Annotated in this window: 67 protein-coding genes (2 of these 67 cut by a window edge); 37 read left to right on the top strand and 30 right to left on the bottom strand. The window is 31.5% G+C overall.

The genetic code is table 11. The features are described from left to right. Window positions 1-288, bottom strand: partial view of a M3 family oligoendopeptidase gene (locus LQ675_RS11710; RefSeq protein WP_239728128.1) — the 5' portion only. It extends 1,413 nt beyond the left edge of the window; 288 of the gene's 1,701 nt are visible here — the first part of the coding sequence; the start codon lies at window positions 286-288; the stop codon falls past the left edge of the window. 113 nt (window positions 289-401) lie between these two features. Here LQ675_RS11710 and LQ675_RS11705 point away from each other — a divergent pair, with 113 nt between their 5' ends. Next, entirely contained in the window at window positions 402-1,829 is a 1,428-nt protein-coding gene (locus LQ675_RS11705) for a phosphate--AMP phosphotransferase (protein ID WP_107601908.1), read from the top strand. Between the two features lie 161 nt (window positions 1,830-1,990). Here LQ675_RS11705 and mroQ read toward each other — a convergent pair whose 3' ends face one another. Further along, a complete protein-coding gene (mroQ, locus tag LQ675_RS11700; protein ID WP_048540600.1) occupies window positions 1,991-2,761 on the bottom strand; it encodes an intramembrane glutamic endopeptidase MroQ in 771 nt (256 codons plus the stop codon). Window positions 2,762-2,934: 173 nt separating this feature from the next. On the opposite strand from mroQ, the gene groES reads away from it, so the two are divergent. The 3 genes from groES to LQ675_RS11685 all read left to right on the top strand — a co-directional run bounded on the left by groES (window position 2,935) and on the right by LQ675_RS11685 (window position 5,581). Beyond that, complete coding sequence (gene groES / locus LQ675_RS11695) at window positions 2,935-3,219, top strand: co-chaperone GroES (protein WP_025905068.1); 285 nt, start codon at window positions 2,935-2,937, stop codon at window positions 3,217-3,219. Between the two features lie 43 nt (window positions 3,220-3,262). Further along, complete coding sequence (groL, locus tag LQ675_RS11690; RefSeq protein WP_037589599.1) at window positions 3,263-4,888, top strand: chaperonin GroEL; 1,626 nt, start codon at window positions 3,263-3,265, stop codon at window positions 4,886-4,888. Between the two features lie 129 nt (window positions 4,889-5,017). Continuing rightward, entirely contained in the window at window positions 5,018-5,581 is a 564-nt protein-coding gene (locus tag LQ675_RS11685) for a GNAT family N-acetyltransferase (protein WP_107601906.1), read from the top strand. A gap of 31 nt (window positions 5,582-5,612) precedes the next feature. On the opposite strand, the gene LQ675_RS11680 is transcribed toward LQ675_RS11685, so the two are convergent. Further along, window positions 5,613-6,131 (bottom strand): methylated-DNA--[protein]-cysteine S-methyltransferase, encoded by a 519-nt coding sequence (locus tag LQ675_RS11680; protein WP_048540603.1) that lies wholly within the window; start codon window positions 6,129-6,131, stop codon window positions 5,613-5,615. 115 nt (window positions 6,132-6,246) lie between these two features. Between LQ675_RS11680 and LQ675_RS11675 the strand changes: the two genes are divergently transcribed. After that, window positions 6,247-7,059, top strand: coding sequence for a MetQ/NlpA family ABC transporter substrate-binding protein (locus LQ675_RS11675; protein ID WP_107601905.1), 813 nt, complete (start codon window positions 6,247-6,249; stop codon window positions 7,057-7,059). A 51-nt stretch (window positions 7,060-7,110) separates the two neighbouring features. Here the strand turns inward: LQ675_RS11675 and LQ675_RS11670 are convergent, their stop codons facing one another. Beyond that, window positions 7,111-7,287 carry a hypothetical protein gene (locus tag LQ675_RS11670; RefSeq protein WP_048540605.1) on the bottom strand — a complete coding sequence of 59 codons (177 nt, stop codon included), beginning with the start codon at window positions 7,285-7,287 and terminating at the stop codon, window positions 7,111-7,113. A 164-nt stretch (window positions 7,288-7,451) separates the two neighbouring features. On the opposite strand from LQ675_RS11670, the gene LQ675_RS11665 reads away from it, so the two are divergent. The 12 genes from LQ675_RS11665 to LQ675_RS11610 all read left to right on the top strand — a co-directional run bounded on the left by LQ675_RS11665 (window position 7,452) and on the right by LQ675_RS11610 (window position 18,353). Continuing rightward, window positions 7,452-8,735, top strand: a complete 1,284-nt coding sequence (locus LQ675_RS11665; protein WP_107601904.1) for an aminotransferase class I/II-fold pyridoxal phosphate-dependent enzyme — start codon at window positions 7,452-7,454, stop codon at window positions 8,733-8,735. Between the two features lie 156 nt (window positions 8,736-8,891). Continuing rightward, window positions 8,892-9,269 carry a PSM export ABC transporter transcriptional regulator PmtR gene (gene pmtR / locus LQ675_RS11660; RefSeq protein ID WP_048540607.1) on the top strand — a complete coding sequence of 126 codons (378 nt, stop codon included), beginning with the start codon at window positions 8,892-8,894 and terminating at the stop codon, window positions 9,267-9,269. Between the two features lies 1 nt (window position 9,270). Beyond that, the gene (gene pmtA / locus LQ675_RS11655) at window positions 9,271-10,146 is read left to right on the top strand and encodes a phenol-soluble modulin export ABC transporter ATP-binding protein PmtA (RefSeq protein WP_075578473.1); all 876 of its coding nucleotides are present in this window, start codon (window positions 9,271-9,273) and stop codon (window positions 10,144-10,146) included. Continuing rightward, the gene (locus LQ675_RS11650; protein WP_088592240.1) at window positions 10,147-10,803 is read left to right on the top strand and encodes an ABC-2 transporter permease; all 657 of its coding nucleotides are present in this window, start codon (window positions 10,147-10,149) and stop codon (window positions 10,801-10,803) included. After that, window positions 10,800-11,465, top strand: a complete 666-nt coding sequence (pmtB, locus tag LQ675_RS11645) for a phenol-soluble modulin export ABC transporter permease subunit PmtB (protein ID WP_048540610.1) — start codon at window positions 10,800-10,802, stop codon at window positions 11,463-11,465. The genes LQ675_RS11650 and pmtB overlap by 4 nt, the downstream gene beginning before the upstream one ends. 17 nt (window positions 11,466-11,482) lie before the next feature. Next, the gene (pmtC, locus tag LQ675_RS11640) at window positions 11,483-12,355 is read left to right on the top strand and encodes a phenol-soluble modulin export ABC transporter ATP-binding protein PmtC (RefSeq protein ID WP_075578471.1); all 873 of its coding nucleotides are present in this window, start codon (window positions 11,483-11,485) and stop codon (window positions 12,353-12,355) included. Next, a complete protein-coding gene (locus LQ675_RS11635; protein ID WP_048540612.1) occupies window positions 12,352-13,080 on the top strand; it encodes an ABC transporter permease subunit in 729 nt (242 codons plus the stop codon). Before pmtC ends, LQ675_RS11635 begins: the two co-directional genes overlap by 4 nt. Window positions 13,081-13,141: 61 nt before the next feature. Further along, window positions 13,142-13,345, top strand: a complete 204-nt coding sequence (locus tag LQ675_RS11630; protein ID WP_025905081.1) for a hypothetical protein — start codon at window positions 13,142-13,144, stop codon at window positions 13,343-13,345. Between the two features lie 50 nt (window positions 13,346-13,395). Beyond that, the gene (locus LQ675_RS11625; protein WP_048540614.1) at window positions 13,396-14,586 is read left to right on the top strand and encodes an amidohydrolase; all 1,191 of its coding nucleotides are present in this window, start codon (window positions 13,396-13,398) and stop codon (window positions 14,584-14,586) included. A 143-nt stretch (window positions 14,587-14,729) separates the two neighbouring features. Next, window positions 14,730-15,437: a GntR family transcriptional regulator gene (locus LQ675_RS11620; RefSeq protein ID WP_048540615.1), complete on the top strand. Its 708-nt coding sequence runs from the start codon at window positions 14,730-14,732 to the stop codon at window positions 15,435-15,437. Window positions 15,438-15,446: 9 nt separating this feature from the next. Further along, window positions 15,447-16,982 carry a gluconokinase gene (gene gntK / locus LQ675_RS11615; protein ID WP_107601903.1) on the top strand — a complete coding sequence of 512 codons (1,536 nt, stop codon included), beginning with the start codon at window positions 15,447-15,449 and terminating at the stop codon, window positions 16,980-16,982. Between the two features lie 12 nt (window positions 16,983-16,994). After that, window positions 16,995-18,353, top strand: a complete 1,359-nt coding sequence (locus tag LQ675_RS11610) for a gluconate:H+ symporter (protein ID WP_048540617.1) — start codon at window positions 16,995-16,997, stop codon at window positions 18,351-18,353. An 81-nt stretch (window positions 18,354-18,434) separates the two neighbouring features. Here the strand turns inward: LQ675_RS11610 and LQ675_RS11605 are convergent, their stop codons facing one another. The 3 genes from LQ675_RS11605 to LQ675_RS11595 all read right to left on the bottom strand — a co-directional run bounded on the left by LQ675_RS11605 (window position 18,435) and on the right by LQ675_RS11595 (window position 22,018). Then, complete coding sequence (locus LQ675_RS11605) at window positions 18,435-19,673, bottom strand: L-lactate MFS transporter (RefSeq protein WP_107601902.1); 1,239 nt, start codon at window positions 19,671-19,673, stop codon at window positions 18,435-18,437. 674 nt (window positions 19,674-20,347) lie between these two features. After that, window positions 20,348-20,899, bottom strand: a complete 552-nt coding sequence (locus LQ675_RS11600; protein ID WP_107601901.1) for a thioredoxin family protein — start codon at window positions 20,897-20,899, stop codon at window positions 20,348-20,350. An 81-nt stretch (window positions 20,900-20,980) separates the two neighbouring features. Continuing rightward, window positions 20,981-22,018 (bottom strand): S66 family peptidase, encoded by a 1,038-nt coding sequence (locus tag LQ675_RS11595; protein WP_088592241.1) that lies wholly within the window; start codon window positions 22,016-22,018, stop codon window positions 20,981-20,983. 154 nt (window positions 22,019-22,172) lie between these two features. Here LQ675_RS11595 and LQ675_RS11590 point away from each other — a divergent pair, with 154 nt between their 5' ends. Beyond that, complete coding sequence (locus LQ675_RS11590) at window positions 22,173-22,721, top strand: HAAS signaling domain-containing protein (protein ID WP_048540621.1); 549 nt, start codon at window positions 22,173-22,175, stop codon at window positions 22,719-22,721. After that, window positions 22,718-23,557 carry a DUF4097 family beta strand repeat-containing protein gene (locus LQ675_RS11585; protein WP_048540622.1) on the top strand — a complete coding sequence of 280 codons (840 nt, stop codon included), beginning with the start codon at window positions 22,718-22,720 and terminating at the stop codon, window positions 23,555-23,557. The genes LQ675_RS11590 and LQ675_RS11585 overlap by 4 nt, the downstream gene beginning before the upstream one ends. A 43-nt stretch (window positions 23,558-23,600) precedes the next feature. Here LQ675_RS11585 and LQ675_RS11580 read toward each other — a convergent pair whose 3' ends face one another. Both LQ675_RS11580 and LQ675_RS11575 read right to left on the bottom strand, forming a co-directional pair. Next, window positions 23,601-24,638 (bottom strand): C45 family autoproteolytic acyltransferase/hydrolase, encoded by a 1,038-nt coding sequence (locus LQ675_RS11580; protein ID WP_088592242.1) that lies wholly within the window; start codon window positions 24,636-24,638, stop codon window positions 23,601-23,603. A 333-nt stretch (window positions 24,639-24,971) separates the two neighbouring features. Continuing rightward, window positions 24,972-25,943, bottom strand: a complete 972-nt coding sequence (locus LQ675_RS11575) for a bile acid:sodium symporter family protein (RefSeq protein WP_075578465.1) — start codon at window positions 25,941-25,943, stop codon at window positions 24,972-24,974. A gap of 227 nt (window positions 25,944-26,170) precedes the next feature. Here LQ675_RS11575 and LQ675_RS11570 point away from each other — a divergent pair, with 227 nt between their 5' ends. Together LQ675_RS11570 and LQ675_RS11565 are read left to right on the top strand one after the other, a co-directional pair. Beyond that, entirely contained in the window at window positions 26,171-26,356 is a 186-nt protein-coding gene (locus tag LQ675_RS11570) for a hypothetical protein (protein ID WP_370622766.1), read from the top strand. Between the two features lie 71 nt (window positions 26,357-26,427). After that, window positions 26,428-27,000, top strand: a complete 573-nt coding sequence (locus LQ675_RS11565; RefSeq protein WP_048540625.1) for a hypothetical protein — start codon at window positions 26,428-26,430, stop codon at window positions 26,998-27,000. Here the strand turns inward: LQ675_RS11565 and LQ675_RS11560 are convergent. Then, on the bottom strand, window positions 26,990-27,925 hold the full coding sequence (locus LQ675_RS11560; RefSeq protein ID WP_048540626.1) for an LPXTG cell wall anchor domain-containing protein: 936 nt from the start codon (window positions 27,923-27,925) through the stop codon (window positions 26,990-26,992). The genes LQ675_RS11565 and LQ675_RS11560 overlap by 11 nt on opposite strands. Before the next feature lie 242 nt (window positions 27,926-28,167). On the opposite strand from LQ675_RS11560, the gene LQ675_RS11555 reads away from it, so the two are divergent. Beyond that, window positions 28,168-28,386, top strand: coding sequence for a hypothetical protein (locus tag LQ675_RS11555; RefSeq protein WP_025905095.1), 219 nt, complete (start codon window positions 28,168-28,170; stop codon window positions 28,384-28,386). Between the two features lie 59 nt (window positions 28,387-28,445). Here LQ675_RS11555 and agrA read toward each other — a convergent pair whose 3' ends face one another. From agrA to LQ675_RS11535, 4 genes are read right to left on the bottom strand one after another with little or no spacing between them, the layout of a single operon-like run. Continuing rightward, window positions 28,446-29,162 carry a quorum-sensing response regulator AgrA gene (gene agrA / locus LQ675_RS11550; RefSeq protein ID WP_048540627.1) on the bottom strand — a complete coding sequence of 239 codons (717 nt, stop codon included), beginning with the start codon at window positions 29,160-29,162 and terminating at the stop codon, window positions 28,446-28,448. Next, window positions 29,159-30,475 carry a quorum-sensing sensor histidine kinase AgrC gene (agrC, locus tag LQ675_RS11545; RefSeq protein ID WP_049320426.1) on the bottom strand — a complete coding sequence of 439 codons (1,317 nt, stop codon included), beginning with the start codon at window positions 30,473-30,475 and terminating at the stop codon, window positions 29,159-29,161. Before agrC ends, agrA begins: the two co-directional genes overlap by 4 nt. A 29-nt stretch (window positions 30,476-30,504) precedes the next feature. Continuing rightward, on the bottom strand, window positions 30,505-30,645 hold the full coding sequence (gene agrD / locus LQ675_RS11540) for a cyclic lactone autoinducer peptide AgrD (RefSeq protein ID WP_107565491.1): 141 nt from the start codon (window positions 30,643-30,645) through the stop codon (window positions 30,505-30,507). Continuing rightward, window positions 30,642-31,217 carry an accessory gene regulator AgrB gene (locus tag LQ675_RS11535; protein WP_048540629.1) on the bottom strand — a complete coding sequence of 192 codons (576 nt, stop codon included), beginning with the start codon at window positions 31,215-31,217 and terminating at the stop codon, window positions 30,642-30,644. The genes agrD and LQ675_RS11535 overlap by 4 nt, the downstream gene beginning before the upstream one ends. Window positions 31,218-31,692: 475 nt before the next feature. On the opposite strand from LQ675_RS11535, the gene pglS reads away from it, so the two are divergent. The 4 genes from pglS to LQ675_RS11515 all read left to right on the top strand — a co-directional run bounded on the left by pglS (window position 31,693) and on the right by LQ675_RS11515 (window position 35,139). Beyond that, on the top strand, window positions 31,693-32,727 hold the full coding sequence (pglS, locus tag LQ675_RS11530) for a 6-phosphogluconolactonase (RefSeq protein WP_239728126.1): 1,035 nt from the start codon (window positions 31,693-31,695) through the stop codon (window positions 32,725-32,727). Between the two features lie 16 nt (window positions 32,728-32,743). After that, complete coding sequence (locus tag LQ675_RS11525; protein WP_048540631.1) at window positions 32,744-33,520, top strand: carbon-nitrogen family hydrolase; 777 nt, start codon at window positions 32,744-32,746, stop codon at window positions 33,518-33,520. A 138-nt stretch (window positions 33,521-33,658) separates the two neighbouring features. Beyond that, window positions 33,659-34,384, top strand: coding sequence for an ABC transporter ATP-binding protein (locus LQ675_RS11520; protein WP_080964662.1), 726 nt, complete (start codon window positions 33,659-33,661; stop codon window positions 34,382-34,384). Continuing rightward, on the top strand, window positions 34,381-35,139 hold the full coding sequence (locus LQ675_RS11515; protein ID WP_048540633.1) for an ABC transporter permease: 759 nt from the start codon (window positions 34,381-34,383) through the stop codon (window positions 35,137-35,139). Before LQ675_RS11520 ends, LQ675_RS11515 begins: the two co-directional genes overlap by 4 nt. Window positions 35,140-35,235: 96 nt before the next feature. Here the strand turns inward: LQ675_RS11515 and LQ675_RS11510 are convergent, their stop codons facing one another. Further along, the gene (locus LQ675_RS11510; protein WP_107601900.1) at window positions 35,236-36,612 is read right to left on the bottom strand and encodes an aldehyde dehydrogenase; all 1,377 of its coding nucleotides are present in this window, start codon (window positions 36,610-36,612) and stop codon (window positions 35,236-35,238) included. 117 nt (window positions 36,613-36,729) lie between these two features. On the opposite strand from LQ675_RS11510, the gene LQ675_RS11505 reads away from it, so the two are divergent. Together LQ675_RS11505 and LQ675_RS11500 are read left to right on the top strand one after the other, a co-directional pair. After that, a complete protein-coding gene (locus LQ675_RS11505) occupies window positions 36,730-37,704 on the top strand; it encodes a Gfo/Idh/MocA family protein (RefSeq protein WP_107601899.1) in 975 nt (324 codons plus the stop codon). Then, window positions 37,697-37,999, top strand: a complete 303-nt coding sequence (locus LQ675_RS11500; protein WP_048540636.1) for a hypothetical protein — start codon at window positions 37,697-37,699, stop codon at window positions 37,997-37,999. Before LQ675_RS11505 ends, LQ675_RS11500 begins: the two co-directional genes overlap by 8 nt. Before the next feature lie 42 nt (window positions 38,000-38,041). Here the strand turns inward: LQ675_RS11500 and LQ675_RS11495 are convergent, their stop codons facing one another. The 3 genes from LQ675_RS11495 to LQ675_RS11485 are packed head-to-tail and all read right to left on the bottom strand — an operon-like array spanning window position 38,042 to window position 39,873. Continuing rightward, complete coding sequence (locus LQ675_RS11495; RefSeq protein ID WP_107601898.1) at window positions 38,042-38,317, bottom strand: GNAT family N-acetyltransferase; 276 nt, start codon at window positions 38,315-38,317, stop codon at window positions 38,042-38,044. A 21-nt stretch (window positions 38,318-38,338) separates the two neighbouring features. Then, on the bottom strand, window positions 38,339-39,265 hold the full coding sequence (locus LQ675_RS11490; RefSeq protein ID WP_107601897.1) for a manganese-dependent inorganic pyrophosphatase: 927 nt from the start codon (window positions 39,263-39,265) through the stop codon (window positions 38,339-38,341). Between the two features lie 59 nt (window positions 39,266-39,324). Beyond that, a complete protein-coding gene (locus LQ675_RS11485; protein ID WP_058591855.1) occupies window positions 39,325-39,873 on the bottom strand; it encodes a cysteine hydrolase family protein in 549 nt (182 codons plus the stop codon). Between the two features lie 88 nt (window positions 39,874-39,961). Here LQ675_RS11485 and LQ675_RS11480 point away from each other — a divergent pair, with 88 nt between their 5' ends. Next, window positions 39,962-41,068 carry a glycoside hydrolase family protein gene (locus LQ675_RS11480; protein WP_048540639.1) on the top strand — a complete coding sequence of 369 codons (1,107 nt, stop codon included), beginning with the start codon at window positions 39,962-39,964 and terminating at the stop codon, window positions 41,066-41,068. A 17-nt stretch (window positions 41,069-41,085) separates the two neighbouring features. After that, window positions 41,086-41,535: an iron chaperone gene (locus tag LQ675_RS11475; RefSeq protein WP_103354162.1), complete on the top strand. Its 450-nt coding sequence runs from the start codon at window positions 41,086-41,088 to the stop codon at window positions 41,533-41,535. A gap of 36 nt (window positions 41,536-41,571) precedes the next feature. Here the strand turns inward: LQ675_RS11475 and LQ675_RS11470 are convergent, their stop codons facing one another. The 12 genes from LQ675_RS11470 to LQ675_RS11415 all read right to left on the bottom strand — a co-directional run bounded on the left by LQ675_RS11470 (window position 41,572) and on the right by LQ675_RS11415 (window position 51,833). Continuing rightward, window positions 41,572-42,384 carry a prephenate dehydratase gene (locus LQ675_RS11470; protein ID WP_075578460.1) on the bottom strand — a complete coding sequence of 271 codons (813 nt, stop codon included), beginning with the start codon at window positions 42,382-42,384 and terminating at the stop codon, window positions 41,572-41,574. A gap of 14 nt (window positions 42,385-42,398) precedes the next feature. Next, complete coding sequence (locus LQ675_RS11465) at window positions 42,399-43,457, bottom strand: nitric oxide synthase oxygenase (RefSeq protein WP_058611146.1); 1,059 nt, start codon at window positions 43,455-43,457, stop codon at window positions 42,399-42,401. A 65-nt stretch (window positions 43,458-43,522) separates the two neighbouring features. Further along, complete coding sequence (gene hisIE, locus LQ675_RS11460) at window positions 43,523-44,155, bottom strand: bifunctional phosphoribosyl-AMP cyclohydrolase/phosphoribosyl-ATP diphosphatase HisIE (RefSeq protein ID WP_048540643.1); 633 nt, start codon at window positions 44,153-44,155, stop codon at window positions 43,523-43,525. Then, a complete protein-coding gene (gene hisF, locus LQ675_RS11455; protein WP_048540644.1) occupies window positions 44,152-44,910 on the bottom strand; it encodes an imidazole glycerol phosphate synthase subunit HisF in 759 nt (252 codons plus the stop codon). The genes hisIE and hisF overlap by 4 nt, the downstream gene beginning before the upstream one ends. Next, window positions 44,907-45,611: a 1-(5-phosphoribosyl)-5-((5-phosphoribosylamino)methylideneamino)imidazole-4-carboxamide isomerase gene (hisA, locus tag LQ675_RS11450; protein ID WP_048540645.1), complete on the bottom strand. Its 705-nt coding sequence runs from the start codon at window positions 45,609-45,611 to the stop codon at window positions 44,907-44,909. Before hisA ends, hisF begins: the two co-directional genes overlap by 4 nt. Next, on the bottom strand, window positions 45,604-46,185 hold the full coding sequence (hisH, locus tag LQ675_RS11445; protein WP_075578459.1) for an imidazole glycerol phosphate synthase subunit HisH: 582 nt from the start codon (window positions 46,183-46,185) through the stop codon (window positions 45,604-45,606). Before hisH ends, hisA begins: the two co-directional genes overlap by 8 nt. Continuing rightward, window positions 46,185-46,763 carry an imidazoleglycerol-phosphate dehydratase HisB gene (gene hisB, locus LQ675_RS11440; protein WP_048540647.1) on the bottom strand — a complete coding sequence of 193 codons (579 nt, stop codon included), beginning with the start codon at window positions 46,761-46,763 and terminating at the stop codon, window positions 46,185-46,187. The genes hisH and hisB overlap by 1 nt, the downstream gene beginning before the upstream one ends. Further along, on the bottom strand, window positions 46,735-47,745 hold the full coding sequence (locus LQ675_RS11435; protein WP_048540648.1) for a pyridoxal phosphate-dependent aminotransferase: 1,011 nt from the start codon (window positions 47,743-47,745) through the stop codon (window positions 46,735-46,737). The genes hisB and LQ675_RS11435 overlap by 29 nt, the downstream gene beginning before the upstream one ends. A gap of 3 nt (window positions 47,746-47,748) precedes the next feature. Further along, complete coding sequence (gene hisD / locus LQ675_RS11430; RefSeq protein WP_048540649.1) at window positions 47,749-49,005, bottom strand: histidinol dehydrogenase; 1,257 nt, start codon at window positions 49,003-49,005, stop codon at window positions 47,749-47,751. Continuing rightward, entirely contained in the window at window positions 48,995-49,612 is a 618-nt protein-coding gene (gene hisG, locus LQ675_RS11425; protein WP_025905120.1) for an ATP phosphoribosyltransferase, read from the bottom strand. The genes hisD and hisG overlap by 11 nt, the downstream gene beginning before the upstream one ends. Window positions 49,613-49,621: 9 nt before the next feature. Beyond that, on the bottom strand, window positions 49,622-50,452 hold the full coding sequence (locus tag LQ675_RS11420; RefSeq protein ID WP_048540650.1) for an ATP phosphoribosyltransferase regulatory subunit: 831 nt from the start codon (window positions 50,450-50,452) through the stop codon (window positions 49,622-49,624). A gap of 211 nt (window positions 50,453-50,663) precedes the next feature. Continuing rightward, window positions 50,664-51,833, bottom strand: a complete 1,170-nt coding sequence (locus LQ675_RS11415; protein WP_239728106.1) for an MFS transporter — start codon at window positions 51,831-51,833, stop codon at window positions 50,664-50,666. Between the two features lie 144 nt (window positions 51,834-51,977). On the opposite strand from LQ675_RS11415, the gene LQ675_RS11410 reads away from it, so the two are divergent. From LQ675_RS11410 to LQ675_RS11380, 7 genes are all read left to right on the top strand, one after another. Next, on the top strand, window positions 51,978-53,453 hold the full coding sequence (locus LQ675_RS11410) for a nicotinate phosphoribosyltransferase (RefSeq protein WP_048540652.1): 1,476 nt from the start codon (window positions 51,978-51,980) through the stop codon (window positions 53,451-53,453). Then, complete coding sequence (gene nadE / locus LQ675_RS11405) at window positions 53,450-54,271, top strand: ammonia-dependent NAD(+) synthetase (protein WP_048540653.1); 822 nt, start codon at window positions 53,450-53,452, stop codon at window positions 54,269-54,271. Before LQ675_RS11410 ends, nadE begins: the two co-directional genes overlap by 4 nt. A gap of 64 nt (window positions 54,272-54,335) precedes the next feature. Beyond that, the gene (locus tag LQ675_RS11400) at window positions 54,336-54,905 is read left to right on the top strand and encodes a DUF2179 domain-containing protein (RefSeq protein WP_239728103.1); all 570 of its coding nucleotides are present in this window, start codon (window positions 54,336-54,338) and stop codon (window positions 54,903-54,905) included. Beyond that, window positions 54,895-55,071 (top strand): NETI motif-containing protein, encoded by a 177-nt coding sequence (locus tag LQ675_RS11395; protein WP_065381774.1) that lies wholly within the window; start codon window positions 54,895-54,897, stop codon window positions 55,069-55,071. Before LQ675_RS11400 ends, LQ675_RS11395 begins: the two co-directional genes overlap by 11 nt. A gap of 199 nt (window positions 55,072-55,270) precedes the next feature. After that, a complete protein-coding gene (purB, locus tag LQ675_RS11390; protein ID WP_075578456.1) occupies window positions 55,271-56,566 on the top strand; it encodes an adenylosuccinate lyase in 1,296 nt (431 codons plus the stop codon). A gap of 78 nt (window positions 56,567-56,644) precedes the next feature. After that, window positions 56,645-56,947: a YerC/YecD family TrpR-related protein gene (locus tag LQ675_RS11385; RefSeq protein WP_025905127.1), complete on the top strand. Its 303-nt coding sequence runs from the start codon at window positions 56,645-56,647 to the stop codon at window positions 56,945-56,947. Window positions 56,948-57,050: 103 nt separating this feature from the next. After that, on the top strand, window positions 57,051-57,671 hold the 5' portion of the coding sequence (locus LQ675_RS11380) for a M15 family metallopeptidase (protein WP_048540656.1). 78 nt of this gene lie beyond the right edge of the window; the window shows 621 of its 699 coding nt (coding positions 1-621); the start codon lies at window positions 57,051-57,053; its stop codon lies beyond the right edge, outside the window.

Raw genomic sequence — 57,671 nt, 5'->3', positions numbered from 1 at the left:
AGATTGATAGAATAAATGGTCTAAATGTTGTATTTTAGGCATTGTTTCATCAAAGAAATCTCTTTCTTTATTATAATATTCATCATTTGTATCGATAGATGCTCTTATGTAAGCTAGGTTATAATGCGTATCAGTATGGTTTCTAATCTTATTAATTTCATTAATCGCCTCAATTGCTTGATCGACCGTTTCTGCATTATCGAATTCATTTAATAATGATTTGGTTTGTTTTTCTTTTTCTTCAATATTGATTTGTTCATATTGATAATCTTTAAAAGTTAACGTCATGTTAAAACCTCCCTTAATAAATATATTATAACATTTCTTTGTTGTAATTTTATTGAAAATTGCGAAAATAAAGGTAAAAGCATATAATATGAGATGAAAAGAGGTGTATATAAATGGCTAAAAATAATGAACAATTATCTTTAGAAGTAGCAGCATTAACAAGGAAGACAAAAGAACTTGGAATTCCTATCATGATTGTATTTGAAGGTGTTCCCGCATCAGGTAAGACGAGACTATCAAATGAACTTCTTTTAACACTTGATGCTAAATACACACACTTTGTACCGATGAAATCACCTTCAGAGGACGATCTAAGATATCAATTTTTACAGAAGTATTGGAACAGTTTACCTTCAAAAGGTGATATCAATATTTATTTTAGAAGTTGGTATGCATATTATATAGAATATCAAGCAAACAAAATAAAACATTCTATATACAACAAATATCATGCATTACGAAGACAAATCCAAGACTTTGAATCGATGGTCCATGATGATGGCTATGAAATTATTAAGTTTTATATTGAGATTAGTGATAAGAAGAGAAAAGAACATTTAAAAGAAATGAAAGAAAATCCATTAACAAGTTGGAAAGCACAAGAATATGAAAGTGCCATTAATGATGACGTATATCATAAAGAAATGCATAAAATACTTAAAGCATCGCCTGATGAATGGGAAATCATTGATTATACGGAGAGAGAAGAAGCTATCAATTTAATGTATCAGCACATTATCAATCGTTTGAACAAAGCGATTAAACTACATAAAAAGAAAGACAAAGTAATTGATGGCGATTTTACAGAAGAGTTTAAAACAGACCTATTCGATCAATCAATAGATAAAGTAAGTAAAAAGACATATAAAGCTCTTATAGGCGACTTACAAGATAGACTAAAAGAATTGCAATTTGCATTATACGAAAGAAAAATTCCGTTAATATTAGTATACGAAGGCATGGATGCAGCCGGTAAAGGTGGCAATATTAAAAGAGTTAGAGAAAAATTAGATCCAACCGGTTATGAAGTAAATGCAATAAGTGCCCCAACAGATGTTGAGTTGAATCATCATTACTTATGGAGATTTGCTAAAGATATGCCTAGAAGCGGCCATATTGAAATATTCGATAGAAGTTGGTACGGAAGAGTATTAGTCGAAAGAGTAGAAGGATTTGCTACTAAGAAAGAATGGAAACGTGCCTATGAAGAAATCAATCAATTTGAGAAAATGTGGACAGACGAAGGTGCAATTATCTTGAAATTCTTCTTAACTTTAGATAAAGATGAACAATTAAGAAGATTTAAAGAAAGAGAAGATACACCAGAAAAACAATGGAAAATTACAGACGAAGATTGGCGAAATAGAGAAAAATGGGATCAATATATCGAAGCAAGTCACGATATGATTAAATTCACAAACACAGATCATGCACCATGGCTTGTCGTACCAGCTGACAACAAAAAATCAGCTAGAATCGAAGTTATTAAATACATTATTAAAAAATGTGAAGAAGTATTATGGGGCGTTAAACAATATTAGAATATGTTAGGGACATAATTGTGAGAAATGTCTCTAAGAAGTGTCCCTCTAATTACCAGAATTCAGAATAATGGAAGTTAGCCGCCCTCTAAACACAAAAAATAAGCATATCACTTAAGACTGAGTTCTTCAGTTCGGTGATATGCTTATTTTATTTTCGTTTAGCTATACATGCTCAAGATTGTATGATAAATCAGTTGTGAAATTTGAGATTGTTTCTCTAATTGTTCGTTTACTTGATCTTTAAATACAATTTGTCCCAAAACAACTATACCGTTCATTCCCATATGCGCAATCATTGGTACGATGATACGTTTCGTTAGTACATAAAGTCCACTAAATACAGTTCCCATTACAACATATATTAATGTATGTTCTGGATCTGAATGTGCTAATGAAAAGATAAAAGAACTGACTAATACTGCTACGATAAAGCTTAACCACTTAGGTGCTTTGATCATATTGTATATCTCTCCGAAAATTAATTTACGGAATATTAATTCTTCTAATATTGGACCTGCTAATACGATATAAATGATTAATATATGTGATTGTTGTGCAATCTTCATGAGATTTTGAGTATTGCCACTTTCTACTGGTTGATTAAATATATATGTATTAATCAAAGCGGCGATGATTTGTCCAAGCATGGCCATTATAATACCTGCAACACACCAGAAAATCACGTATACCCATGGTTCTTTCTTTTGTTGTTCTAATCGAGTTGGATTTTTAATATTTGAGTTCATATACCATAATAATAAAACAGTAATGATAGCTGTTGTTGCCATCCAAGTTAAGCTGATTTCTAATCTTGTGACTTTAGATAATCCTGAATCAGCGTATAAACTATTTGGAATAATTGCGATTGTTTGTACAACACCAAATAGTAATAGGGTAGCAATATTAACAGTTAATCGATTAAATTGCATTTTCAATTCCTCCAAAAATAAACATGTAAACATTGTACCTTATTTAGCAGAAAAAGAGAAAAATTTAAGTTATATTGCTTGTAATTTTGACCAAATTTGATTATTATAAAAATGTAGTTAGCACTTAAGTATAAAGAGTGCTAACATTATTAGCGCCAAGGAGGATTTTATAAATGTTAAAACCATTGGGAGATAGAATTATTATTGAGAAAACAGAAACAGAACAAACTACAGCTAGCGGAATTGTATTGACAGATTCAGCTAAAGAATCGTCCAACGAAGGAAAAGTTGTTGCTGTTGGACCAGGTAAGCGTCTAGAAGATGGTACAAGACTTACTGTAGATGTTGCTGTAGGTGATCAAGTTGTATATCAACAATACGCAGGAACAGAAGTTAAACGAGATAAAGAAACATATATTATCCTTTCAGAAGATGACATTTTAGCAGTTATTGAATAATTTAGATAATATTTTTGAAGATATTTTATGGAGGTTTTTATAAATGGCTAAAGAACTAAAATTTTCAGAAGACGCTAGACGTTCTATGCTTGCTGGTGTTGATAAATTAGCAAATGCAGTTAAAGTAACTTTAGGACCTAAAGGACGTAACGTCGTTTTAGATAAAAAATTCACTTCACCATTAATCACAAATGATGGTGTTACAATCGCTAAAGAAATTGAATTACAAGATCCATATGAGAATATGGGTGCTAAATTAGTTGCAGAAGTTGCAAACCAAACAAATGATGTTGCAGGTGACGGTACAACTACAGCAACTGTCTTAGCTCAAGCGATGATTCAAGAAGGTTTAAAAAACGTAACAAGTGGTGCAAATCCAGTTGGTATTCGTGAAGGTATTGATAAAGCAGTTAAAGTAGCTTTAGAAGAATTACACAATATCTCTCAACCAGTTGAGAAAAAAGAAGAAATTGCACAAGTTGGTTCTATTTCTGCTGCGGATGAAGAAATTGGTAAATTTATTTCAGAAGCAATGGAAAAAGTAGGTAATGACGGTGTTATTACAATTGAAGAATCTAAAGGATTCAGCACTGAATTAGAAGTTGTTGAAGGTATGCAATTTGATAGAGGATATACTTCACCATATATGGTGACAGATTCAGACAAGATGACTGCTGAATTAGAAAATCCTTACATCTTAATTACAGATAAAAAGATTTCTTCATTCCAAGATATTTTACCTATCTTAGAAAAAATCTTACAAACAAATAGACCAATTTTAATTGTTGCTGACGATGTTGATGGAGATGCATTAACAAACTTAGTATTAAACAGATTACGTGGTACATTTACAGCAGTAGCAGTTAAAGCGCCTGGATTTGGTGACCGTCGTAAAGCAATGTTAGATGACTTAGCAATTTTAACTGGTGGCCAAGTGATTACTGATGACTTAGGTTTAGACTTAAAAGAAACAACTCTAGATATGCTTGGTGAAGCAGGTAAAGTTCAAGTTACTAAGGACGACACTACAATTGTTGAAGGTCAAGGTGACTCAGTAAACATCGACGCTCGTGTTGGTCAAATTAAAGCTCAAATTGAAGAAACAACTTCAGACTTTGATCGTACGAAATTACAAGAACGCTTAGCTAAATTAGCAGGTGGCGTTGCAGTTATTAAAGTAGGTGCTGCAACTGAAACAGAATTAAAAGAACGTAAATTAAGAATTGAAGATGCTTTAAACTCTACACGTGCTGCAGTTGAAGAAGGTATAGTAGCAGGTGGTGGTACAGCATTAGTATCTATTTATAATAAAGTAGCTGAAGTTGAAGCAAAAGGCGATGTACAAACTGGTGTGAACATTGTGTTGAAAGCTCTTGAAGCACCATTACGTCAAATCGTTGAAAATGCTGGCTTAGAAGGATCAATTATAGTTGAAAAACTTAAAAATGCTGATGAAGGTATTGGTTACAATGCAGCAACAGATGAATGGGTAAATATGTTAGACGCAGGTATTGTCGATCCAACAAAAGTTACACGTTCAGCATTACAAAATGCAGCATCTGTAGCAGCAATGTTCTTAACTACTGAAGCAGTAGTAGCAGACATTCCAGAAGAAGAACCAGCAGCACCAGATATGGGCGGCATGGGCGGAATGCCAGGTATGATGTAATTCGGTAAATATAACCGACATTACAAATTAAGAGATATGTCTAATCCCCTTTCTAAATGGTATTAAACCATATGGAAAGGGGATTTTTATGTTAAAATAAATCTAATTTGTATTAAAGGAGTAGAAAATATGATTAGATCTGCTGTTAAAGAAGATGCGAAAAAATTAAGTGAGTTAATGTTTATGATTTGGCATGATATGGAACTACCTTTAGTTGTTCAAAATGATCAGGAAACTGTTTTAAGATTACTTGAACAAGCGAGTGTTGAGAGTGAATATAGAAACCATTATAAACATAGTCAGGTATATGAAGTCGATGGTGAAGTAGCAGGTTTTCTTAATTGCTATAGTGGTACTGACGAAAAACAACTTGAAGAAAATTGGTACAATATTGCATTTAAAGATTCTTTTAAATTAGAAGGAACGCCGTTACCTGAACAAGAAGCGGATAATGGTGATTTATATATTGATTCAGTTGCGGTCTTTTCAGAATATAGAGGTAGAGGTATTGCTTCTAAACTTATAGTAGATGCTTTTGAACGAGCTAAAGAAAGAGGATTTAAGCAAGTATCATTAAATTGTGAATTTGATAATGAAGGTGCAATGAAATTATATGAGAAACTTGGTTTCAAGCCATCATATGATCGAAAACTAAGTGGACATGACTACAAATATATGATTAAACATTTATAGTAAACTAAAAAAGTAACATCGGTTGAAAATATTAGCCGATGTTACTTTTATTTTTCTCAATATCAAGCAAGATTTCTTTTCGTTCTATGCCACTGGAATATCCACCAATTGAACCATCAGCAGCTATCACACGATGACAAGGTACAAGAATCGTAATAAAATTCTTACCATTTGCATTAGCGACAGCACGAAAAGCAGTAGGTTTACCAATATTTTCAGCTAACTGCTTATAAGATATCGTCTCGCCAAACGGAATATCACATAAAGCACGCCACACTTTTTGTTGAAAAGGTGTACCAAAATTAAAATGTATAGGTGTTGTAAAATTAGAAAGATTACCTTCAAAATAAAGATTCAATTCCTCTTCAAGCTTATCTAAAATATGATTACTTTCATCATTAATTTCTGAATTAAGTTGTTTACGCACAATTTGTAACTCTTCTTCTAACGAAGGTTTATTCGTAAAATGTAACATTAATAAGTACTCATTATTAGCAATTGCTAACATTTCACCAGCACTCGTTTGAATTAACTTTTGGTATAAAGCCATAATCATCACTCCTAATGAGAGTTTAACATATAAAAATTTGATTGACTTTAGATTACTAAATGATAATATAATAATTAAACAGATGAGTTTAGTCGGAATTAAGGGAGGCGTTTTTATGAAAAGATACATATTTTTAGCTTTGACACTTATTTTATCAGTTGTGGTAGCAGCTTGTGGAAATAATGATGACAAAGAAAAGAAGGAAATTACTATTGCTACATCACCAGGACCTTATAGTGAGTTATTTTTGAAAGGTATTAAACCTGAATTAGAGAAGAAAGGTTATACTGTTAAAGATAAAGACTTCACTGAATTACTACAAGCTGATGTTGCTTTGCAAGAAGGTAGTGTGGATGTTAACGTTGATCAACATAAAGCGTATATGGATACGTTTAATAAAGAAAGAGATGCTGATTTAACGAATATTACTAAAATACCAACAGTGCCTGCACAAATTTTCTCTAATAAAAATAAAGATCTTAAAGGCATTAAAGATGGAGATACAATAGCTATACCACAAGATCCATCAAATGCAGCTAGAGCTTATCGTTTATTAGAAAAAGCAGGTTGGATTAAATTAAATGCAGATAAAAATGATATTAAAATCACGAAGAAAAATATTTCTGATAATCCAATGAATCTTAACATCAAAACGATGGATTCTGCAAATATTCCTAGAATTTTAGACGAAGTTGATTATGCAGTTATACCAGGTTCAATTGTTTACGCTTCGAAAGTTGATCCAGCTAAAGGACTTCTAAAAGAAGATTTAGTAGAAGATTTATATTTACAAGTTGTTGTAGATAGTAAAAATAAAGATGCTAAATGGGTTAAAGATATAAAAGAGGCATATCAATCAAAAGGATTTAAGAAAGTATTAGATAAAGAAAATAAAGATGATTATTGGAAAATACCAAAGCAATCATAATATAAATATAGAGACTGGGACATTACCTTATGTTCCAGTCTCTATATTTTTTTACTTCTTTTTATTAGCCTTTTTTCGGTCGCCATTTCTACTTATAAATGCAGCTACTAAAAATAATATTGATGCGAATGTAAATTGAATGCCTGAGTTGCCGCTTATTTGAATGCCTATTCCAATAATTAAGCAGATTATAGCTAAACCAACGAGAACTTTTGTAATTGTAGACATATATTTTGCTCCTTTACTTTATTTATTATATCAATTATTTCTTTGTTATCCAAAAAGGGATGATTTTCTAAAATTAAATGATGAAATTTAGTGAACACACTTTTAATTTTCATTATTCTCGTCTAGTATAGAAGTATCATAACAATGAAAGAGGATGACTTTCTATGAACCCACTAGCATTAGAATTAAATGAACAACTGAAAAAAGAATATCCTGTTGTATTAGATATGCTTTCCGATTTAGGTAAATCTATTTATTATCCAAAGGGTATTTTATCACAATCTGGAGAAGCAAAAGGTACAAAGTATAATGCAACAATCGGTATGGCAACTACTGATGAAGGTATTATGTACACAGATGCTTTATATAACCAATTTGGTACCCAAGATCCAAGTGATATATTCCCATATGCACCGCCACAAGGTGATGAACGTTTACGTACATTATGGCAACATAAAATTTTAAAAGACAATCCTGATTTAAGTGCTGATGATATTTCTAAACCAGTCGTAACAAATGCATTAACACACGGATTATCTTTAGCTGGAGACTTATTTGTAGATGCACAAGATACAATTTTATTACCTGAACATAACTGGGGGAACTATAAATTAGCTTTTGGTGTAAGACATAGTGCGAACATTGAAACTTATAAAGCATTTGAAGAAGATGGCAGTTACACTTTAGAATATTTCAAACATGCTTTAGAACAATATAATAAAGAAAAAGTTATTCTCGTTTTAAACTTCCCAAATAATCCAACTGGCTATACACCAGTAGTTGAAGAAGTAAAAGAAATGGTTGAAGCTATTAAACAATTAGCTGATAAAGGTACGCAAGTAATTACTTTAGTTGATGATGCTTATTATGGATTATTCTTTGAAGATGTTTATAAACAATCTGTCTTTACAGCAATAACTGCGCTAAATCATGAAAATATTATGCCGGTTAAAATTGATGGGGCTACTAAAGAATACTTCTCATGGGGCTTCCGTGTTGGTTTCTTAACATTTGGTAGTCAAAATGATGTTGTTAAAGATGTATTAGTTGCTAAATTAAAAGGATTAATTAGAAGTAACTTATCAAGTTGTTCTTTACCAAGCCAAACTGCAATTATTCATGCAATGGAAGATCCTTCTTTCCAAGATCAAGTTGATCATAACGTGAATATTTTAAAAGAAAGATATGAAGTAACGAAAGAAGTCGCTTATCGTGATGAATTTAAATCATTATGGACGCCGTATGCATTTAATTCAGGTTACTTTATGGCACTTAAAGTGTTAGATGTAGACCCTGAGCAATTGAGATTACATTTAATTGAGAAGTATAGTATCGGTATTATTGCTTTAAATAAAACAGATATCCGTATTGCGTTTAGCTGTATTGAAAAATCTGATATAGAACATGTATTTGAATCTATTGCTAAAGCAATCAATGACTTAAAATAATAAAATTAAACAGAGTGTGTATATATGTCGTATATACACACTCTGTTTTTTTATGTCTAAAAACGCTAATTTATAAGCTTTTTGTTGAATATGTTTGACAAACATGTATATAATGTATATACTGTTTATACACAGTTAGAGAGAGGGAGGTTAAACATGAAGATTCTACTTCAAAATAATAGTAATCAACCAATTTATGAACAGATTAAAGAACAAATCAAAGCACAAATATTACAAGGTAAAGTAGAACAGGGTGCTTCATTACCTTCTATGAGAGAGTTAGCAAGTGATTTAGGTGTCAGTTTAATAACAACTAAACGTGCTTATGTTGATTTAGAACAAGAGCAATTTGTCACGACCATAAGAGGGAAGGGCACTTTTGTAAAATCACAAGACCCCTCAATCATGAAAGAAAAACAGTTTATTGTCATAGAGGATTTAGCAAGAGATTTAACTAAACAAGCAAAGTTAATCGGAATGGATGTTAAAGAACTCAATGAAATCGTTAATTTGATTTATGAGGAAGGTGAATAAAATGGACAATGCGATAGACGTTAAAAATCTAAATTTTAGTCATAAAAATCTTAAATTATCAGATGTTAATTTTGAAGTACGTAAAGGTTATGTAACGGGATTTATTGGTGCGAATGGTGCTGGTAAAACTACTATTATTCGTATAATTATGGGCCTTCTTAAAGAACAAAGTGGAGATTTAAAGATACTTGGAGAATATTTAAGTGAGAATCCAGTTGAAATTAAAAATAAAATCGGCTTTGTCTATTCTGAATTATATATGTATGAAAACTGGAATATTAAAACAATCGAGAAAGTTGTCAGTAAATATTATAAACAATGGGACCACGATGTATTTGAAGGTTATATTAAAGAATTTAAATTACCTTATAAACAAAAAATTAAGCAATTTTCAACAGGTATGAAAATGAAATTGTCATTAGCAATCGCATTAAGTCACCATGCTGAACTTTACATTCTAGATGAACCAACTGCAGGACTTGATCCAGTAGTACGTAATGAAGTGCTTGAAATTCTACAAAGAGAGTTAATTGATGAAGAAAAAACTATCTTCTTCTCTACACATATTATTTCAGATTTAGAGAAAATTGCTGATTATATCGTTTATTTGAAAAATGGATCAATTGTTATTAATGAAAGTGTAGAAGATTTAACAGATGGTTATCGAATCATTAAAGGAGACCAATCCATACTTGATGATGAATTAAGATCGCTATTAATCAGTGTGAAAGAAACGAATACAGGTTTCTCAGGATTAACAAGACAAAGCTCAGTATTTGTTGAGTTATTTGGAAATGAAGTAGTCGTTGAAACACCATCAATAGAGGATATTATGGTAAGAATTGAGAAAGATCAATTCGATAAGGAAGTGGTATAAATGAAAGCTGTTTTCTACCGGAACTTTCAATATGAGAAGGGGTATTACTTACTTTATTTAATCTGCTTCGGATTAGTATTTATAACGAAGTTTACTGTGTCTTTTCAAAATATAGAACTCATGAATGTATTAGCGGTATATTTTGTCGCAGTCGTTTCAGTTCACAGTATTAATCATGCGATATTTTTAAATAAACAAAGTAGTCAAATCTTTTATATGAGTTTACCAATTTCTAAAATTGATATTGTAAAAGGGCATTATTTATATAATTTATTAGTAACAGGTATTTCATTTATCATGATTATGGTCATAGCATTCGTAAAACAAGACACAATATTTTTACAAGCTGGGTTATTTATTGTAGCAACGAATTTATTTACTTTAAGCATCGTTTATCCAACATTTGCTCATTTAAATATTAATCAATTAGGGGCTTGGATATTAGTTGCTATGTATGGCATATTCACAATGTTTTACTTTGGTATATATTCGAATCGATCTCGCCAATTTGCTGATTTATTAGGTTGGAAAATATTTTTATACTATACACCAGCAATCATATTATTAATCGTTGCAATCATATGGTTGATTCAGTTTAGTAGAGCTATCAAACGAGCGAATCAAGATCAAATTACGGTTTATGGAGGTATAAAATGAAGGCAATATTATATAGAAACTTAGTTTTATCAAAATCATACCTATATTTAATGTTGGCTACAGCATTGTTATTACCATTAATAGTCGTATTACCAATTGATGGTTTTATTAAAATAGCTATTTTAGGCATACTCGTCGTTATGATCCATATTGTGTTCTTAGTGCCAATGTATTTTCTATTTAATAGAATCAATAAAAATCATTCTGAATATACATTTTTAAGTTTACCTGTTAAGCAATCAACAGTCGTTAATGCTCATTATTTAACAGGATTATTATTTATTTTATTCACACAATTACTACTTGGTTTATGTACAATTGTAGCATTTTTAATACAAGAAAAAGGCATGGAGGTTTCATACGACATTTCAGGAATGTGTTTAAGTATTGCAGGGAATTTGTTAACAATCAGCTTAATCTTGCCATTTGCTGAGTATAAAAGATTGATCAATATTCCTATTATATTTTGGATGATTATAGTCGGTGCAATTGTACCAAACTCAATACAGTTTATAGATTATGTGCTTAAATTCTTTTCCATACAATCGCACATATTTAAGACACATGATATGTCTATCTTTTTAGGATGCTCTATCATTCTATTTATCGTGAGTTATACCATTTCAATCATTAAAGCGCGAAAGCATGCAATTACAATTTAAAGGAGAGGTGAATAATCGTGAAATTAAAAAATATACAAAAGTATTACGGTAAGCAACATATCCTCAAAAATATTGACTTTGATTTTGGGGAAAGCCAAATTGTCGGACTAATAGGTAAAAATGGTGTAGGTAAAACAACATTAATGAAAATTATGAACCAGAATATTATGAAGTATGAAGGAACTTTCAACAAAGAAAATAGTGACAAAGTGGGTTATTTAATAGAAAATCCAAAATTATATTTAAATAAAACGGGTTATTATAATTTAAACTTCTTTAGAAATGTATTAGGGACAAATGTAGATGATGATTATATCAATACGTTAATCGAGTCATTTGGCATTAAGCCTTATATCGACAAAAAAGTAAAAAAATATTCAATGGGTATGAAGCAGAAGTTATCTATTGCAGTGGCACTTATGAATAAACCACAATATTTGATTTTAGATGAACCGACAAACGGGATGGATCCAGACGGTTCGATTGACGTCTTAAAAACTTTACAAAAAGTAAGTAAAGATTTGAATATTAAAGTACTTATTTCAAGTCATAAGTTAGAAGATATTGAATTAATATGCGATAGAACAGTATTTATGAAAGATGGGGCGATCGTTGAAGATTACGATATGAAAGCTCAATCAAAAGACGTTACCAAATTTATTTTTGACCATTCAAACTATAATGAGGCGCTTAATCTTCTTACGATGAATTACAAAGTGGTAACAAGTAATAAACAAGAATCGATTATTTCAGTTGAAGCACTACAAGATTATCAAGAAGTGTTAAAAGTATTAAGCGCTCAAAATATTTATCCTAAGTTTATTCAAAATAATAAAACGACTTTAAGAGATCAATATTTTAATATTAACAAAGGAGTTGAAGTATCATGAATATCGCCCAACATGTAAAATATGATTTAACGAGAATATTTAAAAGCCCATTAGGCTATTTAGGATTTCTCATTTCATTGTTTCCAGGAATAGCCATCATGATTTCTGTTAAAACATTAGATGGACCATTTGATGCACAAGTTGTATTGGCTATGTTCTTCGTATTTGGAGGACTTGTATTATTAATGTTCTCTATTAGAACGATAGTACGTGATATGCAGTATGGCACGATTCAGTTGTTCTTAAATTCTAAAACAAATAGAGTGAAGTATTTATATGGCAAGTTACTATCTATCATTGGCATTGTTATTATATTTACGATTTTAGGTACGCTATTTACATTATTAGCATCAACTATTATAGATGCAGGCGAATTAAGTGTCTCTGACTATTTCAAAATGCTTGGTGAATTTCTACTTATCATGCTATTTTACGGAACATTATTAAATATCCTTAATTTACTTACTGGTAAATCAGCAGTTGTTTATACTACTGCTATCATATTAATATTATTTTTACCTAATATCTTTGATGCATTTATATTTATTCCTGAAATAGGAGAAGATTTATCAAAAATGATGAAATACAATCCTTTAGACTTTTTACCTAAAATATTGAATCAAGGTTCACTAACAATGAAAGTATCACAAATATGGATATCTGTAGCATGTATTGCTGTATTTACGGGTATCAATCATTACATGATAAGAAATAAGAATATTTAATGGTTTATCCCTCATTTCTATGTTAAATTTAACTTATTAGACATAAGAATGAGGGATATTTTTGGGTAAAAAATTTATTAAACATTATATCATTATTGGTATAATATGTATTGTCGCAAGTTTCTTTTTCCATGGTACACCTAGCTCATTAATGATTGGAGCTGGACTAGGATTTTTCTTAACAGCTGTATTAGCGAAATTTGAAAAAGAAGATAAAGTTGATGAACATCCAGATAAATTAAAAGATAAAAATGAAAAAAAGTAGCTACTACATTTCGTAGTAGTTACTTTTTATGAAATTGAGGGGGTGAATCTATGTTACGTAGTTTACTATTCAAAAAGCTTGAACAAAAAGAACAAGATATGATTAAGCATTATCAATATTTACATCAATATCCTGAACCGTCATTTATTGAAGTGAAGACTTCACAATATATAGAAGCATTTTATGAAAATAAAGATGTCGTTATACATAAACGCATTGGTGGTAATTACGGACTGATTGTAGAGATTGAAGGCAGTTTACCGGGAAAAACAATTGCATTACGAGCAGACTTTGATGCTTTAAATATTACTGAAGATACAGGATTACCATTTAGTTCTAAAAATAAAGGGTGGATGCATGCATGTGGGCATGATGCACATACTGCATATTTGTTAATACTTGCGGAATGTTTGATCGAACTTAAAGCGCATTTACCAGGTAAGATTATGATTATCCATCAACATGCCGAAGAGTTAGCACCAGGTGGCGCAATTGACATGATGCAGTCAGGATATTTAAATGGTGTGGATGAAATCTATGGTATTCATTTATTCCCTGATTATACACCCGACGTTATTTCATATAGAAAAGGTCCCACAATGGGTGGTAGATCATTATTTCATCTTAAAGTTAAAGGGAAAGGTGGTCATGGATCAAGTCCGCACCTTGCGAACGATGCCATAATGGCAGCAAGTACTTTCGTAACGAATGTTCAAACCGTTGTATCGAGAAGGCTGAATCCATTTGATATGGGCGTTGTTACGATTAGTTCATTTAATGGTTTAGGATCATTAAATGTTATACAAGATAGTGTGGAATTAGCTGGTGATGTAAGATATATGGAAAGCCGTATAGGTCATCAAATCCATGATGAAATCGAACAGTTAATTAAAGGATTAGAAGATACATTTAATATTCAATGTGAGTTTAAATATGAATTAGATTGTATTCCACTAGTCAATCACTATAAACAAACAGATTATTTGATAGATATTTTGGCAACGAGTCAAGGTGATTATTTTGAATCTTTAAAAGAACATGAACAATTAACGAGTTCTGAAGACTTTGCGATATATCTTGAAAAAATACCAGGTACATTTTTCTTTGTCGGATGTAAACCATATGGAATTGATAAAGCGCACTTTAACCATAGTCCGAAATTTGTCGTAAATGAAGATGCTTTATTAACGGCGAGTAAAGCATTAGGGGAAGTTGTACTAAACCGATTATCAATTGAATAGCGTTATATTTATAAGAGTTTGGGATTAAAAAAATCCTGAACTCTTTTTTTTGTATTTTAAAAAATAAGCAGTAACCGTTTACAAATAATTCGAAAACGTTTACAATAACTTGTATACAAGTATACGAAGTTTGGAGGTATTTTATGAAACATCATTATCATTATCCAAGCGAATGGTTAAAGCATCGTTCAACGGGAGAGCAAGTAGCGAGTGAACTTAGGCTAGCAATTATAAGTAAGATTATAGAAGAAGGCGATAAGTTAAGTGAAAATAAAATTGCTCAACAATTTGAAGTGAGTCGATCGCCAGTAAGAGATGCACTTAAACTCCTGCAACAAGATGGACTTATATCTTTAGAGCGTATGGGAGCAGTTGTTATGGGTTTATCTAAAGCAAACCAAAAAGAAATATATGACATTAGGTTGATGTTAGAGTCATTTGTATTTGAAAGATTACTAGTTGAAAATAATGATGAAGTGATTAAACAGCTGAATAAAATATTAAAAATGATGACTGTAGCTGTTGAATTTGAAGATGCAGATGAATTCACGAGATTGGATTTACTATTTCATGAATCAATGATCACTGCTATTCACCATCAATACATTGAAATGATATGGCACAATTTAACGCCAGTTATGGAATGTTTAGTTTTGATTTCAATGAGAAAAAGAATGCATAATGAACCAGAAGATTTCAAAAGAGTCATTCATAACCATAAAGTATATATTGAAGCGATTGAAAATAAAGATAGAAATAAAATGAAAGAAGCATTTCATTTAAATTTCGATGACGTTGATGAACAAATTGATGTCTTGTGGAATTCTCAAACTAATATAGATAGAAAGTAGGATTTTGTAATGAAATATATGATTGGTGTAGATATTGGTACAACGAGTACTAAAGCTGTTATTTATGATAGCGAAGGGAACTTTTTGAAAAAACATAATATAGAATATCCAATGACGACCCATGAGATTGGCGTTGCAGAAGAAAGTCCTGCAGAAATATTCGACGCTGTACTATTTACAGTAAAAAAAGTGATTAGAGAAGTTGGCGCTAAGCCAGAAGAAATCAAATTATTAAGTTTCAGTAGTGCCATGCACAGCTTGATAGCAATGGATAAAAATAATCAGCCATTAACGGAATGTATCACTTGGGCAGATAATAGAGCAAGTGAATACGCAGATAAGATAAATAATGAACATAACGGATTAGAAATATATAAAAGAACTGGTACACCGATTCATCCAATGTCTCCATTATCAAAAATTTATTGGTTAAAACATGAACATGCTGATATATTCAAGAATACTGAGAAATGGATAGATATTAAGACTTATGTATTCTATCAATTATTTGAAACTTACGTTATGGACCACTCAATTGGTTCAGCGACAGGTATGATGAATTTGAATACATTAAATTGGGATAAAGATGTCTTATCCTTGCTTGAAATTAGTGAAACACAATTACCTGAATTAGTGTCAACAACACATATTATGAAACAAGTTAAAAAGAATTATGCTGATATTATGGGCATCAATGAAGATACACCGATAGTAATCGGCGCTTCAGATGGCGTATTGTCCAATTTAGGTGTTAATAGCTATCGTGAAGGAGAAGTAGCTGTAACGATTGGAACGAGCGGTGCTATTAGAACAATTATTGATAAACCAAAGACAGATGATAAAGGTAGAATATTCTGTTACGTATTAACAGAAGATCATTATTGCATCGGAGGACCGGTGAATAACGGTGGTGTCGTTCTAAGATGGTTAAGAGATGAATTGTTAGCAAGTGAAGTTGAAACAGCTAAAAGACTTGGCGTTGATTCATATGATGTCTTAACTAAGATTGCAAGTAGAGTAAAACCTGGGGCAAATGGTTTGTTATTCCATCCATATTTAGCTGGTGAAAGGGCGCCACTTTGGAATGCGAATGCAAGAGGTAGTTACTTTGGTTTGACACTGTCTCATAAAAAAGAACATATGATACGTGCTGCGTTAGAAGGTGTTCTACTTAATTTATATACAGTATATCTCGCTTTAATAGAAGTGATGGATAAAGCACCTGAACAAATTAAAGCAACAGGTGGATTTGCTAAAAGTGAAGTATGGCGCCAAATGATGGCAGATATATTTGATACTTCCGTTGAAGTACCAGAAAGTTACGAAAGTTCTTGTTTAGGTGCTTGTATATTAGGATTAAAAGCTATTGGGGAGATAGAGGATTTTGAAGTTTTAAGCGAAATGGTCGGTAAAACATATCAACATGAACCTAACCAAGAGAATGTCGATATTTACCAATCGTTAATCCCAATTTACATCAATTTAAGTCGTAAATTAAAAGAAGAATACGATTTAATTTCAGAATTTCAATCAACACATTCATAAGGAGATGTTTATATGTTTTCAGAAATTGCACCATTATTAATTGTAGCACTTGCAATTGTTATATTATTAGGTTTAATTATGTGGCTAAAACTTAACACATTTGTATCTCTGATTATCACGGCTATGTTAACAGGTATTATGCTTGGTATGCCACTAAGCAAAGTCATTGGTACAATTGAAACAGGAATGGGATCTACACTCGGTCACATTGCTTTAATATTTGGTCTCGGAGCTATGTTAGGTAAGTTACTAGCAGACGGAGGCGGTGCAACTAGAATTGCACATACATTGATTAATAAATTTGGTCAAAAACGCATTCAATGGGCAGTTGTAACAGCATCATTTATTATTGGTATAGCATTATTCTTCGAAGTAGGGTTAGTATTATTAATTCCGATTGTCTTTACAATTGCTAAAGAGTCTAAAGTTTCAACATTATACTTAGGTATTCCAATGACAGCTGCATTATCTGTTACGCATGGATTTTTACCACCTCACCCAGGTCCAGTCATGATCGCTAAAGAATTTGGTGCAGATATTGGTCAAGTATTACTATTCGGCTTTATTGTTGCAATACCAGTAACGATTATTGCAGGTCCTATTTTTACAAAATTTGCGAAAAAAGCAATTCCAGAAGCATTTACTAAGTCAGGTGACTTAGCTTCATTAGGTAAACAAAAAACATTCAATATAGACGAAACACCTAGCTTCGGAATTTCTGCTTTAACAGCTTTATTACCTGTATTCATTATGCTTATTTCTACTATTGTAGATTTATTAACAGGTTCACCAGAAAACCCACAAGGTATTTTAGGTTTTATTAGTTTTATTGGTGAAGCGGGTACTGCAATGTTAATTTCTGTATTATTTGCTATTTACTCAATGGGACTTAAACGAGGATATAAAGTTACAGAAGTTATGGATACATTAACAAATGCCATTTATCCAATCGGTATGATGCTCTTAATCATCGGTGGCGGTGGAGCATTTAAGCAAATATTAATTGATGGTGGCGTAGGTAAAACAGTTGAGTCACTATTTACAGATACTGCAATGTCTCCAATATTATTAGCTTGGATTGTTGCAGCAGTACTAAGATTAGCATTAGGTTCTGCTACAGTTGCTGCGATATCAACAGTTGGTATTGTTATGCCATTATTAGAATCATCAGATGCTAATTTAGCATTAGTCGTATTAGCAACTGGTGCTGGTAGTGTAATCGCGTCACACGTGAATGATGCAGGTTTCTGGATGTTTAAAGAATATTTCGGTTTAACAATGAAAGAAACATTCTTATCATGGACGCTTCTTGAAACAGTTATCTCAGTTTCAGGTATTATCTTTATACTATTTATAAGTCTATTTGTTTAAAATATTTAAATATGAATATTAAAACCTCCAAATCTGTTTATTTAAAGATTTGGAGGTTTTGTTATGTGATTTTATTTGATGTTACTGTGCTTGCATTTCTTTAATTCTTTTTATATCTACTCTAATTAGGAATGAAATCGCTAAAGCTAAGACAAAGAATGCTGCGAAAATATATAACGTTGCCATGTAACTTTGTGTAACTTCTCTGACAGTTGCTGATATAAAAGGTCCAACCAATCCAGCTGCTGCCCATGCCGTTAATATATAGCCATGTATGGCACCGAGTTGTTTCGTACCAAATATATCACCGATATAAGCGGGGATAGAAGCGAAACCACCGCCATAACAAGAGATGATGATGAATAGAATAATTTGAAACAGCATTGGACTATCAACGATTGGTAACCATAAGAATAATGCGATTTGAATGACAAAGAAAATTGTATAGACATTTGTTCTGCCAATAAAATCAGAAATACTTGCCCAAATGAGTCGTCCAAGTCCATTAAACACACCGATAATACCAACCATTGTCGCGGCTTTGGCAGGTGTTAAGTTTACAATTTCTTGTGCCATTGGACTTGCTACCGATAAAATCGCTATACCACAAGTAACATTGATAAAGAGCATTAACCATAAATAATAAAACCTTTTAGTTCTAACGGCCTCATTGGCAGATATTTGAACTAAGTCTGGCTTTTTCTTTTTATCCTTTTGAGGATTAAAACTATTAGGTCTATAATATTCTGGTGGTCTTTCTAAATATAAACTAGAGATCAGCATGATAATACAATACACGACTGCTAAAATAATAAAAGTCGATACAAGATTAAAATGTGTAATGAGAAATTCTATAACTGGACTGGCAATCATTGATGCGAATCCAAATCCCATAATTGCTAATCCTGTAGCCATACCACGCTTATCGGGGAACCATTTTACTAATGTAGATACAGGTGCAATATATCCAATACCAAGCCCAATACCTGATAACACACCATATCCTAAGTAAAGTAAGGGCAAGCTCTCGACGGAAATCGCATAACTAGAAAGTAACAATCCTGAGATGAAAAATATCGTAGAAACGAGTCCGGATAAACGTGGACCAAATTTCTCAACGAAATGTCCCATAAAAGCTGCAGAAAGCCCTAAAAACAATATTGCAATACTAAATATTCTTGATACTTCACTTAATGTAAAACCTAAATCATTTTGAATATGTTTCGTAAATACACTCCATGAATAAACAGATCCTATTGAAATATGTATTCCAACAGCTGCAACAGCAATGAGCCACCTGTTTTTAATTTTCTTGTTCATCATATTCCCCCTATAGTAATTGTGTCCAATTGATGTCATTATAGCTAAATTCAGAATATTCAGCAATCAAAATTTTGAAAAGTGTCATTATTCAACAGTTAGGCAGCTTTATTGCATGTTGATTTAATCGTCTTTTTAACAGTTAGGCATGCCTAACTGTTAAAAAAATAGTTGTAAAATACACTTAAGAAATGAAATATTTGAGTTAAGAATGAATCAACAAAAATTCCTATCTCACTGATATACTTTAGTCATAGATAACACAACACGAAGCACAATCCATTCAATTCCTCAAAACTATTTCGTATATGTTTTTTCATGATTGTAAATGACTTTGTGTAGAACGTGTTTTGATAGTTATCTGTAATTGTAACGTTGAAATGGATCATAAAATGATTCAAGATATTTTTATAAAGTTTCCCGGCTTTATAAAAATACATGTTTCCTTAATTAATAACCCTTCCCCGAAAAGCGCTCGTTAATTCCCGGACGAGCGCTTTTCACATGCCCAAATTTAGATGTTAACTTTGATAACATGAATTTTCTGTTTTTAATGATTTGAAGTATAGTTATATTAGTAGCCATGGGGATGGCGAGAAATTCTCCTAAGTTGAATAGGGGCACATATACATAAATAAGGCTCGGACTGAATGTCCGAGCCTTTGTACGTCTGATTATGAGATTGAACTAACGATTGATTCATATATGTCATCCCAAAATTCTGTTTTATTTTGATAAGTTTCATGGATGCTATGATGTACTTCTTTTTCTTTTTCAGCATATGTTGGATCGTCTTTACTTGGTAAATCTTTACGAATATTTTCTACAAATTTTTGGACGCTGATTGCTCTTGGTCCCCAAACATGTTCTTGTTCATGCTTTTCATTTAAAAATACAAAAATAGGTATAGAGCGAGCAGTACCATTTGTTAAGTATTGATCGATTAAATTAGTATCTTCATCACGATGGAAAGCTTTCACTTCAATATTAGCGTAATCAGCAATGTTTAATAGAACAGGTATGTTCATCATTGCATCTCCACACCAATCTTCAGTAATAACAAGTACTTTATAATTTTTATCTTTAATTTTATCTAATCGTTCGTCATTTTTAGGTAATTGGAAAGATTGATAAATATCTAGTAATTGCTCTTTATTTGTGGTCATCTCATTAACATATTCTTTAATGGGTTGTGCCTGTTCATAGTATGTAGCTAACTTTGTCATTATAAAAATCCCCCTTTTATATACTTAATATTATAACAATTCTGAAATATTTCGCAAAGTACAATACTTTAAAATGAATAATTAATCTACAGCATTATCGATTATTGTAAATGTCTTATTATCAACATTTAATTCAGCTTGTACACCGTATGGAATAATGCATTTTGGTTCATTATGTCCAAAACTAGCATTATAAAAAACAGGCATATCTTCTTGATGCCACTCTTTTAACATTTTAACCCAAACTTCTTTATATTCTTCATAATATACATCGTCTTGAGGTCTTCCGATAATAACGCCATTAATTCTATCAAAAATACCCATAGAACCAAATGCGCGAACATAATCTTCCATCAACCATGGTGGAGCATGAACTTCAGCAGTCTCAATGAAAAGAATAGCACCATCAAAGACATCTTTATTAGGGAACACATCAGTTGCTTTTAATGAATGGAATAATTCCATACAACCGCCAATAAGATGTCCTGTAGCTTTGCCAGAACCATTTAGAATTTCATATCCGTTATTATCAAAAGATTCTCGATTGATACTTTTGTTCTTTTCATCCCACTGTAAACCGTATTTTCTAATTTGTGGTGAAGTAGGTACATTACCAACAACACCATTTTGGAACCACGTTTGATTGATCGATTGAACAGTGTAGTCATCCATTTGAACATTCTCTGCAAAATCAGTTAATAACAATGGCCCGTAGAAGCTAGAAACACCTGCTTGATAAAACATGAAATGAAGTGCGGTCGTGTCAGAATAGCCACTGAAAATTTTAGGATTATCTTTAATAATATTTAAGTCTATGTATGGCCATAATCGTACAGAATCATCTCCACCTAGTGTACAGATAATGGCTTTAACTTCTGGATCTTGTAGTGCTTGATGTAAATCTTCTACTCGTTTTTCTGGATGATTATATGTGAAGTCAGCGCCTTTTAATGCGTGTGGCATGACTTTGACATTTAATCCGAACTCATCTTTTAATCTTTGTATACCAATTTCAGTTCTCCATAATATGTCTTTTTCACCAGCTAAACCTGATGAAGGAGAGACAATTGCTACAGTGTCACCTTTAGAAAGCTTACTCGGTTTAATTAATTCTTTCACATCATTACCCCCTTATTTCTATGTTGAAATTAGTATAGCATATGGGTATAACTTGAAATCAAATAATTCAAATGATAATATAAGTTTGTTTGTAAAAAGAATGGTAAAATAATGAATAATGTAAGGTTAACTTCAGAATATAAGGGGTATTTCTATGGATAAAATAACCTTCCTTAATTACCTTGAGGATGAATTATCTCGACTGCCTAAAGTAGAGCGAGATAAAATAATGTACGAATATGAAACGAAATTTTTTGAATCAGAAGATGAACAAAGTTTGATACAAGAACTTGGTGAACCTAAAGCAATTGCCAAGAAAATATACGCAACAAGTGCCATTCATGATGCTGAGCTATCACCCAATTTTAAGAATGTATTTCAAGCAATTTTAGCGACATTAGGGTTGAGCTTTTTTAATATATTTTTTATTATTATTCCATTTCTTATCATTGCCTTTTTACTTCTCATCGTAGTCGTAATCGGCGCTTTAATGATGTTAGGTCCTATCGTTAGTGTGATCAATGTATTTGTTCACGGTTTTTATTGGGTAGATATTACAAATATCATTTTTTCAATCTCTTTCTTAGGATTAGGACTTATGTTGTTAGTAGCAGGGCTTAAATTAATAGAAGTGAGTTACAAAGGTATCTTAAAATATTTAAGATGGTGTGTGAAACTCGTTAAGGGGCGTGCTGAATCATGAAGAAGTTATTTTTATCTGGTCTAGGCATCTTCTTAATTTTTGGCATTTTAGGAACGATACTATGGTTCACGGTTAATAATAAATATGAAAAGCAAGAAACATATGAAAAAATATATAAAAACAACCAAGTTGAACAAGTTATCGTGAATGGGCAAAATACAAATGTTGAAGTTAAGAAAGGGAAATATTTAGGTATTAAATATAACGGTAATCAAGACGTTAATGCGAGCATAGAAAATAATTTATTGCATTTTACGGAGAGAGAAAATAAATACAAATTTAATGCCAACTTTATTCCATTTAGAAAAACCATTAATCACTTAGTAATCACTTTGCCACCTAAAAATTACGAATCATTTAACATTACAACGAATACAGGAAACATTTCAGTTCGTGATGCTAAAAGTAACAATAGTAATATGATAACGGACACAGGTGACATTGTTTATCAAAATGTAAACTTGAAACATGCTAAAGCGATGACAGACTTAGGAAGCGTTAAAGTTAAACATTCGGATTTAACGGAGTTTACAGGTGAAATCAAAACAGGTAATATATCTGTCGATAAAAGTAGTCTCGTCAATAGTGAAATGATTACATCTCTTGGTAATATTAATATTAGCCAACTTAAAAATGAATGCGATATTAAATCATCAACAGAAGACGGAGATATTTCAATTTCTTATATGAATCCACCTAAGAATACTTTGTTACAACTACAATCTGAATCAGGCAATACAAAAATTGAAAATAAAGCATTTAATGGCGAAAAAGTAGGGAAAGGGAAACACGTTATTGAAAGTTATACAGATAACGGAGATATTTATATAAAATAATATAGAAATAGGCTGAGACTTCTAAGTCTCAGCCTATTTTCATTCACTCACTAGCAAATAGAATGTCTGAATCAATCTGACCTGTTATTGTTGGGAGGGTAATGGATTTACCATCTAACCATTCTTTGAAATTAAATGTATGTATGGTGCCATTTTCACCAAGTGCAATTTTCATTTTTAATTGGCTAGGTATGTATGCTGATGTATGTATCGTACCCGACCAACTTTTGAATAACTTGCTGTATATTTCATACTGAGGATCATTAAAATATCGAAAAGCATCTTCTAAAGACATTTCGTCATTTGTGATTTGGTCGATTCGATTATATCTTTCGACAGACTCTTTAATATAATTTCGATTCTCATGACTTAATATTTCAAAATGATTAGTACATAAATTGTTTTGTTTAGTAACAACTTCTCTAGGTGTCGCTTCTACAGTAATTCTCTTGTTTGTTTTATCCATTAAAATATAGCTAAAAGAGCTACGGTGAGGAATTTCATTTAATAGTCTAACAGCATCATCGATATCTTTACATGTTTCTAAGATCAATCTTCCAATCATATAGCAAACAAATCCATCACCAGGTTTTTTACGATGCATAAAATTATAGCCCATCGCTAAACCATGTTCATTCATGCCATCCATTCTGCCTGTTACTCTGGAAGTAGGGCCGATTTGTGCATATCCACCATCTGTAGGTTGGAATAGACTAAATCTTCCATCATATGTAGCAGGACTATAATCATAGTTTCTAACCATATAATCTTCTCCTAAGAAGATGGAACAACCACTATCTTTAGCATATACTCTATAATGACCATAGTTTAACAAGATTGTTTCTAACGGAAATTTTAATGTATCTTGAATACCCATTAGTTCGTCCCAAATTTTTGGTGCGAATTTTTGATATATATTTTTTGTTTCATCTATATTAATATCGAAGCGGGGTCTTCTAATTCGCCATTCTTTTTCTCTATTTTGCAACATTTTAGTAGACTTTAACCATTCTGCTTGGGCAACACCATAATCATAATGGTTACCTCTAAATTCTAATGTTTGCATCTTAACATTTTGCACAGTATCACTCCTCTTATATTTATTTTGATTGAACTTATGTACTTTGTCACGTAAATCCTCTCATATAATTGGAAATATGATGTTAAAGAGATTGTAATAATCGCTTAACCTATGTAATTTATTACCATGTTATATTTGAATTACCAATTATCTCACTGATTATGTGAGAAGGGGGTATGTAAAATGTGGAATCAAGGATATATTTACGTAAAGAAAATATGGCAAGAATGGTATAGAAGATAATCTATTAAATGACGCTTATAGAACAGCTAGAATATATATTTTTGAAATAAAGGAGCAAGAGACAATTTAATGTCTCTTGCTCCTTAATATTTATATTTGATCTGTTGATGTTGTATAAGACTGCGCTTTGTTAGTCTTTTTAGTTTGGTTAGACCATATAATAGCAATTGTAGGTCCAGTAATTAAGTGGATAAAGCTGAATATTGCACCTGGAACAGCGGATAGGGGGTTGAAATGTGCTGTTGCGAGTGACACAGCTAGTCCGGAATTTTGCATACCAACCTCTATAGAAATGGCGCGTTTATCTGGTCGGTTAAGTTTGAATAATTTAGCTAATAAGTAACCGATTGTTAAACCACTTACATTGTGAAGTAAGACAACACCAAACATAATAAGACCAGTTTCAATGATTTGCGCTTTATTACCTGCAACAACGCTTGCAAGAATAAGTGAAATAGATACTACCGAAATAATAGGTAAAATATCAATAGATTTTTCAGCTACCGGTTTAAAGAATCTTTGGACGATAAAACCTAATATAATTGGGATCAATACAACTTGAACTACTGATATAAACATAGATGCAAATGATACTTGTAACCATTCTCTTGCGAATAAATATATTAAACTAGGTGTAACAATAGGTGCTAATAATGTAGACACAGTTGTGATAGAAACGGATAACGCAGTATTTGCTTTAGCTAGATAGCTAATAACATTTGATGCAGTTCCACCAGGACAACAACCTACTAAGATAACACCTAATGCTACGTCAGGACTTAAATTAAGACCTTTAGCGATTAAATATGCAGTAACAGGCATTACAGTATATTGAAGAATAACACCAATTAACACACTTTTAGGAGATTTAAATACTTCTTTAAAATCATTTGTAGAAATAGTCATGCCCATTCCAAACATTACAATTCCTAATAAATAAGGAATGTAAGGTGCTATTTGAGCAATGATATTTGGGAAGCTAAAGCCTAACACTGCTGCCAAAAGCATCCAAAATACAAATGTTTTATTGATAAACTGACTGAATTTCTTAATATTACTCATATATACACCTTCCAATTAAATAATAATCAGAATATTAACAATAATACAAAATTTTTTCAATACTTTATTTGATTTAATTATTTATTTTGCATATTAATGATGAAATGATACATATATGAAGTGAAATTATACTAAAATATCTATATATCGATAATATCTCACTTAGAAAAGGATAATATCTTTTATGTATTTTAAATATTATGTTATGATGAAAGAGGTAGAAAATGATGAATGAGGTGACTTCAATGGATTGTATTAAAGGGATATTCAAATTCTTTTTCATCTTAATTGCTATAACAACAGTTGCTGTTGGGGCAGGTATTGCTGTCTTAGCATTTGTATTTAAAAAAGACTTTGAAGAATTAGAACAAAAAACAAAAGAAATTGTATCTGAAATCGAATCTAATAATTAAAATAAAGGAGCAATCACAATATTTCTGTGATTGCTCCCTTTTTTATATTTAAAAATTAGGAGGGTTTATATTTGCGATATGAGCGTAATGTTTTAATATCCCCAAGACTAGAAAATGACAAGTGTCATCAATTAAAAGCTTTATCTCATAATCTCAAAGTACCGAGCAAAGATGAATTATATGCCATACTTGAAAGCATTGAATATGACCAACCATTTTTAAAATCGATTACAATTGGAACGAGTAATGAAAAAGAGATGATTAATACAGCATTTCATTTAAAAGCTATCATAGAGTATATGTGGTACGAACGAAAAAAATCTGAAGTATATGTTAATATCGTCATTTGGAAGAATCATGTTGGTTCTTCTAAAAAGTATGTGGATAAATTTATGAAGTATGAACCAGATGCGTGGATAATATTAGGATCTCATATAGGCTTCTGCAATTTGTTAAAAAGATTATATAGATTTGAAAGTTGGGATGCTAATCGAACATATTGTTCAAATGCGTTGTTGTCCCAATTGATGTTTCAAATCGTAGGTGAAAAGTACTTCGAACATATTAATAGTATTAACCATCTCGGTAAACCAATTATAATTGAAGACGGTAAAATCATTTCAAAATACAATGCTATTGTTTAGACCGCTTCTTTTTGAATATAAAAAATAGAATTGATGCAATACATATGAGTAATGCACTTATTAAATAATTTAAGTAATGTTTTGAACTTTGACCAGTTTCAGGAAGCTTTGATGTTTCTGATTTGGTCTTTTTTTCTTTATTAGTGTAATCGTTAGTAAGTTTATTAGGGTTTGGAATTAAAGAGTCTTTAATGACTGATATTTGGTATGTCTGATTTTGACTTGGAATTTGATTAGAATTCGGATTATCTGTAATTTGACTTTGACTTTGTTGTACTTGATCTATTTGAGTATGTTGATTTGTATTTTGCTCAAAAGTTGAAGTAGTCTTATCGTCAGAATTAAATGTATAATATTTATCCTCTCCTAGTGTAATCGTTGAATGGCTATCTATGCCGTTAATCTTCACATTAAATTTAGTAGACTTAAGAAATGTAGTGGGTATATTGATTGTAGTATTACCGTTTTGATCTGTTATGCCAGAAAGTTCTTGGTTATCTGCAATGAGTTTAACTTCCACATTATTTAAAGGGTGATAGGTTTTTGAAAGTACATTAATTGAAATGGATTGATTATTTGTATTCGTTATATTGCGTTGGTTATTGCTAGAAGAAGTCAATCTATATAACTTGTTAGGTTCAACAGTAAAAATTTGATTATTTGAAGTGGTTAAAGTGTAGTGAGGCTTAATATTCTTATTAGGAATTTCTATAAATGCTAAACCATCAGATTTAGTTGTTAAAGATTTAACTTCTTGGTCTAAATGTAATTGGAAAGTTTCATTTGATATCGGGGTATTATCAGAAGCATAAAATTGAAAGCCAATAGGTGTCATATCATTATTAGCGTGTGCAGTTCGTGACGTATTGAATGATGTAGCGACCATACATACAATACTAAATAAAAAGATTGGGAAAGGTTTCATATTGACCTCCTTTCATCTCTTAAATAATTAGATGATCATCTGATATCATTATGCCATAAACACTATAGATATTCCACTATTATTTTATGTATTTTATATAAAATTTTTAACACAACTAAAATCTTCCTATATATATATCATTCAAAATTTTTGAGAATGGGTGCTTGAATCTTTTTGCAAGTGATAAAATAAAAGAGTAAAATATAATCAGAACGAGCATAATCTAAAAGGGGATGTCTTATATGAAATGTGCAAGTTGTAATCAAGAAATGGTAGATGATCTTCGTACGAATGTTCCAGGCACTCTAGTTGATGTTAGATTAATAAAAGAAGAAGAAAATGAAGATATTTTAAACAAAGCGATTGCAATACCAAAAGCAGCAGTATGTTTACAATGCGGCGAAGTGAAATATTACATAGAAGATATTGAATCATTTAGAAATGCTATAAACCACGAATAAAATGTGAATAATTAATAAAAACAGCGTACATTTGAAATAAATCATGTACGCTGTTTTGTTTATATTTTTTTAATATTTCGTACAGATGCATAACAATGCTCACCATTACTAAAATATACTGCACGATCTTTCGTGTTAATAGTATCAACATTATTACGATTAATGACATAACTGTTATGGCATCTAAAGAAGCGGTCATCTAAATTAGATAAATCTTTTAAACTTCCATAGAACTCAATTTGTCTATTGTCTAGATGTGCTATTAGTCGATGTGATTTTGATGATGACTCAAAGAACATAACATCATCATACTGAACATAGACAGAATTGCTACCTCTCGTTAATTCTATCTTTTCAACGTTTGTATTTTTTGAAAGCATACCTAATCTTATGTATGCAGTGTCTAAACAATCTAACACTCTTGTCTTCAGTTGATCTGGATCATCCTTAAAAATAAAATCCATTGCAGCAACTTTATAAACAAATGTTAAATAAGTCAGTTCACTGTGACTTGTGACAAAAACAATATTACCAATAGGGTCATACTTACGTATCTCACTTGCCAATGTAATACCATTAATATCAGCGTCTAATTGAATATCTAAAAAGTAACAACCTATATCATTTGAAGATTTAACGTGATCCAACAACTCATATGGATCACGTGTTGCAAGTTCAATAGACATTTCTTTTTCTTCAATCATAATATAATTATTGATAATCGTCTGCATGCGCTCTAATTGTTTGGGGTCATCTTCACAAATGATAATTTTCATTGAATCACTTCCTCATTGCTATCATTTAAAATTTCAAGCTTTTGAATAAAGTATTGATTATTAATAAAAGTATCTAAGAAAACATGGTCTGTTTTCTCAGTGATTTCTTTCAACGTAGTTAACCCAATACCACGCTTACGACCTTTAGTAGAATAATGATTTTCAAATAGTTTATGTACCTTAGGCGTATCTTTTGAACATTTATTCATGAATACAAGTAAAATCGATTTCTCATTTTTAATAAATGCAATTTGAATCGTTGGATTATCAACAAACTCAGAAGCCTCAATTGCATTATCCATAATGATGCCGATACATCTACTTAATTCAACAATGTTCATATTTATATGATCAATCTGTTCAGTAATCTCAACACTAATATTGATATTCTGTTCCTGAGATTGAATAATTTTCGTTGTTAATAATCCCTTAATTTCTCTAACATGTAAATTTTGAAGACCATTAATTTTTATCGCATTTAATTTCATATCATCATGAAGATGTGCAATATTTTGGTCAAAGTATGTTCTCAAACCGTCCATATCATCTTCTCTAATATATTCAGATAAAGTCGCTAAAATATTTACATAATCATGACGAAACTTACGCATCTCATTATTAATCTGCTCAATCTGCAAAGTATACTTATAATACTGATTGATTTCTTTCTTCGTACGTTGCAATGCCATCTCTCTAATAACTGTGAAAGAAATTAAAATAATAAAAATAGCAGCAACACATACATAGATCACATAAAATAAAGTTTGGAATTCAAACTCTTTTTCAGTATTGTAAGACTTTGGCATGTATACGTAGAACACCGTAAAAGAAAGACCTAAAAACGCTGCTAACAATAGTAGGTAGATACGGTTGTTATATAAATAACTTAATTTAAGTCTATTCATTAATTGTCTTATTATAATCGCTATTGATACTGAGATTATAAAATGAAAGACAAAATAAAATACATGTGTTGATATAGCAGAAGGTTCTATGTTAAAGATGAGTCTAATTAATAAGGATGATAAATAATCTGAAACTACTGAAATGATTATTACCAGTAAAGTATTTATAATCCCAAATATTCTAAATTTAAAGTAGAAAAAGACTCCCAAAAAAGTTATAACAAATATTATAGATGCTACACCAACTATAAAATATAAAGCAAGAGAAGGGATCATGTACCCTAATAATAGGATGACATAATCCCTTTTTGAATATCGATAGTTTTGAGTTAGTGCTAATAGAACTACAAATAATGATGTTTGAAACAAACCATATATAATAGTCTCTGTAATTGATAATTGTGCCATATACTTACACTTCCCAAATTATATATTACTTATTGTTTTTCGTTTAATAGTTCTTGTGGTACTTCTGTTTCATCTAAGAATACGTTACAACCTCTAATTACCGCTTTTTCACCAATTGCTGAAAGGATATTTGATACTGATTTTGAAAATAGGCTAGATAATAAATTCATGATAATGTTTCCTCCTCTTTGTAAAATATAGGTAATAGTGATACTGCTTCAAAGATTAATCCTAAACATATTAATTGTTGATAGGGTTCTTTAAGGAATAAAGTTAATACTATCAAAATTGTTGCTGCTAGGATTGATCTTAGTTTAAGTCCTTTTTTCCATTTGCCTAATATTGGGTGTTTCTTTGTTTGCATTGGTGCGTACTTTATAATGATAAGATAACCGACTAACGCTATGGCTAAGAATGGCCAGTAGGGTATGTTGGTATTTATGATTATGAGTGGTGCAACGACAAACATGATTAGGCTTTGTATCGTACATAGAAAAGTGGACTTAGCGTGCGCGCCAAACGCGAAATATCGAATGGCAAAATAACTAAGATGTACAATAAGTGTGTATAAAAATATATGGCATAGAAGGGCAGCGCCGTATATAACTATGGTCTTCATCATATTCCCTACAAATACTTCTAGTCCATACTTTACCTTTAAATAACTAACATGATCTAGATTATTTGAATTTTGAAGACTTGCAGCAATTTTATCTATTTGTGTTTGGACAGGTTGATACATAGCGCCCCTCCTTCATTATGATTATAGAACATATTGATTTACATTTTACTTCTTTTGCCTAACTGTATTATTTCAATGCCTAACTGTTTGAATTTATAATATATTTGTATTTTAACATAATTTTAATGCAGTTAAGAACTTAAATTAACGACTTAGGGAAAATATAAAATTCTATTATTGAAATACTATAATATATTTAGTGAATATTTAATTTTTTATGATAAATTAAAAAGTTTAAATATAAAGGAGGATCCTTTATGGCAGGCGATATCGTCAATGCTATTTGTAGTATTTTTAATTGGTTAGTGGAACTTTTTAATGGGTTGTTTACTTAAATATCTGCTGTGTTTGATACGTGGTTATTCATATAATAAATATTTTAACGTGTACCATTGGGTATGCGTTTTTATTATAGTTATTGAGCGTTTTCATGTAGAATGATATTAAAGAACAAATTAGGGAGGAATTTAATTTTATGAAAACGAAAGGTTATATTGGTAGTTATACGAAGAAAGATGGAAAAGGGATTTATCGTTTTGATGTTGATGAGAATGATCAAACAATCGAGAAGGTTGAAGTTGGTTACGGAGTTGAAGCATCTACATATTTAACACAACATGGTCAATTTTTATATGCGATTAAAAGAGATGGCGATGATTGTGGTGTTGCAAGTTTTAATATCAATGAAGATGGTAGTTTAACATATATAAACGATTGCTTAGCTTCACAAGAAGGAACGGGTTGTTATATTTCAGTTTCTGAAGATGGTCAATATTTATTTGAAGCTGTTTATGGAAGTGGTTATGTAAGACTTTATAAATTAAACGCTGAAAATGGCGAAATTATTGAGTTAATAGATGTATATAAAGGTGAAGGTCATGGACCAAATGAAGCAAGACAAGAAGGTAGTCATATTCACTTTGCAGAACAAACGCCAGACTTAGATTATATCGTTACAGTTGATTTAGGTGCAGATGTAATTAGAACATTTAAATTCTCTGATGAAGGATTGGAATTATATGAAACATTAGAAGTTCAAGCTGGAAGCGGTCCAAGACATATTGCGTTTCATCCAAGTGGCATATACGCATACTTAGTGAATGAACTTAGTAATACGATTCAAGTGTTATCATATAAAAATGGTGTATTTGCAACAATCAGTCCAGCACTATTAACGATTCCAGAAGACTTTGATTTAAACTCACAAGTTGCTGCTGTTAGATTAAGTCATGATGGACAGTTTATTTATGTTTCTAATAGAGGACATAATAGTATAGCTGTTTATAAAATATTAGGTGATGGTGCAAATGTTGAATTGGTTGAAATTGTAACGAGTGGTGGAACATGGCCAAGAGATTTAAATATTACACCAAGTGATTCGTTTATAGTTGTTGCACATGAACATTCATATAATTTAGTATTATTTAGTCGAAATAAAGAAACTGGTAAGCTGACAGAAATAGAGAACGAACAAAAAGCTGCAGAAGGCGTTTGTGTTCAATTTATATAATGGTAGGTGATGAACGTTGAAAATAGCACTATATCAGATGCATGTAATACCTGGAGAGCCAGAAAAAAATATCGAAAAAATTAATCAATGGTTAGATGAATTAGATGATGAAATTGACATAGCAGTGTTACCTGAAATGTGGAACACTTCTTATCGATTAAATGAGTTAACCGAACTTGCTGATGAAGACGGTCAAAGAATTTTACCTTTCATAGAGCGAAAAGCAAAAGAAATCCATAAACATATTGTGGCTGGTTCAATTGCATACAAAAAGGGAAATGAAATTTATAATCGAACAATTGTCGTCAATAACGAAGGAAAGTGTATTAATACTTACGACAAAGCACATCTTGTGCCAATGTTTAATGAACATCATTTCTTAACTTCAGGTAGTAAGAAATCAACTGTATATGAGTTAGATGAAATAGAGATGGGAACGATTATTTGTTATGATTTAAGATTCCCAGAATTAACACGTTCATTAGCTTTAGAAGATGCAAAAGTAATTTTTGTTCCGGCACAATGGCCGAAATCAAGAATTGATCATTGGAAAGTATTATTACGTGCTAGAGCAATTGAGAACCAAGTGTATATTATTGCTTGTAATAGTGTGGGTACTTGTGATGAAAATGAGTTTGGTGGGCACAGTTTAGCATATGCACCAGATGGCACATTAATTGATAGTTTATACTATGAAGAAGATACATTAATCGTTGATATAGACTTTGATTCGCAAGAAAAAATTCGTGAAGCCATTCCTATTTTCAATAGTTTAAGAACAGATTTATATTAGGTAGATGTAGTTAGAGACTGGGATATTATATGATATTCCAGTCTCTTATTATCTTACAAATGTCATATTGAACATTTGTAGAAAAAGTATAAAATCAATTATAAGACAGAAAATAGTTAAGGCATGGAGATGATTTATTTGGAAAGTAGTGTAGCAGTCCAATTTAAAAATGTAGAATATGAAATAGAACGGTCACTAATTTTAAAAGGTGTTACAGGTGCCATTTATAAAGGTAAACTTACTTCTATAATTGGGCCATCAGGTGCAGGGAAATCAACACTGCTCTCTTTAATTAATTTATTAAAGTCTAGTACAAGTGGCGAAATATTCATTGATCAACAATCTATTGAAACATATAATCCAATGGAACTTAGAAGAAAAGTTCAGTTAGTTTCTCAAGAAGCAACGATGATTAAAGGAACTGTAAGAGATAATTTAGAACTGCCATTAATACTACAAAATAAAAAAATGACAGATGAAGAAGCGAAATATTATTTGAAAATAGTCGATTTACCAGAAACTTTTTTGAATAAAAATAGTAAAGAATTATCAGGTGGAGAAAAACAAAAGTTATCTCTAGCCCGATCACTTGTTAATAAACCTAAAGTGATATTGCTAGATGAAGTGACATCGGCATTAGATAGAAACTCTAAACGTGCAATTGAACAACTATTGCAAAAAATTATTAAAGAACACGAAGTTACGATGATATGGATTACACATGATATTAACCAAGCCTTTAGAATGAGCGATTACATATGGGTTATGATCAATGGAGAAGTTGAACTAGCTGATACAGTTGAAAATGTTAAAAATTCAGAACAACCAAACGTCAGAAGCTTTATAGGAGAAAAATTAATATGAGTATAACATCAATCGTGTTAATGTTTGTTTTTATTATTATTCCAATAGTAATTTCGAAAAGTTTTAATCTAGGATTAGAGAAAGATACTTTAATTGCAGCTATTCGATCATTTGTTCAACTGTTAATAGTAGGGTATATTTTACAATTTATATTTGATCAAGAAAGCCATATTTTTATCATTTTAATGGTCATGCTTATAATAGGTGCGGCAACACAAAATGCGCGAAAAAAAGGTTTGGAAATACCAGGCATCACATGGAAATTATTACTGGCTTTTGTAGCAATAGAAGTCATTACACAAGGTATCTTATTAGGGTTTAAAATTACGCCACCAACAGCACAATACATCATACCAATAAGTGGCATGATTGTTGGTAATGCGATGGTATTAAGTATCTTGTTCTTAAATAGATTTATGTCAGAAGTTAAACAAAATGAAAATGTGATAGAGCTTGTTCTATGTTTGGGAGGTACACCTAAACAAGCAATACATAAGCAACTGATCACTTCTATACAGTCTAGTGTTATACCAACTATAGAACAACAAAAGACAATTGGCCTTGTGCAATTACCAGGTATGATGAGTGGTCAAATCATTGGTGGCGCAGATCCAATTGAAGCGGTACTCTTTCAAATATTAATCGTATTTATGTTATTAACAAGTGCTACAATGACGAGTGTAATATTAGGCTTCTTGTCATATCCAACTTTATTTAATAAAAAGCAGCAACTCATTGAAAGTCAGTATAAATAAAATAAGCATGTGGTTAAGACGTAAATGAATGTCTATACCATATGCTTATTTTATATGCTTAAATTTAATTGTGTGGCTCTCAGTAACACTTCTGTATTACTTTTTAAACATGGCTCTTACGTATTTAGCTTTTCCTTTATAAGGTGGGAAAAGGACGCCAGTTTCTAGTTTGGTTGTTTTAAACATGATGCTCTTTTCATTGCTAAAGAGTTCAAATGAAGCTTTGCCATGATATTTACCAATTCCTGAATGACCGACACCACCAAATGGTAAGTTATGGTTACCTAAATGTAAAAGTGTATCATTGATACAACCGCCACCGAATGATATTCTTCTTACGACTTCATCAGTATGATTTTCGTCTTCACTAAATAAATATAGTGATAGTGGCTTTGGTTTATTTTTTATAAATTGAATGGCATCACCGAATGCTTCATACGTCATAATAGGTAATATTGGACCAAAAATTTCGTCTTCCATTAGAATATCATCAAATTTAACATTATCGACAATAGTCGGTTCTATATATCGGTTATCTCTGTCCGAGCTACCTCCGTAGACAATGTCTCCATTAGTTTGATTAAGTAAATTCACTAATCGATCTGTATGACGTTCATTTACGATACGGCCATAATCTTCACTATTTTGTGCTGTTGACGTATAAAACTCTCGAATAGTTGTTTGAATCGCTTTAATGAATTGTTGTTTAATCGATGCGTCGATGATGACATAATCTGGCGCGACACATGTTTGACCGGCATTAATAAATTTACCAAATGCTATTCTTTCTGCTGCTACTTTAATATTTGCAGTCTTATCAACAATTGCTGGACTCTTTCCACCTAATTCAAGTGCTACCGGGATAAGTTGTTTACTAGCTTGTTCGTACACAATTTGTCCAACTTTAGTAGAGCCAGTAAAGAATATAAAGTCGAATGGGTAAGTTAACAGTTCTTCAGTTACAGTTTGGTCGCCAGTTATACAAGATACATATGAAGGATTAAATGCTTCTTGTATAATTTTTTCTATTACAACACTAACATTTGGTGTAAGTTCTGAAGGTTTGATAACAGCACAATTTCCAGCAGCAATAGCACCAATTAAAGGTTCTATAACAAGTTGAAACGGATAATTGAACGGACCGATGATTAAGACTGTGCCATATGGTTCGTTAATTGTATAACTTTTACCTGGAAATAAAAATACAGGTGTATTCACGTTTCTTTTACTTGCTAAACTCTTGACTTCTTTTAGCATGAAAGAGATACTTTTGTAAATGTAACCAATTTCAGTAGCATAAGATTCAACAGAATTTTTGCCTAAATCTTGTTGCAATGCTGAAATTAAGGCACTTTCATTTGTTTTAATAGATTTTCTTAGTGCTCTTAACTGTTTTTTTCTGAATTTAATATCTTTTGTTACATCACTATCAAAAAGTGATTGTAAGTTTTCGAATTGAGTCGCGATAATCAATATGGATGTCTCCTTTATACTTCTATTGTTTATATTTTAACAATAGTTATAATTAAAAGCGAAGTGTTTATTTATGAAATTTTTATTTTTAAAAAAATAACGAAAAGGTGAAATAATATGAGATTTGGATTTATAGGTACCAATTGGATAAGTGATAAATTTATAGAGAATGGTTTAGAAGTTGAAGCGTTTGAACCTTACGCTGTCTATTCGCGAACTGAAGAAAGAGCAGACTATTATAAGGAGAAACATCAACTTACTGAAACGTTCACAGATTTAGAGTTATTTTGTCAATCACCTAATTTTGAAGCGGTATATATCGCATCACCTAATGCGTTTCATTTTGAACAAGCAGAATTAGCGATTAAAAATAAAAAACACGTCTTGATCGAAAAGCCAGCGACAATTGTTCAAGAACAATATGAAGCATTATCTAAACTTGCTTATGAATATAATGTCACTGTTATGGAAGCGATGAAATCAACATTATTACCGCCATTTGTAGAATTTACAAATGATCTTATTGATATTGGAGAAATTAGATATGCTGATTTTCATTATCATCAATATTCTTCAAGATATGATAACTATAAAAAAGGTATCATAGAAAATGCTTTTAAACCTGAGTTAGGGAATGGCGCTTTAATGGACTTAGGTGTTTATGCAGTAGCTCCGATGATACATTTGTTTGGTATGCCACAAAGTATTAAAGCAAATGGTTTTAAATTAGATACTGGAGCCGATGGACAAGGTAATGCAATATTGGATTATCATACTTTCCAAGCAACGATTAGTTATTCAAAAATATGTGACCGCCCCAGCCCTTCAGAAATAGTAGGGGAAAATGGTTATGTATTAATTGATAAAATAAGTGCTCCTTCAAATATTAAAGTATTTAATAGAGAAGGGGTATTACAGAAAGAATATAATAATGATTCACCGTTAACGATGAAAGATGAAATAATTGAATTCATTAATTGTGTACAGAATCATAAGGTCGAGTCATCTATTAATACACATCAAAGATCATTAGAAACGATTAAAGTATTAGATGAAATTAGACATCAAATTGGAGTTCAATTTAATGTCTAAAAAGTACTTCATCATTACAGCTGTGATTATTATCGTTTTACTACTCGTCGTGGCATTTATACCATTTAAACAAAATCCATCTTCCACATCAAGAGTGGTCGTTGATCACTTTAATCATAAGTATGCATTTCCGAGTTGTTATGATTACGAAAAAGCATCAAATTATATTGATGAAGTAACATATAAAGATGCTCAAGATTTAAAATATCCACCTATGAATACGTGCACAGAAGAAAAGGCAAAGCCTCAATATAAATCATTGCTTAAACGGTTATTAGAAAGTACAGAAATATAAAAAGTCCTGACGAAATGATATCATTTCGTCAGGACTTTTTGATTATTTTTTTAATACATCGTGTGTGCTTTCATCTTTAGTCATAACATCTTTAACGTACGGACAAACTGGATCAATTACTTTCTCTTCAAATCTTGCTTTTTCAATAACAACATCAACCAATTTTCTAGCAATACCTTGTCCTCGTAGTGAAGGATCTACAAAAGTATGATCGACTACAAGTGTCTTGCCATCTAAGTCTTGATACGTGATTTCTGCTTCAAAATCATTCTCAGAATTGCCTACATAAAATTTGTTTGTACCTTGTTTGATTTCCATTTAAAGCACACTCCTTATAAATTATTTACCTAATAATTCATCAATAGGTGGAACGACTTGTTTCTTACGAGAAACAACGCCAGGTAATACAGCGACATTTCCATTTAATTCAGTGTTGAACGCTTTTGTTACGACTTGTTGTTCTTTACCTAAAGCAATAGCAGTTGAGTCACTGTTTAAGATATCTGTAATAACAAATACAAATAAGTCATATTGTTCTTTAGCAATAATTGCGTTGATTTCATTTTCAACGTCTTCTTGAATTTCAAGAACTTCGTTTACATCAACAGTATTAACTTGTGCAATACGTACAACTTTATCACCCATGTTGAATGATTTAGCATCCATATTTAAAAGGAATTCAGGTGATTTACCCTTTACTGAAGCTCCTGCTTTTAACATTTCTAAACCATATTCATTTAAATCAACATTGGCAATTTTAGCTAATGCTTCACAAGATTGTTTATCTTGTTCTGTGCATGTTGGTGATTTAAATAGTAATGTATCAGAAATAATAGCTGAAATCATAAGACCAGCAATTTCAGGTTTAATTTCAATACCTTTTTCTTCGTACATTTTTTTTAGGATTGTTGTCGTACAACCAACTGGTTCAGCTCTGTAATATAATGGAGCTGCTGTTTCAAAATTGCTGATACGGTGGTGATCAACAACCATTGTAATTGTAGCATCTGTAATATCATCTGCACTTTGTTGGAATTCATTGTGATCGACTAAAATAACGTTTTTGTCTTTTAAAGGTGTTTCTAATAATGCAGGTGCTTGAACTTTGAAATAATCCAACGCAAATTGTGTTTCATCAGAAACGTCTCCAAGTCTTGCAGCTTGAACGTCATTTCCAAGTTCTTTTTGTAAATCTTCCATTACCAATGCTGAAGCAATTGTATCTGTGTCAGGATTCTTATGTCCAAATATAAATGTGTTTACCAATGTAATTTCTCCTTTTGCTTTGAATATTCTGTCACTTTATTTTAACATGAACACATTGTCTATTCTACAACTGCGCCTATACTATTTTCAAAATGTGTAAGCGCCCAATCGTGTCCAGCTTGATTAAAAGAAGCGACACAATTCTTAGGTATAATAATTTGATAATTTAAATTGTAAGCATCGACAGCAGTATGTAACACACAGATATCTGTACAAACGCCGACAATTTCAACAGTATCAATATGTCGTTCTCTTAATAAACTATCAAGATTTGTACCGAAAAATGCACTATATCTTGTCTTATCTATCCAAAATACGTGATTAGAATGTTTGATTGAATCGTATTGAGGCTTTAATGAGTTATATAAATTTCTACCTTCTGTACCTACGATATTATGAGGTGGAAATAATTTTGTTTCAGGATGATATGGATCATTCTCATGGTGATAGTCCATTAAATAAAAAATTAAATCTTCATTCAAGTTGTATGTTTCGATTTTATGGTGAATATTTTGTTCAATTTCTTGACCAGGTTCTCCGCATGTTAACTTACCATCTGACGCAACGAAATCATTTGAATAATCAACGATAATGAGTGCTTTCTTCAATTATATTCCCCCTAATTGTTTATAAAATGTTTTCAGTGTAATATAAATATACATGCAAGTATACGCTATATTAAGGTGGTTATGAAGTATGAAGCATATTGTTAATGTAAATCGTTATGGTGCTAAAGGTGGTTGTGGATTAACAGATACAATTGGTATTCAATTGGCTTTATTACAAGCTAAGAAGGGACCAGTAACAGTTTATATACCTAAAGGTGTTTATCATATTATTTATGAATTAGTGATATATGAACATACAACGCTTATTTTACATGATGAAGCTGTATTAATCAGAAAATCGCCTACAGCTATGCTAAAAAACGGACATAGATTGAAAAAATACTATGGATACGACGGTCATGGTAATATCAATATTATCGGTGGGACATTTGATGCGTATGGACATACAAATAATACAAATAACACAATCATGTCTATTGGTCATGCACGCAATATTCAAATACATAATGTGACATTTAAGAATGTTGTAGGTGGGCATGCGATTGATGCATGTGGCTTAGACGGATTTTATGTAAATGAATGTAAGTTTCTTGGTTTCCGTGACGATAGTGGAACGAGATTATTTAGTGAAGCAGTTCAAATAGATATTCAAACTGAAGGAGCATTTCCTAAATTTGGGGCAACAGATGGTACGATAACTAAAAATGCACTGATTGAAAACTGTTATTTCGGAAATTCAGGTGATCCAAACATGTTACCTTGGAATAGAGCAGTTGGATCTCATGCAAGTATGTATGATGTGTTTTATGAGAATATAAATATTCAACATAATACTTTTGAAGGATTAGGGGATTTCGCAGTTACTTTATTAAAAGCGAAAGATTCATCCGTTACACACAATCAATTTATAAATTGTGAGGGCGGTATTCGATATTTAGCTGTACCAACAGGTAAATATTCATTAGATATCCATAAATTAAATAGAGGCGGACAAGCAGGGTCAACTATATTGATAGGTGATAATACATTTAAAGATATTAAAAGTAAACCAAGTATTTTAATTAAAAGTTATGAAGACGTTATGAATAAAGATATTTATATTTATAATAATCATTTTGAAGGAGAATCTTCAAATAATATTAAATTCATTAAGACGACAGATATTTATTTATACAACAACCGTAATTTAAGCAATATCAAACAAGATCAAGTTGAGAACCTTATTCATATATAATTAAAATGGAGGATATGATGAATAGCATAGACAGTTATATTGAACAAATTGATGAAAAGAAAAAAGAAACATATATTCATTTGCTAAATACAATCAAAACGCATTTACCACCTGGCTATGAACTAGTCATGCAATACGGTATGCCGACATTTGTAGTACCTTTAGATAAATATCCAAAAGGTTATTTAAATAGAGCAGATGAACCACTTCCATTCATTAGTCTTGGTGCTCAAAAAAATCATATTGCCTTATATCATATGGGGTTATATGGGATGAATGAATTGAAAGAATGGTTTGAGAATAGATACAGAGAACAAGTACCAACTAAATTAAATATGGGGAAAAGTTGTATTAGATTTACAAACAATAAAAACATACCCTTTACTTTAATAGGTGAGTTGAGTGAAAAAGTCACTGTAGATGAATGGATACAAAAATATGAATCAGGACATAGAAATCAAAAATAAAACGCTTCTGGGATTATAATTCCCAGAGGCGTTAATTTATGTAATTCGTTTATCAAAATTGCCTAGCACTTTTACATTAAAGTCTAATGTTTTTAGGATTGTGATTACTTTCTTCATTTCTACATCTTCAGCGCTACAATCTGCTTGAACAAAGAAATGATACATGCCGAGTTGTGTCTTGAGTGGTCGAGATTCAATCCATGATAAGTTGATATTAAATAAAGCAAATGTATTTAATATACTTGCTAATAAGCCTGGTTTATCTTGGTCAGGTGTAATTAACAAAATACTATCTGTTGCTTTTTCAACATGTTTTTCTTGTGCTGATAAAATTAAAAATCTTGTTGTATTATGTGGATAGTCTTCAATGTGTTCATATAATGCTTCAACATCGTCATTAGATTTTTCTAAACCAATTGGTGCAATTGCGCCAGTATGTACATCTATTTCATCTAAACTTTGAACGGTACTGTCAGAATATCTGTATGCAAAGTTATGATTTTTAATAAATTTAGATGTTTGATTGATTGCTGGGGCAATAGAAACAACTTCTTTAATATTTTCTAATTTTGCGCCTTTTTGAACATAAAGAGAAAATGATATATCTAGATGTAATTCGTCTATAACGTGGATTTTCTGTTCAGTTAATGAATCGGCAATGATGTTGATTGTACCTTCGATAGAATTTTCAATTGGGGCTATTGCGATGTTTTCTGGGTCAGCTTCAATTGCTTTAACCACTTCGTATAAATTTGACTTAGGAATATATTCAGTGATTTCATCTGGATTATATTTAAGTGCTGCCATATGTGAAAATGTACCTAATGGTCCTAAATAATATAACTTCATAAATGACTTCCTTTCTAATGCATTGGACAACCTTGTTGATTTTGTCTATATAAAAAGTTTGGACTTCTCATCTCATTATCATAGCCTTTATGATAATTATGTACAAGTGAAGGTGAAAGAGGAGGTGCAAGCCAACTCCATTTTCCGGTCACTTTTCTATTAGCTTTACATTCATTCTCTTCAAATTTCTTAAATTGTTTAGAGGCATTATAATGATCAACAATTGCAACACCAGCTTCTTTATACGAATGATAAATAGCATAATTAAACTCTACTAAAGCTCTATCTCTCCAGTAACTTGAAGTTGTCGTTGTATCAAAATCAAATGCTTCTGCAATGTCTTTTAATTTATTATAGCGATATTCGTCAGTAAAATTTCTAACGCCTATTTCAGTTTCCATGTACCACCCGTTGAATGGGGCAGTATGATAATATATACCACCGATTTCTAAATCCATATTTGAAATGATAGGTACTGCATACCATTTTAGTTGTAGTGATGCTAACTTAGGATACTGTTTATGGTTAATGTTAATTTCTTTAATGAGTTCTTGTGGGTATTGATGAATTTTTAGGCTTTGTTGATTAATTCGATACATTAATGGAAGTACATCAAAATCAGTATGTTGACTTTGCCAATTTAAATGGTGTGCTAATTTCGTCATTTCAATAGATTTAGGGTCGCCTTTATCTTCGTATCCTGCATATCTAATCAACTGTTCATTCATAATTTCTATTTGGTTGTTATATATGCTGATCATGGGTTTGATTTTTCCATCATTTGTAGCGCCTTTAATGTGACTTTCAATTGAAGTAATAAATGCTTGTTCATCTTGAATATGTCTTAAATCTCTTACCGTCAATTTATCCCAAAAAAGTCTACCAATACATCTATTTGAATTTCTCCAAGCTACTTTCGCACCATATTCTAATTCTTCAGTTGTGTGGGTATAAGTACCAGTTTGAGAAATTTCATGTTCTATTTCTTGTATTCTTTTATTCATTTGTAATTCTGATATTTCTAATTCTTTATACATATCATTAATAAAAGCAGTCGCTTTATCTCGTAACATAAATACACCTCTATGTACTAGTATAAGCGACTGCTATTTTTTGACAATATATGAATTATGACAATTTACCAATTATTTATATCTTGTCGTTCACCTTTAAAATTACCTGACTTTTTATGACGTTCTTTCAATACTGATATGACATCTTCAAATTTAACACCTCTATCATGAAGTAATACAAACAAATGATAAAGTACATCAGCCACTTCATTTGTGAGTTCTAATTTATCATCTTTCATAGCTGCAATAACAACTTCAAATGATTCTTCTCCATATTTTTTAGAAATTTTATCTATGCCTTTATTAAGTAAATAATTTGTATATGATTTTGGATTATTAGAATCAACACTTTCTTGAATAGTCGTTTCTAATGATTCGAGCGTGTAAGGTTCTTCAGTATTAAAGCAACTAACAGATCCAGTATGGCAAGTAGGGCCATCAGGTTTGACTTGTAGTAAAATTGTATCTTGGTCACAATCTAATTGTATATCGATAACATGCTGGATATGATTGGATGATTCGCCTTTTTTCCATAGACGATCTTTACTTCTTGAATAAAACCAACAGACTTTCTCTTGAATGGTTAAGTTATAAGCTTCTTCATTCATATAACCTAACATTAATACTTGTCCAGTTTGGTAATGTTGTAAAATTGCTGGTACAAGACCTTTAGAAAAATCAGGTGCAAATTCACTCATCGTACATTCACTCCTTCATTAGATAAATGTGTTTTGACTGCTTGTATTGTTGTTTCTTTATCGTGAAAAATACTTGCAGCGAGACCTGCAGATACATCCGTTTGTTTAAATAAATCAACAAAATGCTGGCTATTACCGCCACCACCTGATGCTATTACAGGTAAAGTCACCAGTTGATTAATTTCAGTTAATAAACGATGATCAAATCCTTGTTTAACGCCATCATAATCCATACTTGTAATTAATAATTCACCAGCGCCGAGATTTTCAACTTCTTGAACCCAATCTAACACACGTTTATCTGTACGCTGTTTACCACCATGTGTATAACAGTACCAATCTTGATGTTCTTCTTCCCATTTAGCATCAACTGCGATACAGATACATTGTTTTCCGAACTTATCACTCGCTTCACGAATAAATGCTGGGTTACGCAAAGCACTTGAGTTTAAAGAAATTTTATCAGCACCATGATTAAGTAATACCGAAATATCTTCAAGTGTACTAATACCACCACCAATTGTAAGTGGAATGAATAATTTTGAAGCTGTTTCTGATATGATATCTAACATCATTTGATGTCCATTTTCTGTCTTAGAAATATCTAAGAACACAAGCTCATCTGCCGCTTCTTGATTATAATATTCAGCTAATTCAACTGGATGTCCAATATCTCTCAAACCTTTAAACTTTATGCCTTTAACGACACGTCCATCTTTAACATCTAAGCATGGGATGATTCTTTTTTTGATCATTCAATACCCTCCCAAAATGCATCCGTATTTGCTGCTTTTCCAACAATAGCAGCGTGCACATTTAATGCATCCAGTTGCTCAATGTCATCTTTATTTCTTATACCACCTGAAGCAATAACAGGAATAGATGTTGATTGGACTAATTTGCCTGTTAATTCAAAGTTTGGCCCAGATAATTTACCGTCTTTTGAAATATCTGTATAGATAATTCCGCCGAGAGGGAATGTGTTAATTTTTTCAATGAAATCAAATAGGTTTATTCCGGCATCATCAAGCCAACCGTTTAATTTGATTTTTTCAACATACGCATCGACAGATAAATATATTTTATTTGGAAATGTATGCGTTACTTCTTTTAACCAGTCTAAGTCTTGTATACCTTTAGTGCCGACGATAATGTACTCAACACCTTTATTTAAATATGATTCAATCGTTTCAACACTTCGAATACCACCACCAACTTCAATTGGTAAATGGGTTAAGCTGACGAGTTGTTCTATGTAATCTGCTTCTGTTGGTTGTTGATTTTTAGCGCCGATTAAATCGATAACATGAATTCTAGAAACTTGTTTAAATTTTGAATAGAAAGCTATTGCTTCTTCTGCAGTTCTAGGCATAGATTCTTTAGAATCATATTTACCTTCAGTTAATCTCACGCTTGTGGAGTCTATTAAATCTATTGCTGGCCAAATTTCAATCATTTAAAAAACCTTCTTTCAATGCTTGGTCTAGTATTTTGAGTCCGTAATCACCGCTTTTTTCTGGGTGGAATTGTATACCGATAATATTTTTTTGTTGCACGATTGCAGTGATTGGTTGTCCATAATCTGCTGTAGCAACTATAGGTAAATCAGTAGAGACATGATAAGAATGTATAAAGTAAACATCACCATCAAGTAGAGGATGTTCACTTTGTAAATTGTTCCATCCTAAATGTGGAACAGGGTAGGGACTCTCTATAGGTATAACGTTCCCTTGCAATAAATTTAATCCTTTTGTTGAACCTTCTGCGCTGTATTCAAATAGCACTTGCATACCTAAACAAATGCCAATGATTTTATGCGTATCTTTAATATCTTTAATCACTTTGTCTAGACCACTTGATGTTAATTGTGTCATAGCATCTTTGAAGTGCCCGACACCTGGAAGAATAACATGTGTACTCTTTTTTATAGTTTCTTCATCTGAAGTTAATTTGGCATCATATCCTAAATGTAAGAGGGCACGTTCAATATTTTTAATATTGCCAAGTCCGTAATCAATGATTGCAATCATTATTCAATCACACCCTTAGAAGAAGGGATACCAGCATAATCATCTTGTGTTAATGCGATTTTTAGACTTCTAGCAAATGCTTTGAAAATCGCTTCGATTTCATGGTGCGTATTGCCACCTCTAATTAAATCAATATGTGTTGTTAATCTTGCATTAATCACAAGTGCTCTAAAGAATTCCTCTACAAGTTCTGTATCAAATGTTCCAACTTTTTCACGAGAAAATGTCGCATTAAATGATAAATATGGTCTGCCACTAATATCCGTTACAACACGTGCTAAAGTTTCATCCATTGGTATATAGAATGAACCATATCTTGTAAATGATTTTTTATCTTTAACGACTTCAAGAAGTAATTGACCTATTACAATACCTATATCTTCAACTGTATGATGATCATCTACATGTGTATCTCCAACAACTTCTATATTTAATGCAATACCACTATGAAAACTAAATAACGTCAACATATGGTCTAAGAAACCAACACCAGTATTAATGTGTGAATCCTCTCCATCTAATCCTAGTTGAATTTTGATATCTGTTTCTTTAGTTGATCTTTCTTTTTGATAAGTCATATTCTTGTCTCCATTCTTTAACGATTTTTTCAAGTTCATTTAATTCTGATTTTGTAGCTATTGAGTATCTAACTGTTTGTTGCATGTTTGGTTCATCATAAAATCTTGGTAAATAGCCATGGTCATAAATATACTGACCTAATGAATCTGCTAAATCTCCATAAGTTAATACGAAATTTGTTTTTGAAGGTATCACATGGATAATATCGCTCACATGTTGTTCGAAAATATTTCTTAACTGACTACTCAATTGTCTTTGTTGCGTTAATAATGAATGTACAATTTCTTTGTTACTAAAAATTTCAGTCGCAATATTTAAAGTTAATGTGTTTAATGGATATGGATGTGCGATACGATTTAAAGTTTGAATGGTCTTCTCGGTAGAAATGACGATGCCGACTCTTAAACCAGCTATTGCAAATGCCTTACTTAACGTACGCATTTGAATGATATGGTCTTGTAATTCAATATCGTATGCATCTCCGAAATCTAAATAAGCCTCATCAATAATAAAATAACCACCAATTGCTTGCATTTCATTCGCGATTTCCTCTAAAAATGCTTTAGGATATTGAATGCCTGATGGATTATGAGGCACACTCATAATGAAAAATGCTGGCTTTAATTTTTGGATTGATTGCTTAATTTTATCTAACGAGAATGTATAGTCATATTCTGCATCTACATAATGGATAGGGCGATTAATTTGATGCGCATATGCTGTATACATGAAGAAATCTGGATTCAGCGTTAGGACTGGTCCATCTGGTAATGCAATCATGCATTTTTGAATCCACTCATCTGAACCATTCGCTGCAGAAACTTGGTTAGGTAATAATTGATAGTAGTCTGCATAAGACTTGATAAAGGCATCATATTCCTCATCAGGATAAAAATTAAAATTTGATTTGGCGATAATATTTTTTAAAGTTGCATCATCTAATGCAGGAATAGGGCTTTCATTCTTGTTTATTCTAATCATGTTTCACGACTCCTCGTTGTTTGTTAATCTCACTTCTAAAGATTGCTTATGTTGATATAAACCTTCTTGTTCAGCTAAAGCTATAGCACTCGGTGCAATACTTTGATAAGTGTGTTCATCTAAATGAATGATAGAATGACTCGTTAAGAAATCATTGACTGTTAAACCATTCGAGAATCTTGCTGTTTTATCAGTCGGTAATACATGACTTGGTCCAGCAGCATAGTCACCAATTGCTTCAGGTGAGTATTGACCTAAGAACATTGCTCCGACGTATTTAATTTTACCAATATATTTACTTGGATCAGTCGTTTGAATAGATAAATGTTCTGGCGCAATATAATTAATGACTTCTATTGTTTCATGAATATCACGCGTTAAAATTGGATAATGATAATTTTTGATACTTTGTTCGATAATTTGTTTTCTTGGAGCTTGATCTATAGCTTGTTGTAGTTTCTGTTGAACTTTTGTTAAGAAAGAAGAATCTGTTGATACTAGAAATGTTCTAGCTTGTTCATCATGCTCTGCTTGGGCTAATATATCTTGAATGATGTAATCTACATTTGAATTTTCATCAGCAATAAGTGCAATTTCACTTGGACCAGCTATTTGATCGATACCAACGACACCGTATAATAACTGTTTACTTAATGAAACAAATTGATTACCAGGTCCAACAATTTTATCTACTTTCGGAATCGTTTCAGTACCGAAAGCTAAAGCAGCAATACTTTGAGCACCACCAACTTGGAATACACGATCTACACCCGTAATATGGCATGCAGCAAGTATAGCTGGGTCGATACCATCTTTTTGTGGTGGGGTAACAACAATAATTTCTTGAACATTTGCTACTTTAGCAAGGGTAGCTGTCATCAGAACTGTTGATGGATAACTTGCTTTTCCACCTGGTACATAAATGCCGACTTTTTCAATAGGGTGATAAAGTTGGTAAGTTTGACCTGTTGTTACATTTTCATGTTTAATTTTTTGTTGAAAATTTTTAATTTGTTCAAAGCTTGTTTCAAGTGCTGATCTTAAAGTGTCTGATATAAGGTTAATGCTGTTTTTTATATCATATTGTGGGACTTCAAGTTGCTCCAATTCAACATTGTCAAATTTCTTATTATAGCGAAATAAAGCTTGGTCTTGATGTTCTTTTATATCTTGGATAATTTTTTTAACATCTTCAGTATTACTTTCGTCTGTTAATCTATCTTGTTCAAATTTATTTATGAATTCCGTTTTAGATAGCATTCATCGACACCCCAATTTCTTCTATAAATGATTCAATCATATTTGATTTACTAAAAAATGCATGTTTATTTGTAATCAGTTTAGCATTAATGTCACCGATGGATTCTTTTTCAACGAGTCCATTAGATTTTAATGTTGTACCTGTTTGTACGATATCTACGATTGCATCAACCATATTCACTACTGCTGCTAATTCTACAGATCCTGATAATGGAATAATTGAGACATCTTGTCCTTTATTTTTAAAGTACGCTTTCGTCGTTTTAACATAAGTCGTCGCAATTTTTTTGTATTCTGTTACTTCAGGTTTACTCGCAACAGCAAAGTGACAATAACCAAAAGGCAAATCAACTAAGTTGTTTACATTGAGTTTATCTTTTTCATCAAGAATATCACTGCCTGTAATACCAATATCAGCGATGCCTTCTTCAACATAAGTTGATACATCATTTCCTTTAACAAGAATAAATCTAACGTTCGCAACTTCTATTTGAAGTTTACGTTCTCTATTATTTAATGCGTCTGCCCATTTTGGGTTGCCATTTTCATCAATGAATTTTATGAAATCTTTTAATAAACGTCCTTTACTTAATGCAACTGTTAACATAATGACCTCCTATGATAGTTGAATACCAAATCCAAAACCTTCTAACGTACCGTTATAATGTCCGCCTGAAGCGATTGGATTTCGATTGTTATTTTCATAAAGCTGAATGAAGCTCCCAACATAATATGATTTTGGGGGCATTGTTGTTATATCTAAATGTATATGGTTAATACCTGATGCTTCTAATGTCGCTTTCCAATATTGTAAAGATTTATAAGTTGGATGGTCAGTATCAGCAAAAGTTGTTAAAAAGTCTAATTGTTGATGAGTAGGTGTTTTAAGTAATTGTACGAGTGAATGATTTTGTGATAGTAGTTTAGAAATTTTTGAAATATTTCTTTCACTAATAGCCGTAAACAATTCTTCGTTCTGTTCTTCTTTAGAAAGTAAAAGATCAAATAATTGATAATGTCCAATAACAGCAAAATCAACATTTAAATCAAGTTCATTTTGGATAAAGTCATGTATATATTCATAACATTGCAACATGTCATTCCTTTTAGGATTAAAAATTTCAACACCTAAATTTGTATATATGTGTTCATTAATTGCTATAGGGCCAGCATATGTTACAGAACGTGCATCAAGATGATATTCACGACTATAATGTTGGATTTGATCCGTCCAATCATTTCTTAAACTATAAAATGCATCGCCATTTTTCCAAATACTTCTTGTATCTAAACTATTCAAGTCATCTTGCGTCAATTGTTTCCAATGAAGTTTCTCTATGAAACTCATATCAATCACTTCGTAATCTCGAGTACTAAAATATTTTAGAAATTTAAGTTCTTTTTCTTTCTTTTGAATAACGTCATCTCTGTAATTTACATAATCCATATTATAAACCTCGCTTTTACTCTCTACCAAGTTAAAGTATTTATTTAATTATAAATGATACTATAACATGCATAACGAAACATATCAATTGAAAGTTCTGAATATTTAAAATATCAAAAAAAATAAACCCAAAGACATTTGAATTAATCAATGTCTTTGGGTTCTCATTATATTTAAACGATGTGATTTTAAATTTTAATAATATCTTAAATTATGCTTCAACTTTTGTAGGTGTTCTATGAATGAGTAATAGAATAAACACGATAAATACAAACGCAGCAATTATCGTAAAGAATATTGTTCCGTTTGATAATTGTATAATCGTTCCTCCAAGCATTGGACCAATTATGCTACCGACACTAAATGACATAGCTATCATTAAATTACCGGCTGGTAGATTATGCTTTGGTGTTAAATCTGTCATAAAGCTTACACCTAATCCATAAAAAGATCCTGTGAATAATCCTGCGATTAAGAATAATCCCATCATAATAAATGTACTTGTTGGTAAAAAGTCTCCTAACATAAACACGATACTGCCGATTAATGTTAATCCAGTTAATACTTTCTTTCTACCATGAATGTCACTAAACATGCCTAATGGTACTTGGAAAAGAATAGCACCAAGACTAAATGCAGGTAAGATTAACGTAATACTAGTGACATCAAGGCCATTTCTTAAACCATAAACAGGGAAGTTACTATGTAATCCAGCTTCAAACAATCCATATAATAATGGAAACATAAATGCAATCCATGATGTTCGTATTACATCTCCAAAGTTTTTTAAAGTGTTTAGTATACTGACTGGTCTAACATTAGATGAAGGGAATTCATTGTGTATTAAAAGGACTAATGAAATAGTTATTAATGAAAGTATTGCTGAAAGGATGAAAGGTAAAGCTTCCGAAACGTCAACAAGTTTAGCTAAAAGAGGTCCTAACATGAAACCTGCTGAGAAACTGAAACCATATACAGAAATCGTTCTTCCTAATTTTTCTTTAGGTGTAATATGTGTTAACCAAGTTTGCGTGCTAAAGTGTAACATATTATCACCAATACCAATTAATAGTCTTAAAATAAACCAAATAGATAATGTCTTTAAAGTTGGAAATAACAATAAAGATAAGGCTACTATGGCTCCACCAATTAATATCATATATTTAAACCCAGACTTTCTAACAAGCCCTTCAATAAAAAAAGAAGATAAGAATACACCTATATATAATGAAGTTGCATGTAAACCATTCATTGAACTTGAAATACCATTTCGTTCAAAAATGACCGATATAAGTGGTAAGAGCATTCCTTGTGAAAAACCAGAGACAGCTACAATAATTGAAAGTATAATAAATAATTTTTTGAATGAAGAGTTATTCATTTGTATGCCTCCTTCTAAATTTTACATCTTTAGTATTTTATCACAGAGATAAATGACTTGATATATTTAAGTTACTTTTTAATTTTTAATTTAAAAAGTATGATAAAATAATATAAAATTAGATAACCTGAGGAGTATTGAATAATGTATAAATATGAAGACGATAGTTTGATGTTACACACGGATTTATATCAAATCAATATGGGTGAAACTTATTGGAATGATGGTATTCATGAGCGTACTGCTATTTTTGATTTATATTTTAGAAGTATGCCATTTAATAGCGGCTATGCTATTTTTAGTGGATTAGAAAGAATTGTGCAATTTATAGAGCATTTCAAATTTACAGAGACAGATATTGAGTATTTAAGAGAAGTTGGATATCAAGATGATTATTTAGATTATTTAAAGTCATTACGATTTACAGGGAACATAAGAGCAATGAAAGAAGGGGAACTTTGTTTCAATAATGAACCACTCATTAGAGTAGAAGCGCCACTTATTCAAGCGCAACTCATTGAAACAGCACTTTTAAATATCGTGAATTTCCAAACGTTAATTGCAACTAAAGCAAGTAGAATTAAACAAGTTGTTCGTGATGAAATTGTAATGGAATTTGGTACTAGAAGAGCGCAAGAAATGGATGCTGCGATTTGGGGAGCTAGAGCAGCGATGATCGGTGGATTTGATTCTACAAGTAATGTTAGAGCAGGTAAATTATTTGGTATTCCGATTTCAGGAACACATGCACATTCAATGGTTCAAACATACGATGATGAATATACAGCGTTTAAAAAATATGCTGAAAGACATAAAAATTGCGTGTTTCTTGTAGATACTTTCCATACTTTAAAATCTGGTGTGCCGAATGCAATTAAAGTAGCGAAAGAATTAGGAGATAAAATTAATTTTATCGGTATACGACTAGACTCAGGTGACATCGCTTATTTATCTAAAGAAGCAAGAAGAATGTTAGATGAAGCAGGCTTTACAGATGCAAAAATCTTTGCTTCAAATGATTTAGATGAACAAACAATTACAAGTCTAAAAGCACAAGGTGCAAAAGTAACGGCATGGGGTGTCGGTACGAAACTTATTACAGCATATGATCAACCAGCATTAGGTGCTGTCTATAAACTTGTAGCAATTGAAGAAGAAAATGGCGAATTATCAGATCGCATCAAAATTTCTAACAATGCTGAAAAAGTAACAACACCTGGTAAGAAAAATGTTTATAGAATTATCAATACTAAAACGAATAAATCTGAAGGCGATTATATTACATTAGAAGATGAAGAGCCTAATAAAGAAGAACGTCTAAAAATGTTCCATCCTGTTCATACTTATAAAATGAAATATATCAAACATTTTAAAGCAGTCGATTTACATCATGACATTTTTAAAGATGGTAAACGCGTATACACACTTCCAGAAATTAAAGAAATTAGAGAATTTGCTTTTAACAATTTAGATATATTATGGGAAGAAAATAAACGTTATTTAAATCCTGAAGAATATCCAGTAGATTTGAGTAAAGCATGTTGGGATAATAAGAATAAAAAGATATTCGATGTAGCTGAAAGAGTAGCAGAAGCGATAAAGGATGTGGAAGAGTCATGAGAGATTTACAATCAATCATTGTCAAAGAAATGAATGTTAAAAAATCAATCGATCCAAAAAAAGAATTTGAAGAAATCAAACAGTTCTTAAAATCTTACGTTAAAGCACATAGTTTTGTTAAATCTTTAGTTTTAGGTATTTCTGGTGGGCAAGATTCGACATTATTGGGTAAAATCGCACAATTAACAGTAGATGAACTAAATGCTGAAGAAAATCATCAATATGCATTTATCGCAGTAAGGTTACCTTATGGCGAACAATTTGATGAACAAGATACACAAGATGCATTAGATTTTATTAATCCAAGTAATCGTGTAACAGTAAATATTAAGCCTGCGGTTGAAGCGAGTATTCAATCTTTAAAAGAAGCAGGTGTAGAATTAACTGATTTTCAAAAAGGGAATGAAAAGGCGAGAGAACGTATGAAAGTTCAATATTCAATTGCTTCAGCTAATAATGGACTCGTACTTGGTACGGATCATTCTGCTGAAAATATCACAGGTTTCTATACGAAATTTGGAGATGGCGCTTGTGATATTGCACCGTTATTCGGACTTAATAAACGCCAAGGCAAAGCGATTTTAAAATATTTAGGTGGTCCAGATCATTTAATCAATAAAGTACCAACTGCTGATTTAGAAGAAGATAAACCTGCTTTACCAGATGAAGAAGCGTTAGGTGTAACATATGATGCCATTGATGACTTTTTAGAAGGTAAAAAAATCAGTGAAAAAGATCAAGAAATTATTCAAAATCACTATGTAAGAAATGCACATAAAAGAGAAATGCCTTATAACCGTTATACATGGCCAAAATAATACGTGACTTTCATAAGTTTGCTTGATAAAATGATTCCAGTATTTTGATTTATGGAGGGTTTAAATGTCAGCTATATTAGATAATCCATGGTTAATGGTGCTATCTATATTTGTCATTAATATAGTATATGTATCTTGTTTAACAATGAGAACAATTTTAACATTGAAAGGATATCGATATGTTGCCGCTGCTGTTAGTGTACTTGAAGTAGTTGTTTATGTTATCGGGTTAGGTTTAGTTATCAATAGTCTTGACCAAATTCAGAATATATTAGCTTATGCGCTTGGGTTTGCTGCAGGCATAATTGTCGGTATGAAAATTGAAGAGAAAATTGCATTAGGATATATCGTTGTAAATGTTACAACAGCTGAATATGAAACAGATTTACCAAGAACGTTAAGAGATTTAGGTTATGGTGTAACACATTACGTTGCTAAAGGACGAGATGGTGATCGCTTAGTGATGCAAATTTTAACAACACGTAGATTTGAATTAAAATTAATGGAAACAATTAAACAATTGGATTCTAAAGCCTTTGTAATCGCTTATGAACCTAAGAATATACATGGTGGATTCTGGGTTAAAGGTGTACGAAGCAAAAAATTAAAGGCGTATGATACTGATGAAGTTTAGAGTAGAAGACAATGAAACGATTGAAATGTGTCTAAAAAGAATGAAAGTTCAAGGTTATACACCTGTAAAAAGATTTGAAAAACCTGTATTTATTGAGAAAGAAAATGGTGACATTGAGGTTCTCAAACAAGAAATACAATTCGTAGGTAAGAAAATCAAAGAATGACAATAAATCTGGGACATGAGAATGTGGCCCAGATTTTTTCTACTTTTAGTTTATTCTCCTACTGTTACAATATATAATGAAAGATATTAGGAATAAAATTATAAATCACGAACAATTTTGTATTTTTTATAAATAATGTACGTGTTCGTAGAAGTCTGTTATACTATAAATGACTAAAATATGTTAGGAGAATTTATCAATGATTGAACGTTATTCAAGAGAAGAAATGGCTAATATTTGGACAGAACAAAATCGTTTTGAAGCTTGGTTAGAAGTTGAAATACTAGCTTGTGAAGCATGGAGTAAATTAGGACACATTCCTGAAGAAGATGTAAAGCTTATAAGACAAAATGCTAAGGTCGACGTTGATAGAGCTAAAGAAATTGAACAAGAAACACGTCACGATGTTGTGGCATTCACAAGACAAGTTTCTGAAACTCTAGGTGAAGAACGTAAATGGGTACATTACGGTTTAACTTCAACAGATGTTGTTGACACAGCTTTAAGTTATGTCATTAAACAAGCAAATGAAATCATTGAAAAAGACTTAGAAAGATTTTTAGAAGTATTAAAAAATAAAGCAATTGAACATAAAACGACTTTAATGATGGGTAGAACTCATGGTGTCCATGCAGAACCAACAACATTTGGTATTAAAATGGCACTTTGGTATACAGAAATGAAACGTAATTTAGAAAGATTCAAACGTGTTCGTGAAGAAATCGAAGTTGGAAAAATGAGCGGTGCAGTTGGTACATTTGCAAATATTCCACCAGAAATAGAAGAGCATGTATGTACAGAATTAGGATTAGGTTGTGCACCAGTTTCAACTCAAACACTTCAACGTGATCGTCACGCGTATTACATTGCGACATTAGGTTTAATCGCAACATCTATTGAAAAATTTGCAGTAGAAGTTCGTGGTTTACAAAAAACTGAAACGCGTGAAGTTGAAGAAGCTTTTGCTAAAGGTCAAAAAGGCTCTTCAGCTATGCCACATAAACGTAATCCAATTGGTTCAGAAAATGTTACAGGTTTAGCACGTGTTATTAGAGGATATATTACGACTGCATATGAAAATGTACCTTTATGGCATGAAAGAGATATTTCACATTCATCTGCTGAAAGAATTATGCTACCAGACGTAACAATCGCATTGGATTATGCATTAAACAGATTTACTAATATCATTGATCGTTTAACAGTATATCCAGAAAATATGAAACGTAATATCGATAAAACATTTGGTTTAATTTATTCACAACGTGTTATGTTAACGTTAATTAATAAAGGTATGGTCAGAGAAGAAGCATATGATATCGTTCAACCAAAAGCAATGGAATCATGGGAAACTCAAACACCATTTAGAACATTAGTAGAACAAGATGAAAAAATTACAAACTTGTTAAGTGCTGATGAATTAGATGAATGCTTCGATGAGAAACACCATTTAAATCAAGTCGATACCATATTCAGAAGAGCTGGTATAGAATAAGACACGTTTTACTGTACTTTAATAGGTTAGTGCGTTAAAATGCAATTAATGAACTTATATTAAACAGGGGTTGATTTTTTGCAAATTGAAAAATTAAGAGGAAAAGCATTAGATGAACTATTTGATGCAGTTCTGACATTAGAGACAAGAGAAGAATGTTATCAATTTTTTGATGATTTATGTACAGTTAATGAATTACAGTCATTGTCACAAAGGCTACAAGTGGCAAAAATGATTAAACAAGGATACACTTATGCTCATATAGAAAAAGAATCAGGTGCTTCAACTGCAACAATTTCAAGAGTTAAACGCTCATTGCAATGGGGTAATGATGCATATACAATGATTCTTGAAAGAATGAATATTGACTTCGAAAAATAATCATAAATATGTATGTAAGGCTGAGACATTAATGGATGTCTCAGCCTTAATTAGTTAAAATAGTATATAAATAGTAAATTTTAAGAAATAAGGAGCTTTACGCATGAAGAAATTATTTTTAATAATTGGCATATCTACTTTAGTATTAAGCGCATGTAGTGATGATCAGAATACAGATAAGAAATCTACTAAAGAAGAACATACTCAAAAAGATAAAAAAGAGACAGCACAAAAATCTAAAAGGCAAGAACAAAAGAAACATGAAGTTACAAAGAAAGATGGCATCACTTATGTTGATGGCCATGTTTTTGTAAACAAAAAAGTAGGCTTACCACATGATTATGCCCCTGGTGAAAATAGTACTGCTAGAAATCAATTAAATAAATTGATACAAGATGGAACGAATGAAGGATTAGACTTAGTATTTAGAAGCGGGTATCGTTCTTATGAAAATCAAAAACAACTATATAATGATTATGTAGCAAGAGATGGTGAAGAAGCGGCCAACCAATATAGTGCTAAACCAGGACAATCAGAACATCAGACAGGATTAGCATTTGATGTGGGTTCAAATTCAGCAACTGATGATTTTAGAAAGTCATTCGGAAATACAAATGAAGGAAAATGGATTAAGACACATGCACATCAATATGGATTTATCATTAGATATCCATTAGGCAAAGAAAAAATAACAGGATACCAATATGAACCATGGCATTTAAGA

The organism is Mammaliicoccus sp. D-M19, from assembly GCF_022386695.1.
Taxonomy (GTDB): domain Bacteria; phylum Bacillota; class Bacilli; order Staphylococcales; family Staphylococcaceae; genus Mammaliicoccus; species Mammaliicoccus sciuri.
Note: the sequence above shows the minus strand (reverse complement) of the source record. Positions and strands in the feature narration are given on the sequence as shown.

Coding starts and splice junctions, on each gene's coding strand:
- LQ675_RS11705 (WP_107601908.1), top strand. CDS start 402: ATGGCTAAAAATAATGAACAATTATCTTTAGAAGTAGCAGCATTAACA.
- mroQ (WP_048540600.1), bottom strand. CDS start 2,761: ATGCAATTTAATCGATTAACTGTTAATATTGCTACCCTATTACTATTT.
- groES (WP_025905068.1), top strand. CDS start 2,935: ATGTTAAAACCATTGGGAGATAGAATTATTATTGAGAAAACAGAAACA.
- groL (WP_037589599.1), top strand. CDS start 3,263: ATGGCTAAAGAACTAAAATTTTCAGAAGACGCTAGACGTTCTATGCTT.
- LQ675_RS11685 (WP_107601906.1), top strand. CDS start 5,018: ATGATTAGATCTGCTGTTAAAGAAGATGCGAAAAAATTAAGTGAGTTA.
- LQ675_RS11680 (WP_048540603.1), bottom strand. CDS start 6,131: ATGGCTTTATACCAAAAGTTAATTCAAACGAGTGCTGGTGAAATGTTA.
- LQ675_RS11675 (WP_107601905.1), top strand. CDS start 6,247: ATGAAAAGATACATATTTTTAGCTTTGACACTTATTTTATCAGTTGTG.
- LQ675_RS11670 (WP_048540605.1), bottom strand. CDS start 7,287: ATGTCTACAATTACAAAAGTTCTCGTTGGTTTAGCTATAATCTGCTTA.
- LQ675_RS11665 (WP_107601904.1), top strand. CDS start 7,452: ATGAACCCACTAGCATTAGAATTAAATGAACAACTGAAAAAAGAATAT.
- pmtR (WP_048540607.1), top strand. CDS start 8,892: ATGAAGATTCTACTTCAAAATAATAGTAATCAACCAATTTATGAACAG.
- pmtA (WP_075578473.1), top strand. CDS start 9,271: ATGGACAATGCGATAGACGTTAAAAATCTAAATTTTAGTCATAAAAAT.
- LQ675_RS11650 (WP_088592240.1), top strand. CDS start 10,147: ATGAAAGCTGTTTTCTACCGGAACTTTCAATATGAGAAGGGGTATTAC.
- pmtB (WP_048540610.1), top strand. CDS start 10,800: ATGAAGGCAATATTATATAGAAACTTAGTTTTATCAAAATCATACCTA.
- LQ675_RS11635 (WP_048540612.1), top strand. CDS start 12,352: ATGAATATCGCCCAACATGTAAAATATGATTTAACGAGAATATTTAAA.
- LQ675_RS11625 (WP_048540614.1), top strand. CDS start 13,396: ATGTTACGTAGTTTACTATTCAAAAAGCTTGAACAAAAAGAACAAGAT.
- LQ675_RS11620 (WP_048540615.1), top strand. CDS start 14,730: ATGAAACATCATTATCATTATCCAAGCGAATGGTTAAAGCATCGTTCA.
- gntK (WP_107601903.1), top strand. CDS start 15,447: ATGAAATATATGATTGGTGTAGATATTGGTACAACGAGTACTAAAGCT.
- LQ675_RS11610 (WP_048540617.1), top strand. CDS start 16,995: ATGTTTTCAGAAATTGCACCATTATTAATTGTAGCACTTGCAATTGTT.
- LQ675_RS11605 (WP_107601902.1), bottom strand. CDS start 19,673: ATGAACAAGAAAATTAAAAACAGGTGGCTCATTGCTGTTGCAGCTGTT.
- LQ675_RS11600 (WP_107601901.1), bottom strand. CDS start 20,899: ATGACAAAGTTAGCTACATACTATGAACAGGCACAACCCATTAAAGAA.
- LQ675_RS11590 (WP_048540621.1), top strand. CDS start 22,173: ATGGATAAAATAACCTTCCTTAATTACCTTGAGGATGAATTATCTCGA.
- LQ675_RS11585 (WP_048540622.1), top strand. CDS start 22,718: ATGAAGAAGTTATTTTTATCTGGTCTAGGCATCTTCTTAATTTTTGGC.
- LQ675_RS11575 (WP_075578465.1), bottom strand. CDS start 25,943: ATGAGTAATATTAAGAAATTCAGTCAGTTTATCAATAAAACATTTGTA.
- LQ675_RS11570 (WP_370622766.1), top strand. CDS start 26,171: ATGAATGAGGTGACTTCAATGGATTGTATTAAAGGGATATTCAAATTC.
- LQ675_RS11560 (WP_048540626.1), bottom strand. CDS start 27,925: ATGAAACCTTTCCCAATCTTTTTATTTAGTATTGTATGTATGGTCGCT.
- LQ675_RS11555 (WP_025905095.1), top strand. CDS start 28,168: ATGAAATGTGCAAGTTGTAATCAAGAAATGGTAGATGATCTTCGTACG.
- agrA (WP_048540627.1), bottom strand. CDS start 29,162: ATGAAAATTATCATTTGTGAAGATGACCCCAAACAATTAGAGCGCATG.
- agrC (WP_049320426.1), bottom strand. CDS start 30,475: ATGGCACAATTATCAATTACAGAGACTATTATATATGGTTTGTTTCAA.
- agrD (WP_107565491.1), bottom strand. CDS start 30,645: ATGAATTTATTATCTAGCCTATTTTCAAAATCAGTATCAAATATCCTT.
- LQ675_RS11535 (WP_048540629.1), bottom strand. CDS start 31,217: ATGTATCAACCTGTCCAAACACAAATAGATAAAATTGCTGCAAGTCTT.
- pglS (WP_239728126.1), top strand. CDS start 31,693: ATGAAAACGAAAGGTTATATTGGTAGTTATACGAAGAAAGATGGAAAA.
- LQ675_RS11515 (WP_048540633.1), top strand. CDS start 34,381: ATGAGTATAACATCAATCGTGTTAATGTTTGTTTTTATTATTATTCCA.
- LQ675_RS11505 (WP_107601899.1), top strand. CDS start 36,730: ATGAGATTTGGATTTATAGGTACCAATTGGATAAGTGATAAATTTATA.
- LQ675_RS11500 (WP_048540636.1), top strand. CDS start 37,697: ATGTCTAAAAAGTACTTCATCATTACAGCTGTGATTATTATCGTTTTA.
- LQ675_RS11495 (WP_107601898.1), bottom strand. CDS start 38,317: ATGGAAATCAAACAAGGTACAAACAAATTTTATGTAGGCAATTCTGAG.
- LQ675_RS11480 (WP_048540639.1), top strand. CDS start 39,962: ATGAAGCATATTGTTAATGTAAATCGTTATGGTGCTAAAGGTGGTTGT.
- LQ675_RS11475 (WP_103354162.1), top strand. CDS start 41,086: ATGAATAGCATAGACAGTTATATTGAACAAATTGATGAAAAGAAAAAA.
- LQ675_RS11470 (WP_075578460.1), bottom strand. CDS start 42,384: ATGAAGTTATATTATTTAGGACCATTAGGTACATTTTCACATATGGCA.
- LQ675_RS11465 (WP_058611146.1), bottom strand. CDS start 43,457: ATGTTACGAGATAAAGCGACTGCTTTTATTAATGATATGTATAAAGAA.
- hisIE (WP_048540643.1), bottom strand. CDS start 44,155: ATGAGTGAATTTGCACCTGATTTTTCTAAAGGTCTTGTACCAGCAATT.
- hisF (WP_048540644.1), bottom strand. CDS start 44,910: ATGATCAAAAAAAGAATCATCCCATGCTTAGATGTTAAAGATGGACGT.
- hisA (WP_048540645.1), bottom strand. CDS start 45,611: ATGATTGAAATTTGGCCAGCAATAGATTTAATAGACTCCACAAGCGTG.
- hisH (WP_075578459.1), bottom strand. CDS start 46,185: ATGATTGCAATCATTGATTACGGACTTGGCAATATTAAAAATATTGAA.
- hisB (WP_048540647.1), bottom strand. CDS start 46,763: ATGACTTATCAAAAAGAAAGATCAACTAAAGAAACAGATATCAAAATT.
- LQ675_RS11435 (WP_048540648.1), bottom strand. CDS start 47,745: ATGATTAGAATAAACAAGAATGAAAGCCCTATTCCTGCATTAGATGAT.
- hisD (WP_048540649.1), bottom strand. CDS start 49,005: ATGCTATCTAAAACGGAATTCATAAATAAATTTGAACAAGATAGATTA.
- hisG (WP_025905120.1), bottom strand. CDS start 49,612: ATGTTAACAGTTGCATTAAGTAAAGGACGTTTATTAAAAGATTTCATA.
- LQ675_RS11420 (WP_048540650.1), bottom strand. CDS start 50,452: ATGGATTATGTAAATTACAGAGATGACGTTATTCAAAAGAAAGAAAAA.
- LQ675_RS11415 (WP_239728106.1), bottom strand. CDS start 51,833: ATGAATAACTCTTCATTCAAAAAATTATTTATTATACTTTCAATTATT.
- LQ675_RS11410 (WP_048540652.1), top strand. CDS start 51,978: ATGTATAAATATGAAGACGATAGTTTGATGTTACACACGGATTTATAT.
- nadE (WP_048540653.1), top strand. CDS start 53,450: ATGAGAGATTTACAATCAATCATTGTCAAAGAAATGAATGTTAAAAAA.
- LQ675_RS11400 (WP_239728103.1), top strand. CDS start 54,336: ATGTCAGCTATATTAGATAATCCATGGTTAATGGTGCTATCTATATTT.
- LQ675_RS11395 (WP_065381774.1), top strand. CDS start 54,895: ATGAAGTTTAGAGTAGAAGACAATGAAACGATTGAAATGTGTCTAAAA.
- purB (WP_075578456.1), top strand. CDS start 55,271: ATGATTGAACGTTATTCAAGAGAAGAAATGGCTAATATTTGGACAGAA.